This window comes from Achromobacter spanius (assembly GCF_039673305.1).
Taxonomy (GTDB): Bacteria; Pseudomonadota; Gammaproteobacteria; order Burkholderiales; family Burkholderiaceae_B; genus Achromobacter; species Achromobacter spanius_F.
Window position 1 is genome coordinate 1 of sequence record NZ_JBDJLJ010000019.1, and the last position, 56,805, is coordinate 56,805.

Below are 56,805 nucleotides of genomic sequence, written 5' to 3' on the forward strand. Positions count from 1 at the left end.
TGGCCGCAGCAGGCCGCGGCGCCGGGCTGCGCCTCGGGGTGGGGTAGGGCAGGGGCGTGGCTGCAGCAGGCGTCATGGCCATGGTCGTGGCTGTGGCCCGGTTCGTGCCCATGGCCGTGATCTGCTTCGTGGCCATGGTCGTGAGGCGCGCTTCGTTCCCCGGCGTGTTCATGGCCGCAGCAATCGTCGCCGGCTTTGCTCGCGCGAGCCTGCGCCGCCTGATCCTGCGCGCGTTCGCCGCCGCAGCAGGCGCCGCCGTGCCCGGCGGATTCATGTTCACGTTGTTTGATCGGAGGTAAAGACATCGCCTTGGACCTTCAAATAAGCTGGTGACGCAATTGCACACCTTGGAGTTACTATAGGGTCAACCCCTAATCATTCGGATTTGATCCGGGAGGCAGCGATGCGTATCGGCGAATTGGCCACGGCGGCCGGCACCACGGTCGAAACCGTCAGGTATTACGAGAAGGAAGGGCTGCTGCCCGCGCCGGAGCGGGGGCTGAACAATTACCGCAGCTATGGCCAGCCCCACCTGGAGCGGCTGCGCCTGATCCGCAATTGCCGGGCGCTGGACATGACGCAGGACGAAATCCGCGCCATCCTGTCCCTGGCCGACAACCACCGGACCGGGTGCGGCCCCATCAACAAGCTGTTCGACGAGCACATCTCGCACGTTGACGAACGCATCGCGGAATTGATGCAACTGAAGGCCCAGTTGGGCGAATTGCGCCAGCGCTGCCTGTCGGCCCAGCCCGATACGGAAGCCTGCGGCATCCTGCATGGCCTGAGCGAAATGCAGGTGGAAGAGCGGCAGGAACGGCACACGCACCTGGGCTGAAGCCGCCAGCCTGAAATCTTGAATGCAGGGAAATCCCGGATCCGTCGGGCACGGATCCGGGATTGTTTTGGCTCAATCCGGCATGTAAGATGTCCAACATCCAACAAATGATGGAAGGCGCGGTTTCCCTCGCGACCTATCCCGTCAACAAGATGCGAGGCAGACAAACATGGACGCAAAACCCCTGAGCCGCTTCACGGTCCTGGACCTGACCCGCGTGCGCTCCGGTCCGGCGGCGGTGCGGCAGTTCGCCGATTGGGGCGCAACGGTCATCAAGATCGAAGAGCCCGGCGACGAGCAGGACGACAAGCCGGGCGGTTCCGCGCAGTTCGCGGACTACCAGAACACCCACCGCAACAAGCGCAGCGTGACGCTGAACCTGAAGCATCCGCAAGGGCGGGCCCTGTTCCTGGACCTGGTGCGCCAGGCCGACGTGGTGGTTGAAAACTATCGCCCCAACGTCAAGTTCAAGCTGGGCATCGACTACGAGTCGCTGCGCAAGGTCAATCCGCGCATCGTGTACGCCAGCGTCTCGGGCTTCGGCCAGGACGGCCCCTACGCAGCGCGCCCCGGCCTGGACCAGATCGCGCAGGGCATCGGCGGATTGATGTCGGTAACGGGCGAACCCGGGCGCGGCCCGATGCGGGCGGGCATTCCCATCGCCGACCTGACCGCGGGCCTGTTCTGCGCCATCGGCATCTTCATCGCGCTGCTGGAGCGCGAAGTCTCGGGGCAGGGGCAGTGGGTCCAGACGTCGCTGCTGCAGTCGCAGGTCTGGATGATGGATTTCCAGGCGATGCGCTGGCTCATGAACGGCGAAGTGCCCGGCCAGAGCGGCAACGACCATCCCACCAGCAGCCCCACGGGCGTGTTTCCCACCCGGGACGGCTACATGAACATCGCCGCCATGGGCAACGACATCTACGCGCGGCTGTGCCGGGTGCTGGAGATTCCCGCGCTGATCGAGGACGAACGATTCCTGTCGGTGCCGCTGCGCGCGCGCAATCGCGCCGCGCTGAACGCCGCCATCGGCGAACGCACCGCGACGCGCGACACGTCCGACTGGATCGCGCTGATGAACAAAGAGGGCGTGCCCTGCGGTCCGATCCTGGGCATGGACCAGACCTTCGAGGATCCGCAGGTGCGGCACCTGAACCTCAGCCGCCAGATCCAGCATCCCGGGCTGGGGCCGATCTCGGTCGTGGGCCAGCCGATGATCCTGAGCCGCACCGGTCCGGGAGACATGGCGCCCGCGCCGCAGCGGGGCGAGCACAACGGCGACGTCTACGGTGGCATGCTGGGCCTGGCTTCGGCCGACCTGGCGCAGCTGGCCGCGGACGGCGTGATCTGACGCGCAAGGCTAATATCGCCGCCATGGCCGCCGGAAACACCGCGGCCCCGACGGAGACCGCCCCACCATGAACGCCCCATCCACCGCCGCCGACCAGGTTTTTTCCAGCCTTGGACGACCTGACAATCTGCCCGACGAGATCGCCGCGCAGATACGCCAGAAGATCGTCTCGGGCGAATTCGAACCGGGCCAGCGGCTGCCCACGGAATTCGAGCTGGCCCAGATGTTCGCGGTCAGCCGGAATGTCGTGCGCGAAGCGATCGCCCGCCTGAAGCTGTCGGGCTACGTGGATACGCGGCGCGGGGTCGGCACGTTCGTGGCGCTGGACGTGGGCACGCGCAATTTCGAGATCGCGCCCGAAGACCTGCTGCAGCCCGAGCCGCTGGCGCATGTGTTCTGGCTGCGGGTCGAGCTGGAGTCGGGCGCGGCCTCGCAAGCGGCGCTGCATCGCAAGCCCGACCAGATCGAGACGCTGCGCCAGGCCCTGCAGCGGGTCGACGCCGCCGGCAACGACTGGCAGGCGGGCGCGGACCACGCGCTGGACTTCCACATGGCGGTGGGCGAGGCCACCAACAATCCCTATTTCGTCAGGCTGCTGGCCCATCTGCGGCACGTATTCCGCAGCGCGGTGCGCACGCTGCGCTACACCAGCGCGGGCACCGAGCGCGTGGCCGAGATCGAGCGCGAACACCACCGCATCTTCGACGCGATCGTCGCGGGCGACAGCGACGGGGCGCGCCAGGCCATGCGCGACCACCTGACCAACGGCATCCAGAGACACCAGACAGTCATACAAGGAAAGCAACCGTGAACATCCAACGCATCCTGCAGGGCGAGATCACCGATCACATCGTGGCTGAAAAGCGCGGCGCGGCGGGCTGGCTGACGTTCAACGATCCGCAGCGCCACAACGCCGTTTCCTACGCCATGTGGGAAGCCATTCCGGTCGTGCTGCAGGCGTTCGCGGCAGACCCGGACATCCGCGCGGTGGTGCTGCAGGGGGCGGGCGGCAAGGCCTTTGTCAGCGGCGCCAACATTTCGCAGTTCGACACCTTGCGCAGCGGCGAAGAGGCCGTCGAGGCCTACGAGCGCGTGGCCGAAGCGGCGCAACTGGCGCTGTACGACTACGACAAGCCCACGCTGGCGTACATCCAGGGCTACTGCATCGGCGGCGGCCTGAACATCGCCCTGTGCTGCGACATCCGCCTGGCGTCGGAAGGCAGTTCGTTCGCGATTCCCGCGGGCAAGCTGGGACTGGGTTATCGCCTGACCGCGATCCGCAATCTGGTCACGGCGGTCGGCCCCGCCAACGCGCTCGAAATCTTCCTGACGGCCGCGCGCTACACCGCGCAAGAGGCCAGGGAACTGGGCCTGCTCAGCAAGGTCGCTTCCGCCGAGGAACTGCCCGCGGTGCTGGAAAAAATGCTGTCCCAGATCCAGGTCAATGCGCCGCTGACGCTGCGCGCCGGAAAACGGATGATCCGCCAGATGCAGCAGCTCGGCCCCGAGGTCGACGTCGAAGGCATGCGCCGGCTGGTGATGGAGTGCTTCGAAAGCAATGATTACCGCGAAGGCCGCAAGGCATTCGCGGAGAAGAGAGCGCCGGTGTTCACCGGCACCTGATTCCGGCGCCAGGCCGGATTCCCCACGCAGCTTCCAGGGCCGCGCTTTCCCGGCGCGGCCTCGGGGACGGCTGCGTCCTGAATCCGGCCAGACGCCGGTTCCCGGCCTTCGCCCCGATTCCCGGAAGGCGAAGCCACAGATCGCGCAGGAAAGCGCGGCGACGAGGAGACAAAAGTGAAAACGACTACCCTGAAACTGGCGGCCGCAGGCCTTGTCTGGGCCTGCGCGGTTGCGCCGGCCCTGGCCCAGAACAGCTACCCCAGCCAGCCGATCCGCATCGTCGTGGGCTATTCCGCCGGCGGAACGACCGACATCCTGGCGCGGGCGCTGGGCGAGCAGCTCAGCAAGGAACTCAAGCAGCCCGTCATCATCGAGAACAAGGCGGGCGCGGCCGGCAACCGCGCGGCGGCCGCCGTGCCGCCGGCCGCGCCCGACGGCTACACCCTGTTCATGGCCACCGTCTCCAGCCACGGCATCAATCCGGCCGTGTACCGCAAGTCGCTGGGATATGACCCGGTCGGCGGCTTCGTTCCGGTCAGCATGATCGCGTCGATTCCGCTGGTGCTGGTCGCCAACCCCAAGCTCCCAGTCAAGTCCGTGACGGACCTGGTCGAACTGGCGCGCACCAAGCCGGGCGACCTGAACTATTCATCCAGCGGCAACGGGTCGCCGGTGCACGTCGCGGGCGCCATGTTCGCCTCGGAGGCGCACGTGCAGATCCAGCACGTGCCCTACCGCGGCGGCGCGCTGGCCAATTCGTCCGTCATGAGCGGCGAAACGCAGTTCAGCTTTGCGACCCTGCCGGCGGCGCTGCCGCAGGTCAAGGCCGGCAGCCTGCGCGCCCTGGCCGTGACCACGCGGGATCGTTCGACCGAATTGCCGGACGTGCCCACCGTCGCGGAGACGGCCATGTTCAAGGGCTACGAGATCAATACGTGGAATGCGCTGATGGCGCCCAAGGGCACGCCCGCCGCCGTCGTCGACGTATTGAACCAGGCGGTCGCGCGGGCCCTGGCGGTGCCGGCGTTGCAGACGCGGTTCAAGGGCGAGGGCGCGACGCCCGGCGCAAGCAGCCCCGCGGAGCTTGGCCAGTTCGTCAATGCCGAACTGGCGCGCTGGGCGGGGGTCATCAAGGACGTGAACATCCAGATCGAATGACCTCTGGCCCGGCGTGGGGATGGCGGAGGCGGGCGGGCACTTGGCGTACTATGAGAATCTGTTTCTTTCCCATTTGCGCCCGAATACATGACCGTCACCCAGACCGCCACTCCGCTGCACGCCCTGACCACGCGCCGTTCCACCAAGTTCCTGCGCGCGCCCGCTCCCAAGCCCGACGAACTCCAGCAGATCCTGCAGGCCGCCATGTCGGCCCCCGATCACGGCGCGCTGCGCCCGTGGCGTTTCGTCGTGATCCAGGGCGAGGCCATCGGCAAGCTGGCGGACGTGGCGCTTGACGCCGTCAAGCGCAGCGGCGATCCGCGCATGACGCCGGAAAAGGAAAAATCGGTGCGCGCGTGGATGGCCGGCGTGCCCCTGTTCATCGGCGTGGCGCAGAAGATCGCGCACGACAACACCAAGATTCCCGAACAGGAGCAACTGCTGGCCACGGGCTGCTCCGTCATGAACATCCTGAACGCCGTGCACATGCTGGGCTACGGCGCCTTCTGGAGCACCGGCGTGGGCACCTACGTCGAGGACGTCCAGAACGCGCTGGGCCTGGACTCGCTGGATTACCGCTTCCTGGGCTTCCTGGCCGTGGGCACGCCGGCTTGCGCGGTGCCGCCGGCCAACCGTCCGGACTACCGCGATTTCGTCACGGAGTGGACCGGTCCGGTCTGACGGGGCCGGGGCGGGGAAGAGGCCCCGCTTGCGCGCAAGGCAATAAATGACAATAATTCTTATTGTTAATTAGCTTGGCGCCTTGTTATGTCCTCATCCGCGCAGCCCACGGAGCACGCTGCTGCCGAGCTGTATGAAGCCCACCACTCCTGGCTGCAGGAGTGGCTGCGGCGCAGGCTGGGGTGCAGGCACGACGCGGCCGATCTTGCGCACGATACCTTCGTGCGGATCCTGTCGGGCCGCCAGGCTGCGGCGATCCGCGAGCCGCGTGCGTTCCTGACCACCCTGGCGCAGCGAGCGCTCTTCACCTTCTGGCGCCGCCGCGACCTGGAGCGCGCCTATCTCGACAGCCTGCAGGCGCTGCCGCCGGCCAGTGTGCCCAGCGAAGAGAGCCGCGCCCTGGTGGTCGAGGCGCTGATGCAGATCGACCGCGTTCTGCAGCGCCTGCCGCGCAAGGCGCGCCAGGCCTTTCTCTACAGCCAGCTCGACGAACTCGGCTACGCCGAGATCGCCACGCGCATTGGCGTGTCCGTTATTACCGTGCGGCGCTACATGAAGCAGGCCATCACGCTGTGCGTGGCTTCGCGGCTGGCGCCATGACGGCGCCCGCGCTGCCGGCCGAGCTGGAATCGGCCGTGGACTGGATGGTGCTGCTGTCCTCGGGCGCGGTGGCCGCGGCGGACCAGGCACGCTTTGAGCGCTGGCGCCAGGCCGATCCGCGCCACGCCGCGGCGTGGGAGACGGTGAATGCCGCGGTCAAGGGGACGTTTGATGCCCTGGGCCAGGGCGGACAGCGGCGCGCCGTGGGGGCGGTGCTGCAGGCGCCGCCCGCCCGGCGCCGCGCGCTGCGCAACATGCTGGCGCTGGCGCTTGCCGGGGGCGGCCTGGCGGCGCTTGCCGACCGCCAGACGCCATTGCGCACCCTGGCCGCCGATCTGCGCACGGGCACGGCGCAGCGCCGCGCCTACGCCTTGCCGGACGGCAGCGAATTGACCTTGAATGCGCGCTCCGCCGTGGACCTGGATTTCAGCGCCGGGGCGCGCCGCGTCCATTTGCGCGGCGGCGCCGTGTACGTGCGCGTGGCTCCCGACCCCAGCCGGCCCTTCGTGGTCGTGAGCGCCGACGGCGAGGTCCAGGCGCTTGGCACGGTCTTCGGCGTGGCCCGCGAGGGCGACGCCAGCGTGGCCAGCGTCATCGAACACAGCGTCGAGGTGCGGGCAGGCGGGCAGCGCAGGACCCTGCGGGCGGGCGAGGGCGTGCGATTCAGCGCGGGCGGGTTGGGCCAGCCTGACCCGCTGCTGGGCGATGCGGCGGCCTGGCAAAGCGGGATGCTGGTCGTGCACGACGAGCCGCTGGGTGCCGTGGTGGACGCGCTGCGGCCCTATCGGCGCGGCGTGATCAGGATCACCCCCGCAGCCGCACGGCTGCGCGTGCTGGGCGCATTCCCGCTGGACGACACGGACAAGACGCTGGAATCGCTGCGCCAGACGCTGCCCATCGACGTCAGCACGCTGGGCGGCTGGCTGGTCGGCATCGACCTGCGCGCGGACGGCGCCGAAAAAAAATGATCACTTTTGCCGGCCTCGCTGGACATACCTCCTGAAACGCCAAACTGTTTGCAGGAGATCCCATGTTTCATCGTTATCCGGCCGCGCCGCTGGCGGCCGCGCTGATCATCGCCCTGGCCGCGCCGGCGGTCCAGGCCCAGGTCCAGGCCAAGACGCCGGCCCCAGCCACGACGCGCTACGACCTGCCGCCCGCGGCGCTGGGCGACACCCTGACCCGCATCGCCCGCCAGAGCGGACGCGCGGTGTCGGTGGATCCCGCCCTGGTCGCCGGGCGCACGGCCCCGGCCGTGTCGGGCACCTACAGCGCCGAGGAGGCCGTGCGCCAGGCGCTGGTGGGCAGCGGCCTGGAGCTGGCGGTCACGGCCAACGGCACCTTGAGCGCGCGGAGCGCGCCTGCGGGGGCGACGATGCTGGAACCGGTGCGCGTAACCGGGGCGGCCGAATCGCCCACCGGCCATGTCGACGGCTATGTGGCGCAGCGCGCGATGTCGGGCATGAAGACGGATACGCCGCTGATCGAGACGCCGCAGTCGGTGTCGGTCGTCACCAGCGACCAGATCCGGGTGGTGAAGGCGGCATCCCTTGCGGACGCGCTGGGCTATACCCCCGGCGTGTCTTCGCAATCGCCGGCGTTCAGCCGCATGGTCGATGACCTGATGCTGCGCGGCTTCAACGTGGCCGCCGGCAACTCCGGACAGCTGCGCGACGGACTGAAGCTGCAATCCAGCGTCTACGACGGCGGCCAGGAGCCGTACGGCCTGGAACGGGTGGAAGTGCTGCGCGGCGCGTCGTCGGTCCTGTATGGGCAATTGAGCCCCGGCGGCGTGGTGAACACGGTCAGCAAGCGGCCCACCGCCGACACGCTGCGCGAGTTGAACCTGGAAACCGGCAGCTACAACCGCCGGCAGGTGTCGGGCGACTTCGCCGGCGCGCTGACCGATGACGGCGCATGGACCTACCGGCTGACCGGCCTGGCCCGCAACGCCGACAACTGGGTGGACCACGTGCCGGACGACCGGACTTACCTGGCGCCTGCATTGACGTGGCAGCCGTCGGCCGCCACCTCCCTGACCTTGCTCGCGACGTACCAGCGCATCCGCACCCGGTTCGCCGCGCCCATGCCCGCCACCAATACGCTCAATGGCCAGATTCCCCGCGACCTGTTCATCGGCGAACCGGACTTCGACCGCTACGACACGGACACCTACACCGTGGGCTACGCGTTCGAACACGCCTTCAATGACCGCGTGAAGCTGCGCCAGAGCGCGCGCTACTTCACGGCGGACGGCACCTGGGACTACCTGTCGTTCGGCGGGCTGCAGGCCAATGGCCGCACGCTGCGCCGCGGCGTCGTCAGCCGCAGCGAGCATTCCTATGGCGTGGCGACCGACACCTCGCTGGAGTTCAAGCTTGACGGCGGCCCCTTGCAGCACACCGTGCTGGCCGGCCTGGACTACTACCGCAGCGGCTACGATTCGCACCGCCATTCGGGCACGGTGGCCCCGCTGGCCGACATCTACAACCCTGTCTACGGCGCCGTGCCGATGGTAAACACCGCGGCCGACTATGGCATCAACACGCGGGCCAGCGCGCTGGGCCTCTATGTGCAGGACCAGATCAAGATCCAGGACAAGTGGGTGGTGGTGCTGGGCGGTCGCCAGGACTGGGCCGATACCGACCAGAAGAACTACGCCAACGGCGCCACCACCCGGCTGCGCGACACGGCCACGACCGGCCGCGTGGGCCTGCTCTACCTGGCCGACAACGGCCTGGCGCCTTACCTCAGCGCCAGCCAGTCGTTCGCGCCCACCGTCGGCGTGGACCGCGCCGGCAATGCCTTCAAGCCCACCAAGGGCACCCAGTACGAACTGGGCCTGCGCTACGAGCCGCCGGGCGGAAACATGCTCTACAGCGCCGCGGTGTACGACCTGACGCAAACCAATGCGCTGACCAGCGATCCCGCCGACGCGACGTATTCGGTGCAGACGGGCAAGGCGCGCTCGCGCGGCCTGGAACTGGAGGCCAAGGCCCGTCTCGGCGCCCTGAACCTGACCGCCAGCTATGCCTACACCGATGCGCGCACCACGCGCAGCAACACGCCGGCCCTGGTGGACCAGCGCATTGCGCTGGTGCCCCTGCACAGCGCGTCCGTATGGGCCGACTACAACCTGACGGCGGTGGGCGTGAACGGCCTGACCGTGGGCGCGGGCGTGCGCTACGCCAGTTCGACCAACCTGCCGGGCTACCCCGCCAATGTGCCGGGCCAGTTCCTGGTGGACGCCATGGCCGCCTACGACTTCGGCGCGCTGGATCCCTCCATGGCCGGACTGTCGTTGACGGTGAACGCCCGCAACCTGTTCAACCGCGGCTACCTGGCGTGCGCGGGCAGCACGGGCTGCCGCTATGGCGATCCGCGCACCCTGTACGCAACGCTGAGCTACCGCTGGTAGAGCGGACAGCCCGGCCTCGCGCAACGCAGGAAAACCCGTAGTTCAACGGCGGCCCGCCAGGCCGCCGGGCGCTCTCATCCGCCCTGTCCCCTGTGCTACTCTCGTCAACGGCCCGCGCATATGTATCCCCATGCGCGGGCCGACGACGGCAGCGCCCGAGGCCACACGCCTTTGGCAACGCCCTGGTAGGAAGAAAACGCATGACACGATCAAGCGTGGAGACAATACATGAGCCAATATGGGCCGCTGAAGTTGCACGTCCCGGAGCCGACAGGGCGCCCGGGTTGCAAGACCGACTTTTCCTATCTGCATCTATCGCCGCCCGGCGAGGTGCCCAAGCCCCCCATTGATGTTGCCGCCGTCGATACCGGCCCCCTGGCCTACAGCCTGGTCCGGGTGATCGACAACGACGGCCGCGCGGTCGGGCCCTGGGCGCCGCAGATCAGCAACGACATGCTGCGGGCGGGCATGCGGGCAATGCTCAAGACGCGCATCTTCGACGGGCGGATGCTGACCGCGCAGCGCAAGAAGAAGATTTCGTTCTACATGCAGAGCCTGGGCGAAGAGGCCATCGGCACCGCGCATGCCATGGCGCTGGAAAAGGGAGACATGTGTTTCCCCACCTACCGCCAGCAGAGCATCCTGCTGTCGCGCGACGTGTCGCTGGTCACCATGATGTGCCAGCTCATGTCCAACGAGCGCGACCCGCTCAAGGGCCGCCAGCTTCCGGTCATGTATTCCGACCGCGAGAACGGCTTTTTCACCATTTCCGGCAACCTGGCCACGCAGTTCATCCAGGCGGTGGGCTGGGCGATGGCCTCGGCCATCAAGGGCGACACCCGCATTGCCTCGGCCTGGATCGGCGACGGCGCCACCGCCGAAGCAGACTTCCACACCGCGCTGACCTTCGCGCACGTGTACCGCGCGCCCGTCATCCTGAACGTGGTCAACAACCAGTGGGCCATCTCCACCTTCCAGGCGATCGCCGGCGGCGAGGGCGCGACCTTCGCGGGGCGCGGCGTGGGCTGCGGCATCGCGTCGCTGCGGGTGGACGGCAACGATTTCCTGGCGGTGTATTCCGCCTCGTGCTGGGCGGCCGAGCGCGCCCGGCGCAACCTCGGACCCACCCTGATCGAGTGGGTGACGTACCGCGCCGGTCCGCACTCCACCTCCGACGATCCCACGAAGTACCGCCCCGGCGACGACTGGAGCCACTTCCCGCTGGGCGATCCGATAGAACGCTTCAAGAAGCACCTGATCCTGTTGGGCATCTGGTCCGACGCCGAGCATGACGCGGTCCGCGCCGAGCTCGACGCCGAGATCCTCGCCGCCCAGAAGGAAGCGGAAAGCTACGGCACCCTGGTGGACGGCCACGTCCCCAGCGCCGCCAGCATTTTTGAAGACGTCTACAAGGACATGCCGGAGCATCTGCGCCGGCAGCGCCAGCAGCTCGGAGTGTGACCATGGCAATCGACAACAACGCTGGTCCGGCCTCGGCGCCGATGACCATGATCCAGGCTTTGCGCTCGGCCATGGATGTGATGCTGGAGCGCGACAACAATGTGGTGGTGTTCGGGCAGGACGTCGGGTACTTCGGCGGCGTGTTCCGCTGCACCGAAGGCCTGCAGGCCAAATACGGCAGCTCGCGCGTGTTCGACACGCCGATCTCCGAAGGCGGCATCGTCGGCGTGGCGGTGGGCATGGGCGCCTACGGCCTGCGCCCCGTGTGCGAGATCCAGTTCGCCGACTACTTCTATCCGGCTTCGGACCAGATCGTGTCCGAGGCCGCGCGTCTGCGCTACCGCTCGGTGGGCGAATTCATCGCGCCCATGACGATCCGCATGCCCTGCGGCGGCGGCATCTATGGCGGGCAGACGCACAGCCAGAGCCCCGAGGCGATGTTCACGCAGGTCTGCGGGCTGCGCACGGTGATGCCGTCCAACCCCTACGACGCGAAGGGGCTGCTGATCGCGGCCATCGAAAACGACGACCCCGTGATCTTCCTGGAGCCCAAGCGGCTCTACAACGGCCCCTTCGACGGCCACCACGACCGTCCCGTGACGCCCTGGACGGGCAGGCCGGGCAGCGTGGTGCCCACGGGCTATTACACCGTCCCGCTGGAATCCGCCGCCATCGTGCGCCCGGGTTCGGAACTGACGGTGCTGACCTACGGCACCACGGTGCACGTGTCGCTGACCGCGGCCGAAGAGACCGGCATCGACGCCGAGGTCATCGACCTGCGCAGCCTGTGGCCGCTGGACCTGGATGCCATCGTCAATTCCGTGAAGAAGACGGGCCGCTGCGTGGTGGTGCACGAGGCCACGCGCACCTGCGGCTTCGGCGCGGAACTCATTTCCCTGGTGCAGGAACACTGCTTCCATCATCTGGAGGCGCCCGTCGAACGCGTGACCGGCTGGGACACTCCCTATCCGCACGCGCAGGAATGGGCGTACTTCCCCGGCCCGCGCCGGGTCGGCGAAGCGTTCAAACGCGCGATGGAGGCATGACATGGGGATTCACATCATCAAGATGCCCGACATCGGCGAAGGCATTGCCGAGGTCGAACTGGTGGGCTGGCACGTCAAGGTCGGCGACACCGTCGCCGAGGACCAGCCGCTGGCCGACGTGATGACGGACAAGGCCACGGTCGAGATTCCGTCGCCGGTGGTCGGCAAGGTGGTCTCGCTGGGCGGGGACGTCGGCCAGGTGATGGCCGTGGGCGGCGAACTGATCCGCCTGGAAGTCGAAGGCGAGGGCAACGTGAAGGCGGGAGCCGCCGCGCCGGCCCCCGCGCAGAAGGCCGCGGCGCCCGCGCCTGCCGCGCCGGAACAGGCCGCGCCCGCGGTGTCCGCGCCGAAGCCGGTCCCGGCGCCGGCGTCGTCTGCGCCGCCGGCTTCTCGCCAGTCCGGCGCCGCGCCCGCCGCGACGCGCCAGCCCGGCGAGAAGCCGCTGGCGTCGCCGGCCGTGCGCAAGCGCGCCTGGGACCTGGGGATCGAACTGCGCTATGTGCAGGGCAGCGGCCCGGCCGGGCGCATCCTGCACGAGGACCTGGACGCCTATCTGCAGGGGCAGGGCTCGGCCAGCGGCGCGCGCGCCGCGTCGGCCTATGCCGAACGCAATGACGAAGAGGCCGTGCCCGTCATCGGGCTGCGCAGGAAGATCGCGCAGAAGATGGCCGAGTCCAAGCGCCGCATTCCGCACTTCAGCTACGTCGAGGAAATCGACGTGACCGAACTGGAAGACCTGCGCGTCCAGCTCAACGCCAAATGGGGCGAGTCGCGCGGCAAGCTCACGCTGCTGCCCTTGCTGGCCCGCGCCATGGTGGTGGCGCTGCGCGATTTTCCGCAGATCAACGCGCGCTATGACGACGAGGCCGGCGTGGTGACGCGCTACGGCGCCGTGCACATCGGCATCGCCACGCAGAGCGACGGCGGCCTGATGGTGCCGGTGTTGCGCCACGCCGAAGCCCGCGACCTGTGGTCCATGGCGGCCGAGATCGGCCGGCTGGCGCAGGCCGTGCGCAGCGGTTCCGCCGGGCGCGACGAGCTGTCCGGTTCCACCATCACCATCACCAGCCTGGGCCCCTTGGGCGGCATCGTCACCACGCCGGTCATCAACCATCCCGAGGTCGGCATCGTGGGCGTGAACCGCATCGTCGAGCGTCCCGCGATCCGCAACGGCGCCGTGGTGGCGCGCAAGCTGATGAACCTGTCCTCGTCCTTCGACCACCGTGTGGTGGACGGCATGGACGCGGCGCGCTTCATCCAGGCGGTGCGCGCGCTGCTGGAACAACCCGCGCTGCTTTTCGTGGAGTAAGCATGAGCCAGACCACAAAGACAACAACGCTGCTGGTGATCGGCGGCGGTCCTGGCGGCTACGTGGCCGCCATCCGCGCCGGACAGCTCGGCGTGCCGACCGTCCTGGTCGAAGGCGCGCAGCTTGGCGGCACCTGCCTGAACATCGGCTGCATCCCGTCCAAGGCGCTGATCCATGCGGCCGAGGAATTCGACAAGGCGCGCCATTACGCGGGCGAGTCCGCGCTGGGCATCGCCGTCGATGCGCCGCGCATCGATATCGCGAAGACCGTGGCGTGGAAGGACGGCATCGTCGGCAAGCTCACGGGCGGCGTGGGCGCGCTGCTCAAGAAGAACGGCGTGGAAGTGGTGCGCGGCTGGGCCACGCTGCTGGACGGCAAGACCGTCGAGGTGGACACGCCCGACGCGGGCCGTGTCCGCATCCAGTGCGAGCACCTGCTGCTGGCGGCCGGCTCCGAACCCACGCCGCTGCCATCCATGCCGTTCGGCGGGATGGTGGTGTCGTCCACCGAGGCGCTGTCGCCCGCCAGCGTCCCCAGGCAGCTCGTGGTGGTGGGCGGTGGCTACATCGGCCTGGAACTGGGCTCCGTGTACCGCAAGCTCGGCGCCGAAGTGGCCGTGGTCGAGACGCAGGACCGCATCCTGCCGACCTACGACGCGGAACTCACCAAGCCGGTGGCGACGGCGCTGGCCAAAATGGGCGTGGCGCTGCACCTGGGACGCAAGGTGATGGGGTTGAACGGCGCGGGCAACGCGGTCCGCGTGCAGGACGCCAGCGGCGCCGAAACCCTGCTGCCCGCCGACCGCGTGCTGATCTCGGTGGGCCGCCGTCCGCGCACGCAGGGCTGGGGCCTGGAAAACCTGCAGCTCGACCGCAAGGGCAACGCGCTGCGCATCGACGACCAGTGCCGCACGTCCATGCGCGACGTCTGGGCCATCGGCGACATCGCCGGCGAGCCCATGCTGGCGCACCGCGCGATGGCGCAGGGCGAGATGGTGGCCGAGCTGGTGGCCGGCAAGCGCCGCCACTTCCAGCCCGCGGCGATTCCCGCCGTGTGCTTCACCGATCCGGAAGTGGTCGTGGCGGGACTGTCTCCGCTGGAGGCCGAAGGCGCCGGGCTGGACTGCCTGACGGCCTCGTTCCCCTTCGCCGCCAACGGCCGCGCCATGACGCTGGAATCCACCGACGGCTTTGTCCGCGTGGTGGCCCGGCGCGACAACCACCTGATCGTGGGTTGGCAGGCGGTGGGGCGCGGGGTGTCCGAACTGTCGACCGCCTTCGGCCAGTCGCTCGAGATGGGCGCCACGCTGGAAGACGTGGCGGGCACCATCCACGCGCATCCCACGCTGGGCGAGGCCGTGCAGGAAGCGGCGCTCAAGGCGCTGGGGCACGCGCTGCATATCTGAGGCAGCAGGCGCGGGCCGCAATGGCCCGCGCCTTTCATCGCGGTTCGCAGGCCATTCTCCGGCCGCTTCCCGGCTTTTTCCAGCCGATACGCCCGCGCTTTACCGGCTGCCGTCGATATAGGGCCGCGCCTGCAGGATCAGGACCTGGTCCCCCTGCACGGCCCATTCGATGTCCTGGTCCACATTTCCCAGCCGCTTCTTGACCAGCCGCCCCACGGCGGCCAGGCGTGCGACCAGGGCGTCGTCCAGCACCTGGCGGGCGCCGTCGATCGGCACTTCGCGCACGCCGCCGCCGGACGCAGCCACCAGCTGCGTGTCTTCGGCCGAGCGGCTGAGCACCTGCACGGCCTTGGACCAGCTCGAATACATCACCTGTTCCGCCTGGCGTTTGCCTTCCACCACCTTGATGCCCAGCCCGCGCTTGGCCGACAGGTAGGTCACGTGGCGGCGCGAGGCGTCGAATGGGTCGCGCGTGATCATGACGCCGGAGCTGTCCGAGGCCGCCGCCTGCTGCACCAGCACCGCCATCACCACGCCGGCCGCGCCGATGCCGGCCGCGCGGCGCGCCTCGTAGGCCTCGAAGTTGTAGACCGAGGCCCAGACCGTCTGCACCGCCCGCGCCAGCGCGTCGGCCTGCGTGACGTTCGGCACGGTGGTGTACAGCCCCGCGCCGCTGAACCCGGGCAGGTCTTCGGAATTGGACGAGCTGCGCACGAAGACGCCGCGGCCCTGCAGCTGCGTCTGCCAGCGGTCGCGCCACGCGGCGGCCTGCGCCGGGTCGGGCTGCGCGTCGATGATCTGCTGGCGCAAGGCGGCCAGTTCCGCGCGGCGCACGTTGGCGTCGCTGGCGAAATCGGGGCGTCGTTCCAGCGCCGCCATGCGCGCGGGCACGTCCAACTTGTCCATGAACGCCGCGTACTGGGCGAACGGAATGCAGAAACCGTCGGGCACGCTGGCCGCCGGTGGCAGGACGGCCTTCAGCGCGCCGAGGTTGGCCGCCTTCACGCCGCAATGGCGGCTGTCGCGCGTTGTCATGCCGGTCAGCGGCTTGATGGCGCGCACCGACAGGTCGGGCTTGGGCAGCGGCGCGCCGGCCGCCTTGGGCGCGGTCGCCGCGGGCTGGGCGATGCGCTGCACCTGGTAGCCGTTGCTGGAGACAGTCAGCTCGACCCACTGCCCGTCATGCTCGCGCAGGGCCGCCACCGCGTCGCGCACGTAGGCATTGGGAATGCGCCAGCCCTTGGCCAGCAGATTCACGTGCGACAGCAGGGTGGACGGCCGCTGCGTGATCAGGCCCGCGACGGGCGTCAGCGCCACGGGCACTTCGTCCAGCACCACGATGTCGGTGGGCGACAGGTCCGGCGTGTCGTCCACGGACTTCACGATGCGCAGCCGGCCCTGCGCGCGTCCGGTGTTCAGCGGCAGGAAGGTCTGCTCGCGCAGCAGCGCTTCCTGGGTGACGAAGTCGATGCCCGCGCCGCGCGCCGTCTGCTCCTGCAGCGTGGAATTGCTTTTGAAGCGCAGCGGTTCGTAGAAAGTGGCGGCCAGTCTGTCGCGGGTCAGCGCCAGCAGTTCGGGCGTCAGCAGGTCGCCTTCCCAGAATTCATAGGTATAGCCCGGCAGTCCGTTCTGCCAGCTCAGCGTGCCGAACAGCAGGCGCCTGTCCGGGGCCTTGTACTGGGCGATCAGCGCGGCCTTGTCGCCAGACAGCAGGCGCCGCTCGCGCGCGAAGGTCTCGTGCAGTGCGTAGCGCGGCGTGTGGATGTAATAGATGCGGTTGGCGCGCTGGCGGTCGATCACGAACAGCACGTGCGGGATCTCCAGCGGGGTGCGGGCGTTGTAGACGCGGGCCAGTTGCTGGAATTCGGCCTGGGTGCGGATCTGGTCCAGGAAGCGGGGGCCGCCCCAGCGCGCGTCCTCGGCCTTGCGCGCTTCGACCTCGTCAGGGCGCAGCGGGCGCCCGTTCTCGTAGGGCGAAGGCTTGCGTGCGGTCTGCGCCTGGGCCGCCGGCAGGATCGCGCCAGTCAAAAGGCAAGACGTGATCAGGGCGGCAAGAGACATGCATAGCGGTGCAAGGGGCTTGAGCGGCGCGCGCACGAGGGGCATGGTTTTGGGGACAGGGCCGTAAAGGCGCCATGATATCGGACCTTGCCTCTTGCCCGGCGGGTGTTATCCGCCCAGGACGGCGCTGGCAAACGCCTCGGGCGAGGGGCTTTCGGGCCAGCTGGGCACATCAGGCGGCACTTGCAGCCAGGCGTGCTTGCGGCGGGTCCAGATGTGCGCCACGGGCGCCAGCGCGGCCGCCTCGTCCAGCGTGCCCGCGCGCAGCACGCGCATGCCGGGCGCGGCGTCCGTCGTGTTGAAGATGCGGGTATGGCACTGCGCGCAGAGGTACTGGCGCGATTGCAGGCCGGCGTGTTCATGGCGGTACTCGGCTAGCGTACCGGTTATGCTCATCGCCGTTTCCGGCAGCAGCATGTGCAGCCCGAAGGCGCTGCCGCTCCAGCGCTGGCAGTTCAGGCAGTGGCAGGCGTAGACGAGCGGCTTGCCGCCAGGGGCGACGGTATAGCGCAGGGCGGCGCAGCGGCATTGGCCGGTCAGGGTCATGGATGGGTTCCTTCAAGGGGGCGCCACAGGATGCCCTGGATGCCGGCCGCCGGGAACCGCCAGAATGAACCATCCGTTAGCAGGTTTTGTATGAGCATCGATTCTCTTGAATGGGAAAGTCAGCGCGTTTTTCTTGCCGTCCTGCGCAGCGGCAGCCTGTCCGGGGCGGCGCGGCTGCTGAACATCGCCCAGGCCACGGCGCGCCGGCGCATCGAAAAGCTGGAGGCCAGTGTAGGCGTGAGCCTGTTCCTGCGCACGCCCGCCGGCCTGCAGCCCACGGACGCGGCCCGCGAACTGAGCGACCACGTCGAAGCCATGGACGTGGCGGCCCGCGCCTTCAGCCGGCGGGCGGGGGCTGGCGCGGACGCGGCCGAAGGGGTGGTGCGCGTCACCAGCAGCGAACTGCTGGGCGTCGAGGTGCTGCCGGCGATGCTCCTGGGGGTCCGCCAGGCCATGCCCGGGGTGCGGCTGGAACTGAGCGTGCAGGACCGGCTGGAGGCCTTGCCCCGGCAGGAGGCCGACATCGCGGTCAGGCTGCAGCGCCCCAGCGAAGCGAATGTGGTCGCGCGGCGCACCGGCGCCTTGCGGGTGGGGCTGTACGCCGCGCCCGGCTGCATCCGGGCCCATGGGCTGCCGCAAACGCGCGCGCAGCTTCGCGGGCTGCCGATGATCGGACCGGATCGTCGCCTGGCTGACCGCCGCACGCTGGCCGAGCACGGCGTCATCGATCCCGACCAGGCCTTTGCCGTGGCCTGCGACCATCACGTGGCGCAGTTCGCCGCCCTGAAGGCGGGGCTGGGCTTCGGCGTCTGTCCCGGCCAGCTTGCGCGGCCGCTGGGGCTGGTGCCCGTCCTGGAGCAGGAAATCGGCTTTGACGTCGACGTGTGGATCGCCATGCACGGCGACCTGCGGCGGGTGAAGCGGGTGGCGGGCGTGTTCGATGCGCTGGCCCGGGAGCTGGACGCCTATTTGGCGGGCTAGAAACGACAAGGCCCCCGGAAAGGGGGCCTTGCAGAAACGGCGCGAGCCGGGACGGAATCAGCCTTCAGCCGTTTCCGCCAGGACGCGGCGGGCCTCTTCGGCCACGCGTTCGGGGGCGGTGCCGCCCACGTGCTTGCGCGCGGCGACGGAGCCTTCCAGGGTCAGCACCTGATGGACGTCTTCGGTGATGCTGGCGTGGTAGGCGGTCAGTTCGGCGGTGGACAGGTCGGCCAGGTCGCAGCCGCGCTGTTCGCAGTCGCGCACGGCGTGGGCCACGACTTCATGGGCGTCGCGGAAGGGCACGCCGCGCTTGACCAGGTAGTCGGCCAGGTCGGTGGCGGTGGCGAAGCCCTGCAGGGCGGCGGCGCGCATGTTGTCGGCCTTGACCTTGATGCCGCCGGCCATGTCCGCAAAGATCGTGAGCGTGTCGCGCAGCGTGTCCGCCGTGTCGAACAGGCCTTCCTTGTCTTCCTGGTTGTCCTTGTTGTAGGCCAGGGGCTGGCCCTTCATCAGGGTCAGCAGGGCGACCAGGTTGCCGTTGACGCGGCCGGTCTTGCCGCGGGCCAGTTCGGGCACGTCGGGGTTTTTCTTTTGCGGCATGATCGAGCTGCCGGTGCAGAAGCGGTCGGCCAGGTCGATGAAGCCCACGCGCGGGCTCATCCAGAGCACCAGCTCTTCGGACAGGCGCGAGACGTGCGTCATGATCAGCGCGCCGGCGGCGCAGAATTCGATGGCGAAGTCGCGGTCGGAGACGGCGTCCAGCGAATTGCGGCACACGCCTTCGAAGCCCAGCGTCTTGGCGACGCGTTCGCGGTCGATCGGGAACGACGTGCCGGCCAGGGCGGCGGCGCCCAGAGGCAGGCGGTTCACGCGGCGGCGGCAATCGGCCAGGCGCTCGGCGTCGCGGCCGAACATTTCGGCGTAGGCCAGCAGGTGATGGCCGAACGTGACGGGCTGGGCGACCTGCAGGTGCGTGAAGCCCGGCATGATGGTGCCGGCGTTTTCCAGCGCGACCGTGGCCAGCGCGTGGCGCAGCTGGCGCAGCAGGTTTTGCAGGTTGTCGATTTCGTCGCGCAGCCACAGGCGGATGTCGGTGGCGACCTGGTCATTGCGCGAACGGCCGGTATGCAGGCGCTTGCCCGCGTCGCCCACCAGTTCCACCAGGCGCTTTTCGATGTTCAGGTGGACGTCTTCCAGGTCCAGCAGCCATTGGAAGCTGCCGGCGTCGATTTCGGACAGGATCTGCGTCATGCCGCGCTGGATGTCGGCCAGGTCCTGGGCGCCGATGATGCCCTGGGCGGCCAGCATGTCCGCGTGCGCCAGCGAACCCTGGATGTCGTGGCGCGCCAGGCGCTTGTCGAAATCCACGGACGCCGTGTAGCGTTTGACGAGTTCGGAAACCGGCTCGGAGAACCGGGCGGACCAGGCCTGCGCCTTGTTGGCGAACTGGTTTTGATCGGGGGAGGGAGTCTTTGCCATGATGGGCGGAATTATAGGGCCTCGCGCCGCGCCGGGCGAAGGCGGCCCCGGTTATGCGGGGCCGGAACCTCGCGCGGGCGCGACTTGTCGGATAATCCACGCTTGGATTTCAAGACCTTAGAGCGAGCACGGACCCTATGCCCCTGGAATGGGAAGAGCTAGTCACCCAACTTGACACCCACCTGCCGCGCGAGGCCTGGGCCCAGACGCTGATCGGGATCGGCGTGCTGATCCTGACCGCGCTGTTCGTGCAATGGGTCGTCGCGCGGGTCGTCCTGCTGCTGGCGCACCGGCTGCTGGTCGTCAGCGGCCACGGCGACTGGGACAAGGCGCTGCAGCGCCGCCGCGCGTACCAGAACCTCTGGTACGCGGTGCCGTTCGCGGTGGTGTCGATCGGCATCGACCTGGTGCCGCATTCGGAACGGGCGGTCGCGGTCGTCGGCCGGCTGGCGCACGCCGGCGCGTGGATCTGCGTGTTCGTGGCGTTTTCCGGGGTGCTGAGCGCCTGGCAGGACACCTATTCGGCCACCACGCGGGCGCAGACCCGCTCCATCAAGGGCTACATCCAGATCGGCAAGCTGATCCTGATGGCGGTGTGCACCGTCCTGGTGCTTTCCATCCTGATCGACCGCTCCCCCCTGTGGATGATCTCGGGCCTGGGCGCGCTGTCGGCGGTGCTACTGCTGGTGTTCAAAGACACGCTGCTGTCGCTGGTGGCCAGCACGCAGCTCACCAGCAACGACATGCTGCGCATCGGCGACTGGATCGAAATGCCGCAGTGCAACGCCGACGGCTTCGTCAAGGATATCGCGCTGCATACCGTGAAGGTGCAGAACTGGGACAACACGGTCACCACCGTGCCGACCTACAAGCTGTTCTCGGAAAGCTACCGCAACTACCGGCACATGTTCGAATCGGGCGGGCGGCGCATCAAGCGCACGGTCCGCATCGACGCGGCCAGCGTGCGCTTCCTGACCGACGAGGAAGCGCAGCGCCTGATGCGGTTCCGCCTGCTGCACGATTACCTCCAGACCAAGACCCAGGACATCGCGCAGGCCAACCAGACCATGGGCGAACTGGCCAGCGTGCCGGCCAACCGGCGGCGCCTCACGAACATCGGCACCCTGCGCGCCTACGCGCTGGCCTTCCTGAAGCAGAATCCGGAAATCCGCCAGGACATGGCGATGATGGTGCGCATGATGGAGCCCACCTCCGAGGGCATCCCGATCGAGGTCTACTGCTTTACCGCCGTGACCGCCTGGGTGGAATACGAGCGCATCCAGGGCGACGTCTTCGACCATCTGCTGGCGATCCTGCCGGAACTGGGCCTGCGGCTGTACCAGCAGCCGTCCGGGGCGGACATCGGCGCCATGGGCAGCTACCTGCGCGACGGCGCCGTCCAGGCCGCCCTGGCCGCCGAGCGCGACCGGCAGGGGCCGGCCCTGGACGGAACGCCGGCCGTGCCGTTCGAACGCGGCCTGACCGACGGCAAGATGCCGCGCTAGGCAGGCGGAGCGCCGCCGGCGCCAGGCACGGCCCCGGGGCGCCGCGGGCCGGGCGCCGTGAGATAATCGCCCGGTTGATTCCTAGGCGATAGACCCGATGTCGAACCCGTTTTTCAACCTGTATTCCCACGGCTTCGCCCGGGTCGCGGTTGGCGTGCCCGAGTGCCGCGTGGCCGATCCCGCCTACAACGCCGCGCAGACCATCGCGCTGGCGCAGCAGGCGGCCCAGGGCGGGGCGGTGCTGGCGGCGTTTCCGGAACTGGGCCTGTCGGCCTACACCTGCGACGACCTCTTTCACCAGAAGGCCCTGCTTGACGCCTGCGAGGCCGCGCTGGCCCAGGTGGTCGAGGCCACGGCCGAACTCGATATCGCCCTCATCGTGGGCGCGCCGCTGCGCGTGGACCACCAGCTCTTCAATTGCGCCGTGGTGGCGGCGGGCGGGCGCGTGCTGGGGGTGGTGCCCAAGAGCTTCCTGCCCAATTACGGCGAATTCTACGAAGCGCGCCAGTTCAGCGCCGCCGATTGCGCCACCGCGTCGGAAATCAGCCTGTTCGGCCAGACCGTGCCTTTCGGCGCCGAACTGCTGTTCCAGATGGAACAGCTGCCGCTGTTCCAGTTCCACGTCGAAATCTGTGAAGACGTCTGGGTGCCCATCCCCCCGTCGTCCTTCGCCGCGCTGGCCGGCGCCACGGTGCTGGTCAACCTGTCCGCCTCGAACATCGTCGTCGGCAAGGCCGAATACCGCCACCAGCTGGTTTCGCAGCAGTCGGCGCGCTGCCTGTCGGCCTACATGTACACGTCGGCCGGGCGGGGCGAGTCCTCGACGGACCTGGCCTGGGACGGCCAGGCGCTGATCTACGAAAACGGCGAGCTGCTGGCCGAATCCGAACGCTTCCTGAGCCATTCGCACCTGCTGTTCTCGGACGTGGACCTGGAACGCCTGTCGCGCGAGCGCATGCGCCAGAGCACCTTCGGCCAGTCCGTGCGCCGCCACCAGGACGAAGTCCGCAAGTTCCGCCGCGTGGCCGTATCCGTCAATCCGCCGCTGGAAGACGCCGAACTGGCGCTCGAGCGGCGCGTGGCGCGCTTTCCCTATGTGCCGGCCGATCCGCAGCGCCGCGACGCACGCTGCAAAGAGGTCTACAGCATCCAGGTGCAGGCCCTGGCGCAGCGCCTGTCGGCCAGCGGCATGAAAAAGGTCGTCATCGGCATCTCGGGCGGCCTGGATTCCACGCACGCGCTGCTGGTATGCGCCAAGGCCATGGATTCCCTGGACCTGCCGCGCTCCAATATCCTGGCCGTCACGATGCCGGGCTTTGCCACCAGCACCCGCACGCTGCAGCAGGCGCGCCGGCTGATGGCGGTGGTGGGCTGCACGGCCTCTGAAATCGACATCCGCCCCAGCTGCCTGCAGATGCTCAAGGACCTGGGGCATCCCTACGCGGACGGCCAGCCGGTCTACGACATCACCTTCGAGAACGTGCAGGCCGGGGAACGCACCAACCACCTGTTCCGCCTTGCCAATTTCAGCAATGCCATCGTGATCGGCACGGGCGACCTCAGCGAACTTGCACTGGGATGGTGCACGTACGGCGTGGGCGACCACATGTCGCACTACAGCGTCAACGCCAGCGTGCCCAAGACGCTCATCACGCACCTGGTGCGCTGGGTGGCCGAGTCCGGCCGCCTGGGCGACGAGGGGGCCGAAGTGCTGCTGGACGTGCTGGGAACGGACGTCAGCCCCGAGCTGGTGCCCGGCGGCGCGGACGACAAGCCGGTCCAGAAGAGCGAAGAGTCCATCGGGCCCTACGAGCTGCAGGATTTCAACCTGTTCTACACCCTGCGCTACGGGTTTGCACCCACCAAGGTCGCCTTCCTGGCCTGGACGGCCTGGCGCGACCGCGAGGCCGGCGCCTGGCCCGAGGCCGGGCACGTCGTGCGCAACCAGTACGACCTGGCGGCCATCAAGCGCAACCTGAAGCTGTTCCTGGACCGGTTCTTCCGCCTGAGCCAGTTCAAGCGCACCTGCGTCCCGAACGCGCCGAAGGTCGGGTCCGGCGGTTCGCTGTCGCCGCGCGGCGACTGGCGCGCGCCCAGCGATTCCCAATCGGTGGTGTGGCTGCGGGAAGCCGACCGCATTCCGGACGAGGCGCCGGGGAACTGACGGGACGGGCCTGCCCCAAGATGGGGCGGCCTTCCGGAAAGCGCTCCCGCCGCGCGAGGCGCGGCGCGTTTTTCCCGGGGCCGGGGGGCGTACCCCGGCCTTGCCGGTGGTATTCTCTTATTCATTGCGCCCGGCCGGGCCAGGGCGCCGCAACAGATCAAAAAACCAGGACGACCAACGTGAAACAAGTCACCGCCATCATCAAACCCTTCAAGCTCGACGAAGTCCGCGAGGCGCTGGCGGAAGTCGGCGTCAGCGGCCTGACGGTCACCGAAGTCAAGGGTTTCGGCCGCCAGAAGGGCCACACCGAACTCTATCGCGGCGCCGAGTACGTGGTGGACTTCCTGCCCAAGATCCGCGTTGAAGTCGTGCTGCCCGACGACCAGGTCGAAGCCGCCATCGAAGCCGTGGTCAAGGCCGCCCGCACCGGCAAGATCGGCGATGGCAAGATCTTCGTGACGCCGGTTGAACAAGCCATCCGCATCCGCACCGGCGAGAGCGACGAAGAGGCGCTCTGATCCCTCCCTGGCGGGCCGCCTTTCGGCGCGGCCCGCGGTCCTACCTGATCAACTGGTTCATCTCCAGGATCGGCATCATCACCGCCAGCACGATCAGCAGGACGAATCCCCCCATCAGCAGTATCAGCGCAGGCTCCAGCAGGGCCGTCATCGCCATCGCGCGCCGTTCCAGGTCGCGCGACAGGTTCTGCGCGCCCCGGTCCAGCAGCTCGGGCAGGCGGCCCGTTTTCTCGCCGCTGGCGATCAGGTGCACCAGCAGCGACGGAAACACTTTCTGCGCGCCCAGCGACGCCGATAGCGCGGCGCCTTCGCGCACGCGCGCCGACGCCTCGTCCACCGCCAGCCGCAGGACGTCATTGCCCAGCGTGCGGCGCGCTGCCTCCAGTGCGGTCAGCAGAGCCACGCCGCTGCCACAAAGAATGGCCAGCGTGGACGCGAAGCGCGCGGCGTTCACGCCCAGCACGAAGCGCCCGGCCAGGGGCAGGCGCAGGACGCGCGCGTGCCATGCACGCCGCGCCGCGGGCGCGCGCAGCGTGTAGCGCCACAGCGCAATGGCGGCCACCACCGCGATGCCGGTCACCGCGCCCCATTCGCGCACGTAGTCCGACAGGGCCAGCATCGCGCGCGTCAGCATCGGCAGTTCCTGCTTGGCCTGGCTGAAGGCCGACACCACCTGCGGCACCACATAGCCCAGCAGGAACACCACGATGATCACCGACACGCTGGCCACCACCGCCGGATAGATGAACGCCGTCATGACCTTGCTGCGCAGGGTGTTGCGTTCCTCGATGTAGTCCGCCAGTTTTTCCATCACCTGCGCCAGGTCGCCGGATTCCTCGCCCGCGCCGATCAGGGCGCGATAGATCTCGGGGAAATCGCGCGGCCGCGAGGCCAGCGCCGCCGACAGGCGATGGCCCGCGCGCACGTCATCGCGCACGCCGCCCAGGGTGGCGGCGATGTGCTTTTTTTCGGCCTGTTCCAGCGTGGCGCTGAGCGCCGCATCCAGCGGCAGGCGCGCGGCCAGCAGGCTTGCAAGCTGGCGCGTCAGCCATGCCAGGTCGGCGTCCGACAGGCGGGTGCGCAGGGCCGCGCCCATGCCTTCGGCGCGCGCCGCCAGCGCCGTAGACAGCGGCAGCAGGCCGCGTCCGCGCAGCTGGTTGCGGGCGCCGCGCTCGGAGTCGGCGTCGATCGTGCCGCGCACGATCTTGCCGAGCGCGTCGGTGGCTTCATAACGGAAGGAAGGCATGGCTGTAATAAAGCGAAGGCACCCGGCGAAATCGCCAAGAGCCCCGAATTTAAAGGGTTTCCAGCCCGCTACCTTGCCTTCGGATTATGACCGGGATGTTGCAGTCACACCCCGTATACTCCGACGCGCTTTCACGTTTTTTCACTCGACTTCACGTCTCGGGCCCCTATCTCGTCATGCGTCACATCGCGCAATTCAGCCTTGCCTTCCTGCTTGCCGCAAGCCAACTCGGACCGGTCGCCAGCACGGCCCACGCACAACAGGCCGACAATCGCGTCAGCCTGAATTTCGTCGACACCGACATCCCCGCCGTGCTGCGCGCGCTGTCCCTCTTCACGCAGCGCAACTTCCTGGTGGATCCCCGCGTCAAGGGCAAGCTCACGCTGGTGTCCGACCGCCCCGTGGATAGCGGGCAGGCGCTGGCGATGCTGACCGGCGCGTTGCGCCTGCAGGGCTTTGCCATCGTCGACGTGGACGGCGTGACGCGCGTGGTGCCCGAAGCCGACGCCAAGCTGCAGGGCAGCGCGGTGGTGGGCGGCGGCAAGCCCGCGTCCGGCGCGCCCGTGGCCGCGGGCAGGGCGCCCGTTCCCGTGTCGGCGTTTGCCAAGAGCGGCGGCGGCAACAGCGGCGAAATGCTGACGCGCGTGTTCCCCCTGAAGTACGAGAACGCCGCCAACCTGGTGCCGGTGCTGCGCCCCATGGTGCCGCCGAACAACCCGATCAACGCGTATCCCGGCAACAACACGCTGGTGGTGACCGACTACGCCGACAACCTTGAGCGCATCGCGGCCGTCATCGCGCGCATCGACGTGCCCAGCTCGATCGACACGGACGTGGTGCAGGTGCAGTCGGGCATCGCGACCGACATCGCCATCCTTGCCTCGCAGCTGCTGGATACGCAAAGCAGCGATCCCACGCAGCGCATCGCCGTGGTGGCGGACCCGCGCAGCAACAGCGTGCTGGTGCGTTCGGGCAGCCCCGCGCGCACACGCCTGGCCCGCGACCTGATCCTGAAGCTGGACGCGCAGCAGAACCGCGCCGGCAACCTGCACGTGGTCTACATGCGCAACGCGCAGGCCACGCGCATCGCGGAGGTCCTGGGCGGGCTGCTGACCGGCCAGGCCAATTCCGCGCCTGGCGCGGCGCCCGGCGCAAGCAGCAGCAGCGGCGGCGCGCAGGGCGGCGCGCGGGCGCAGAACACGTCGGCCAGCACGTCCAGCCAGGCGGGGCAGGGCATGTCCAGCCTGTCGGGCTCGTCCAAGAGCGGGTTGTCCGGCGAGCAGGAACGCATCTCGCGCGAAGACAATTCATCGCAGGCGGTGTCGTATTCCGCGGGCGGCGCCACGATCCAGGCGGACCCGGCGACCAACTCGCTGATCATCTCGGCGCCCGAGCCGCTGTACCGCAGCCTGCGCGAAGTGATCGACCAGCTGGACCAGCGCCGCGCGCAGGTGCTGGTGGAAAGCCTGATCGTGGAAGTCAGCGAAGAGAAGGCCGCGGAATTCGGCATCCAGTGGATGACCGGCGCGGGCAACATCAACGGCAACGGCACCAGCTTCATCGGCGGCACGAACCTGGGCGGCAGCGGCATCACCGGCAACGGCCCGACCTCGATCGACGCGCTGGGCGGCGGCTTGAGCCTGGGCGTGGTCAAGGGCACGGTAGACGTGCTGGGCAACGAGGTCATCAACCTGGGCGTGCTGGCGCGCGCCATGCAGAACACGGGTGAAGCCAACATCCTGTCCACGCCCAACCTGCTGACCCTGGACAACCAGTCGGCCAGCATCCTGGTGGGCAAGACGGTGCCGTTCGTGACGGGGCAGTACGTGACCTCGGGCAGCAACGGCAGTTCCAATCCGTTCCAGACCATCGAACGCGAGGACGTGGGCCTGAAGCTGAACATCCGCCCGCAGATCTCCGAAGGCGGCGCGGTCAAGCTGGACATCTACCAGGAAGTCAGCAGCATCGACGAGAGCCGCTCCAACTCCACCACCGGCATCGTGACCAACAAGCGCGCCATCGACACCAGCGTGCTGATCGACGACGGCCAGATCATCGTGCTGGGCGGGCTGCTGGAGGACAACGTGACGCTCACCTCCAACAGCGTGCCGGGACTGGGCTCGCTGCCGGTGATCGGGTCGCTGTTCCGCTACGACACGCGCAAGCGCACCAAGACCAACCTGATGGTGTTCCTGCGTCCCTACGTGGTGCGCGACGCGAATCGCAGCGCCAGCGTCACGATGGACCGCTACGACTACATGCGCCGCGCGCAGGGCGCCGTGCAGCCGCGCGAACACTGGGCGCTGCCCGACATGCAGGCGCCGATGCTGCCGCTGCCGGGGTCGGCGCCGTCGGTGTCGAACAACGCGTACGACCTGCGGCCCGAGCAGCAGGCGCAGACCCTGCGCCGCCCGCCGCCCGCGACGGTCGAGACCTTCGCCGTGCGCCAGTATCCCGGCACGCCGCCGGCCCCCGCCCAGCAGCCCATCCGCGCGCCCCGGCCGGTCATGATGACGGTGGCCGTGGACCCCGAGACGCTGCTGTGAGCACGCATCCCTTGCCCTATGCCTGGGCCCGCGCGCAGCGCGCGGTGCTGTCGCTGCGCGGGGGGCAGGCGCAGTTGACCGTCAGCCCGCGCACGCCCGACTGGGCGGTGCGCGAGATCCGGCGCTGCCATGGCGACATCGCGCTGGCGCAGGTCGACGATGAGGCGCTGGAAACGCTGCTGACCGCGGCCTACAGCCATTCGGAGGACGCGGCCTCGGTCATGGGCGTGGCCGAGAACGAAATCGACCTGGACCGGCTGCTGCAGGACATGCCCGAAGTGGCGGACCTGCTGGAAGCGCAGGACGACGCGCCGGTGATCCGCATGATCAACGCGCTGTTCGCGCAGGCCGCGCGCGACGGCGCCAGCGACATCCACATCGAGCCCTTCGAAACGCATTCCGTGGTGCGCTACCGGGTGGACGGCACGCTGCGCGACGTGGTGTCGCCGCGCAAGGCGCTGCACGCGGCGCTGATCTCGCGCATCAAGATCATGGCGCACCTGGACATCGCCGAAAAACGCCTGCCGCAGGACGGCCGCATCGCGTTGCGCGTGGGCGGACGGCCCATCGACGTGCGCGTGTCCACCTTGCCGACCGGCCATGGCGAACGCGCGGTGCTGCGCCTGCTGGACAAGGAAGCCGGCCGCCTGCGGCTGGAGAAACTGGGCATGAGCGCCGGCGTGCTGGAACGGCTGGACCGGCTGATCCGCCAGCCGCACGGCATCGTGCTGGTCACCGGCCCGACCGGCAGCGGCAAGACCACGACGCTCTACGCGGCGCTGAGCCGGCTGGATGCGTCCACCAGCAACATCCTGACGGTGGAGGATCCCATCGAATACGACCTGCCCGGCATCAGCCAGACGCAGGTCAACGCCAAGATCGACATGAGCTTCGCGCTGGCGCTGCGCGCGATCCTGCGCCAGGACCCGGATGTGATCATGATCGGCGAAATCCGCGACCTGGAAACCGCGCAGATCGCGGTGCAGGCCTCGCTGACCGGCCACCTGGTGCTGGCCACGCTGCACACCAATGACGCGGTGTCCGCGGTGACGCGCCTGACGGACATGGGCGTGGAGCCATTCCTGCTGGCCTCGTCACTGCTGGGCGTGCTGGCGCAGCGCCTGGTGCGCAAGCTGTGCCCGGCGTGCAAGGCGCCGTCGATGCTGGACGGCGTGCAGGTGTTCCACCCTGTGGGCTGCGAGGCCTGCAACCACACCGGCTATAGCGGGCGGTCGGGCATCCACGAGCTGTTCACGGTGGATGACGAGGCGCGCAGGCTGATTCATGAAGGCCGCGACGAGCGGGAATTGCGCCGCGCCGCGGCCGCGTCCGGCATGCGCAGCATGCGCGAGGACGGGCAGCGCTGGGTGGATGGAGGGCAGACGTCGCCGGAGGAAATCCTGCGGGTGACGCGGGACGCATAGCGTTCGGGGGACTGCTCACCACAACGCGTTATCCGAGTGACTGAACTCGGCCGCTGCTCAAACGCCGCCACTACGCGCTGGCACTCGTTTCGGCCATCGCTCAGCGTATCGGGAAGAACGTGCCGGCCAAGGTTCCGTTGGTGCCGCAGTAGGGCGGACCGGATGAAACTGCGCCGGGCGGCTGTTCCTCGACGACCAGCCCATCACTCTGGCGTTGCAGGTTCAGTACCCAGCCTTTGGTGTCGACGCTCTTGACCTGCAGGCGCTCGCCCTTGGCCTTGCCGGCGGCCTCCACGTTGCACGACCAGCGCCCGTCGTGCGGCTGTGCGGCCGAACCTTCATACAGGATGTCGCCGTCGGGCTTCTTCCAGAGCGTGATCTCGCCGGAGAGGTTGCGCCATCTGCCGGTAAAGCCCTTGCGTTCGGCCAAGTCCAGCGAGGCGAGAAACGCGTCCCGGTATTTCAGGCGGCTCACGAGTTCCTCGATCGGTTTGTCCTTGTCGAACGGCTTCTCGAAGGCGTCGTCGCGCACCTTGATGAAATAGCGCTGGTCGCGCGACAACGCTTCGGCCGTGATGGAGTCCAGGGATTTGCGCGCTTCGCTGTAGCGCTTGGCGATGCTTGAATCGAGCGCTGCGAGTTGCGGGTTCGCGCAGATGGCTTTTTCTGCTCCCGTGCGCGCCTTGGCGCAGTCGAACGAAGGCAAGGCCTCCGGCGCCGCCGTGGCGGTCATGGAAAGCGCGCACAGCACCGCGGCGCAGGCGGCAGGGAGTGTATTTTTAGTCAGCATGGTGTCGCGGATGATAGCGAGAATTCGCGCAATGCAGGGGGAAAAAACAGCTTGAGAAATACAAGTGTCAGACTGCAATTCTGCCGGCCACAGGCAGGGGAATTGCAGTCTGACAACATTATTACGCAAGGCGCCGTCCATGCTGGACGGCGTGCAGGTATTCCACCCGGTGGGCTGCGAGGCCTGCAACCACACCGGCTACAGCGGGCGGTCGGGCATCCACGAACTGTTCACGGTGGACGACGAGGCGCGCAGGCTGATCCATGAAGGCAGCGACGAGCGGGAATTGAGCCGCGCTGCGGCCGCGTCCGGCATGCGCAGCATGCGGGAGGACGGGCAGCGCTGGGTGGATGGGGCAGACGTCGACGGAGGAAATCCTGCGGGTGACGCGGGACGCATGAGGGACTGCTCCCGGCAAGGAATGGACGTCGCACCTGCTTTGGTGCCCTCGCTCCTAGCTACCGTCGACTCTCTCGACGTCTTCACCAATTGGCCGAATGACTCGTGCGGGATTGCCGCCTACAAACGTGTTTGCCGGGACATCCCGGGTTACGACTGAGCCTGCTGCGACAACCGAATTTTCACCCACTCTTACACCGCCGATGATTGTTACGCCGGCGGCGATCCACACATTTCGCTCTATTGTGATGGGCTTAGCGATCACGCAAGCACGACGCTGTGTTGGATCTAGAGGATGGCCCGAGGTGATGAGGCTTACGTTAGGCCCGATCATCACGTCATCCGCAATGTCAATGCCGCCAAGATCGTACATTGTGCAATTCTGGTTGATGAAAACATTGCGTCCGAGGCGAATGTTCTCTCCCCCGGTCGTATAAAACGGCGGGATGAGCGAAAAGCCGTCATCCACCACGGTGCCAATAAGCTCGCTGAAGACAGCGCGAATTTCTTCTGCATCGGCGTACGTCAACCGATTGAGCACTGGAGTTATGGACATGGCACGCTTAACGCTCGCCACCATTGCCGCCGATTCTGGCGTTCTCCGCGAAACTATTTTGGTCAGGCTTTCAGGTTTCGAATTGGGCATGGTTTCAAACAGATTCTTGTCGGTCTGGTTCTTCGGAAGTTTCGCTCAAATTCGACTCGTTCCGCTATCCCCGCATCGTCTCTGCCAATCCAGTTCAAACCATGCCGCTGCGCCATTGCGACGCAGGCATCTGCAATGTGCATCCGGGTGCCAGCCCTGCGCCGAAAAGAAGCGCAGAACGCCGTCGCAATCAAGAAAGACCCCGCATGCGCAAGAGGTCGCGGGGTCGATCACCCGGCGATCGGAGCGGAAACCGATCGCCGCCGGCGAGGACGTTCAGGCGGTCAGGAAGCGCGTGACTTCGGCCCAATCGTTGGTCGACAGGGCGACGTCCTCGTAGTCGCCGGCTTCCTCGTCGTAGCGCGAAACACAGAAGCGCTGGCTCCTGCCGGATTCGCGGTCGGCATAGTTGGCGTAGTCGACATACACTTTCAAGCCGCGCTCCGCGTTCTCGAATGAAGGCGCTGCATCGAAGTAGCTCGACGTGTCGAAATACCCGTCGGGCAGGGGCGGCAGGGTGGTGATGTCGAAGTTGGGAAATTCGCTACGCAGTAGGTCAAGGTTCATAAAGAAAGCATGTGAAGGCTGGAAGGCCGACATTTTACGTTGCTCCGTGTCAGCCGCCTCGATGCGTCCCCGACGGCGCGGCGAACTCGGGCGTGTCAAACCCCTGATCGGCTGCCCCGCCTATCGCTGGGACGCACCCGTCCCGAATGTCACCGTGTCCCCCGACCGCCTGCCGAGCGTCGACATCAAACCGTCCAAGGCGGCACGGTCCGCTTCGCTGGCGGTACGGGAAAAGGTCGCTTCGCCCTGAAAGCTCAGGCCGCGTCCGCTGGCGCTGCCCTGGCCCTTGACGTCGAGCAGCCCGCTCTCGGTGCTCAGGGCGAGCGTCGCGCCGGATTTGCCGCCGCCTTGCACCCGCAGCAGATAGGTGCCCACCGGCGTGATGGGCGTGAGCGCCGTGCCGGCATTGCGCCAGCGCAGGTCCACGGCCGGTCCCGGCGGCAGCGGGGCGCCCAGGCGCAGCGGCTGCCAGTTGATTTCCAGCATGCCTTGCGGGGCGAGCGTGTTCCAGGGCGCGCCCAGCGCGGGCAGGACCGACGCGGGTACGCGCAGGGACTGGGCCGGCACGGCCAGCCCGTTCCATCCGGGCCGCGCGCGCAGCGTGCCCTGCAGCCAGGGGTGCGAGATGTCGAGGGCCATCGCGTCCCAGCGCCATTGCCATTGCACGGCCTGCGGCAGCACGCGCCGCGCGCCCGGGGCGCCGAGCGCGATCAGAGCGCTGCCGCGCCACAGCGTGCCGCTGGCATCGGCCAGCGTGACGGGCGCATCGTCGGGCAGCGCGGCCAGCAGCCAGCGCGCGGGCAGGACGGCCGCGCCCGCCGCGACGGCGCAAAGGGCGCCGGCCATCCATAGTCCGGCGCGGCGCGGAAAGGGAAGACGCAAGGGCATCAACGGCTCCCGGCAGCGGGCGGCGGCGTCAGGACAACCTTGCCGTTGACCAGTCCCGGCAGCGGCCGCCCGTTCGCGTTGGCGGCCCGCGTCAGGTCCACCTGCGATATCGCCAGGCCCCAGTCGCGGCCCGCGCCGTCCAGCCAACGCATGAGGGCCGACGAGGGCGCCTGGTCCAGCGACAGCGCCACGCCGCCTGCCTCAGCATCCTCCAGCGTCCATTGCCCGGCAGGCAGGCCGGCGCGCTCCAGGCTGGCGGCCAGCTCGGCCTTGGCGGGCAGGGCGGCGGCGGGCGCGGCGGCGCGCTGGCGCAGGGCCCTGGCCTGCGCTGTCAGGTCGGCCACGGCGGCGGCCTGGGTGCGCAGCCCGGGCAGTTCGGCCTGCAGCTTGCGCACCGTGTTCAGGGCGGGTTCGATCAGGCCGACGAAGACGATCGCCGCGCCCAGCAGCAGGGCGGCGCCGCTCACCAGGCGGCGTTCGCGCGGGGCGAGCGCTTGGTAACGCTGGCGGGCGCGCGCGAGCGCGGGGTCCAGGGGCTTGCGGGCCGAAAGCCACGCGGCTTGCAGTCGGTGGAGCGTTTTCATGGTTGGCTGCGCACGATGCGCCAGGTGTTGTCGGATTCGCCGCGCTCGAGCTTCAGTCCCAGGGCGGCGGCCTGCTGGACCAGCGCGGGCGTTTCGGCGACGCGTTGCGATTGCGGGCCGGCGTCGGCCAGTTGCAGCGTGAGCGCCTGGTCGGCATAGGTCAGGCGCGCCACCTTGTCGGCGGCGAAGGGCAGGGCCTGGGCGGCGGCGCGCGCCAGCGGCAGGAAGGCGCCGGCGCTGGCCGCGCCGCGATTGGCCTGCAGCGCGTCCAGCCCCTGCTGCGCCTGGCGCGCCGGGTCCAGCACGACGGGCAGGTCGGGAAAGGCGGCCAGCACCTGTTCGCGCATGCCGTTGCGCAGGGCGTCGGCCTCGCCGCGCAGCTGGGACGCGTACAGGTTCAGGCCGGCGATCCACACGACGGCGGCCAGCGCGGTCCAGCGCCAGGCCGGGCGCCAGCGGGATGCGCGCGCCGGCGCGAGCTGCGGCATGGCCAGGGACCAGGGCGGCGAGGGCGCCAGCCAGCGCGGGTCGGCCGGGTCGCGCACGGGGGCGTCCGATGCCGGCGCCAGGGTTTGCGGCGCGATCAGCGCGCGGACCCGCAGGCCCTGTTCGCTCAGCAGGCCCCAGGCGCGCCGCACCGGTTCCTTCGGCGACCAGGCCAGCGCGACGGCGCCGTCCGCGGCGCGCGGGCCGTGGCCCACCGCCAGCGCGTCCAGGTCGCTCAGCACCAGGGGTTCCAGCGCGCCGCGCACGGCGGCGCCGAAGTGGGCGCGCGCGACGGCCGGGATCTGCACCGTGGCGGCGATGACGTCGGCCGGATGCAGCACGGCTTCGCAGGCGGCCTGGGGCCAGGCGTGGCCCATGGCGCGCAGCGCCAGTTCGCCCTGGCGCGTGCAGCGTCCGCGGCGGTCGAACCACGCATAGGCCAGGGGCGAATCGGCGCCGAATTCTTCCAGCGGGGGCAGCGCGATGCGCAGGGTGTTCTTCAAGGAATCTCTCTCGTCCAGATCGTGTCGGGCGCGGCCGGCGGGGCGCTGCGCACCAGCGCCTGCATGGAGACGCGAGCCCGTTCGTAGACCACGGTGCCGCTGGCCAGGAACCAGCCGCTGTTGGTGGCAACGGACGGCGCGGGCGTCTTGACGCCCGTGCCCGCCAGCCGGTTGGCGAAATCGCCGGTGTTGTTGAACCAGTTGCCGCGGTCGCGTTCACCCGCCATGGCGCGCGCCTGGCTGAGCGACAGCCCGGGCACCAGCGCGGCGATGACTTCGGCGGGCGCCGTGTTGACGTTGACGCTGGAGGCCGCGGGCAGCAGCGTCATCGTGCGCCGCAGCGCGTTGCGCATGGGCGGCTCCAGGCCCAGCAGCGCCGCGACCTCGTCCACGCCGCGAGGCAGCGGCGCGCGGGCCTGGGGCGTGTTGGCTGGCGTGGTCGGGGCGTCGGCGGCCTGCACGGGGGGCTGCGCGGACGCCACGATGTCGATGATGCGCGCGGCCAGGGTGTCGGGCAGCTGCAGCGTGTTCAGCAGGCGGCGCAGCACCTCTTCCTGTTCGGGCTGGGGCACGCCGTTGCGCGCCAGGTTGTAGAGGTTGTACTTGCCTTGCTCGTCCTCCACGCCGCCCGAGAACACCGCGACGCGGTCGTCCCCCGGACGCTCGATGCGCGTGTCCAGCACCGGGGTGGCCCAGATCTGGTCGCCGCGCGTGGTGGGTTCGCGCCGGCCATGGTCGCGCACGACCAGCCGGGCCCAGTCGATGCCGCCCGCCAGCATGGCGCGCGCCTGCACGCGCGCGAGTTCGTTTTCCACGCGCCGCGTGCTGGCGGTCTGGCGCTGGACCAGGCTGGTGGTCAGCGCCGCGACGATGGCCACGATGATGAGGGCGCTGACGACCGCCGCGCCGCGTTCGCGGCGGCCTCGCGCGCAAGCGGGCGTCATGGCAGCTCCAGGATGCGCGTGTAGCGCCGCAGGTCGCCGGGCGAACCCCGTTCGAACGTGATCTCCAGTCCGGTCGGGGCCGCCGCGAAGGACGCGTTGGCGTCCACCCAGCCGGCGCCCGGCACCCACGCGCGCACGGCCAGCGTGCGCACGCCGGGCAGCAGCAGCGCGCCGTCCGTGGCCGCGGGCAGGGGACTGCGCGGCGCGGAAGGGCCGCTGGCGCGCCACAGGCCGTCGGTCCGGACCTGCCACTGCACGCGCTGCCACAAGCCGTTGCCGTCGGGATCCGGGCGCAGGATTTCCAGGGTCTGGCCGCCCGTCGCGCGCGTCAGCAGGCGCAGTCCGCTGGTGAAGGCCACGGCGTCCAGGCCCGGAGAGTCGAAGGCCGGACCGGTGTATGAAAGCTCGATATCTCGGGCCATCTGGCCCAGCGTGCGGACGATGGCGTCGGTGTCCTCGGCCTGCGCGGCGATCAGGTCGCGCGCGCCGGACACGCTGGCCAGGCCGCGCCAGGCCATCAGGCTGACGAGCGCCATCAGCGCCAGCGCCACCAGCACTTCGATCAGCGTGAAGCCGGCCTGGGATTTCGGGGAACGGCGCATCGTCATCGCAGGCTGGACAGCAGTCCGTCCAGTTGCAGCAGCACGGCGCCTTCGCGCGGGGACGCGGCGTCGTGAACCTTGACCGAGACCTGGCGGAAGCTGCGGTTCATGGAATTCGTGAAAACCAGTTCGCACTGCAGCGCCAGGCCGCCCTGCGGACAGGGCACGGTCTGGGAGCCGGCGCGCGGCAGGGCCTGGTCCAGGCGCAACTGCGTCAACGCGTTCTGCGCCGCCAGCAATGCCAGCGCCTTGTCCTGCAGGGCGCGATTGTTCGACGCCATGACGCCGGTGGCGCGCAGGGCCGCGCCCATCGCCACGGCGATGATGGCCAGCGCCACCAGCACTTCGATCAGCGTGAAGCCGCGCTCGCGACGGGGCGGACGCGGCAAGCCAGCCCCTGCCTCTGGCGCGCGCGGGCGTCGGGCGGAGCGTTCAGCGGATGTCATAGCGTCCCGCGGCGTCGCGCTGCAGCGTGACGCGCACGTCGCCCGCGCTCAGCGTCAGCGTCATGGGCGCGGCGACCCATTCGGTGTTGAAGACCAGTGGGCGGTCCGGGTCCAGGCGCAACTGGACCGGGCTCGCCGACCAGGCCTGCGGCCGCAGCACCTCGTCGCGCTCCAGCCGGTCGGCGGGCACGGGGATGTCTTCCTGCGCGGTGGGGCCGGGCGCGCGGCCCTGGCGCTCGAAGGACCAGCCCTGGCCGTTGGCGAGCCAGCGGATGGGACGGCCGTCGCTGCGGGCTTCGCTCTGCGCCACCGTGAACGCGTCGGCCAGCCGTTCGGCGTCGCCGCGCAGGCGGTTGTCGCCGCGGCCGATGGACAGGCTCACCATGCTGGCGGCAATGGCCACGATCACCAGCACCACCAGCACTTCGACCAGCGTGAAGCCGCGCTCAGAGTTCCCAGGAGCCGATGTCGGCATCGCCGCTCTCTCCGCCGGGCTTGTTGTCGGCGCCGAACGAGAAGACGTCGACGTCGCCTTTGACGCCGGGGCTCAGGTATTGGTAGGGATGGCCCCAGGGGTCGTTGGGCAGCTTGTCCAGGTAACCGCGCCAGTTGGCCACGCCGTCGGGCTTTTGCGCCAGGGCGCGCAGGCCCTGGGCCGTCGTGGGGTAGCGGCCGTTGTCCAGGCGGTAGAGCTTGAGGGCCTGCATGATGCCGCCGATGTCCTGGCGCGCGGCGGCCTGGCGGGCCTGGTCGGGGCGGTCCAGCACGCGCGGCACCACCAGCGCCGCCAGGATCCCCATGATCACAATCACCACCATGATCTCGATGAGGGTGAAGCCCTGCTGGCGGGCAAGCCCACGCGGTAACTGACGCACTTTGCAACTCCGGTCTATCTGTTGAAGCCCGGGATTGTGGACATGAAATATGACAGTAATGCGCGCGCCGGCGCGCCTCACTTTTCGCGGCTGATGCCGCCCGGCGCGTCCTGCGCCGCCAGCGCGGCCAGGCGGCTGGGGCGGCCCGACTGCTCGACGGTGACAGCGTCCGCGGCGATATCGCGCAGCACGATGCCCGGCGCCACTTCCGCGCCGGCGCGCCAGGCCAGGGGCGGCCCGCCGTCCACGCTCAGCACCGCGGCGCCGTCGGGCCCGGCCGCGATCACGCCCAGCACGCTGATCTGCGTGCGCATGGCTTCGTCCTTGCCGAACCACAGCGCCACCGGCGTGTTGCCCGCCGCGCGCGGGGCGGCGGCCGCGACGGCGGGGGGCAGGGGCCGGGGGCGGGCCGCAAGCTGGAGGGAGGCCCACACGCCCACGCCCGCGGCAAACGCCAGCACGGCAAGAACACGCAGCGCGGCGGGCGCGGAGGGCAGGGGCAGGCGCAAAGATAAAGGCATGGGATTGAACGGCAGACGACACGACTGGCCCGACTGTAGCGGCCTTTCATGACAGCAATGCAATAGCGGCAATACGGAGGTGTCCGACACCCTTGGAAGACGATCGTCGGCTTGCCGCAATGTCTCAGCGGGTGTCTGGCGCCGGGCCGCCGGAAAACCGGCCGCTGCCTTGCGTTGCACGCAATCGAATCGCCCGCGCGGGGGCCGCGCCTTGCGTCTTGCGCAAAAGAATCCTGATCCAACGATCAGGGTTTCTCTTCTTTGCTTCACGGGTCTTTCACCTTCGGCCGCCACCATGTCGGCCAGCGTAAGAACCCGTTCATGACAAGAGAAGAGAAGCGATGCAACTATCGAATTGGAGAAGATGGTGCGCCATGCTGCTGGCAACCAGCGCATTGGCCGGCTGTGGAGGCAGCGATGACGACGGCGACGACGCCGTCGTCCCGCCCACCCAGCCGCCCGTCACGGAGCCCGGCCAGGCCAGCGCCGACAAGGTGCTGTTCATCGGCGTCGACGGCCTGACCTACGACGCGCTGCGCCGCGGCCTGGCCGACAGGTCGCTGGCCAATATCGGCCAGCTGACCGCGACCCGCGCCTGGACGGGCGGCGTCACCGGCACGGCCACGCAGCAGCCGACGCTGCTCGTGCCGGGCTGGGCCACCTTGCTGACCGGGCAATGGGCCGACGCGCATGGCGTGCGTTCCAACGCGCAGGACCAGGCCCTGAAGGCGCCCAGCCTGTTCCAGCGCATCAAAACCGCGCAACCGCAGGCGCGGACCGCGGGCGCCTTCAACTCGCCGCTGCTCGCCGGCCTGGTGGGCACCGATCGCGATGCGGGCTATCTGCAATCGCTGACCGACTGCGCAGGCGAGGACAATTGCGTCGCCTCGCAGGCGCGCGACCGCATCGCCGAAGGCTATGACGTCGTGGTGGCGCAGTTCGGCGCGCCCGAACGCGCCGCGAACGAAGGCGGCTTCGGCACGACCTACGAGGCCGTCATCCGCCAGACCGACGCCGCCATCGGCGTGCTCGCCAAGCAGCTGGCGGACCGCCGCGCGGAACATCCCGAAGAGAACTGGCTGATGGTGGTGGCGTCCAGCCACGGCCTGGACAAGACCGGCGGCAGCGACGGCCTGCCGTTCTCGTCCAACAAGACCATCCTCCTGGCGGCCAACCAGCCGGCCCTGCTGGGCGGCAGCGCCGACGACGCCGCGTTCGACGGCCTGTGGGACACCAACTGGTACGCGCTGCCCAGCGCCGCGGACGTCTCGCCCACGCTGCTGGCGCACCTGGGCGCGCTGCCCGCGGCCAGCGCCTACGACATGGCCGGCACGTCGCTCAGCGAACCGCTGGCCCTGCGCCGTGTCGCCACGCGCACGTCCATGGACAACAAGAGCGTCACGGTGACCTGGGTGCGCGTGGGCGAGCCCGACGGCGACATCGTGGTCAGCCGAGACGGTGCTGAAGTCGCACGCCTGCCGGGCACCGCCACGGAGTACGTGGACACGGGCTTCACCTTCGATGCCGAAGGCCTGCACGAGCTGGCCTATAGCGTGTCCGCGGGCCATGCGGTCAGCGCCGCGCGCGCCACGGTGGTCTATGCCAAGCCCGTGCCCCTGCTGGCGTCGCTGCGCACCGGCCTGACGATGTTCTTCCCGTTCGAAGGCGACGTGGCCGACGTGGCCGCGGGCGGCGGCGCGATCACGCCGTACGACGGCGCGCAGGCGCCGGCCTATGCCGACCCGGGCGTCTATGGCAAGAGCTTCCGGAACGAGCGCGGCACGGCCGCCCTGGGTGCGTTCAAGCTGGATTACCCGGCCGGTCTGCTGGACAGCGTGCAGGCGTTCACCATCGGCTTCTGGTTCCAGTCCGACGGCACCGCCAACGACCGCTCGATCGTGGGCAACAAGGACTACAACTCGGGCGCCAACCCCGGCATCACCATCGCCCAATGGGCCGGCCCGGAGCTGCGCTTCAACATCGCGGGCGGCAGCAAGCGGGCGGACATCAACGGCGTGAAGTTCACGGCCAACAAGCCCGTCTACATCGCCATGACCATCGACAAGACGGCCAAGACGATGACGGCCTACCGCTACGACAGCGAGCTCGGCTTCCTGCGCAGCGTCACGTCCACCGCCACGCCGGGCGTCGACCTTACCGCGGTGGCCGGCGTCTTCGGCCCGCACATCGGCCTGAACGAAGACGGCAAGGGCACCTACGGCATCTGCTGCGCCGGCACCAAGGGCCCGTACACCATGATTTTCGACGACCTGGCCTTCTGGTCCCGGGCCCTGACCGAAGCCGAGGTGAAGTCCCTGGCCCTGTCCGGCAAGTCCGTTTCCGAATTGTTTCCCTGATGTCCCAAGGATAGAAAAACCATGAGTAAGTCCATGATCTTGCGCGGTTTCCTGCGCGCCGGCGCGGTGCTGATGCTGACCTCCACCCTGGCTGCCTGCGGCGGCGATGACGGCGGCGACGACGACGCCGGCACGCCGGGCAACCCCACCCAGCCCGAAACGCCCACGACGCCGCCCACGCCGGCCAAGCCCGAACTGCGTTGCGCGCCCTGAGCCGCGCCCTCTGTAGACCCATAGGAAAACAATCCGTGAAGTCCGATAAAGACACGATCCACGCCGGCAAGCGCCGCTTCCTGCGCAACGCCGCCGCCTCCACCGCGGGGCTGACCGCGCTGTCGATGTTCCCCCCGGCCATCCGCCGCGCGCTGGCCATTCCGGCCAACAACCGCACCGGCACCATCAACGACGTCGAGCACGTGGTCATCCTGATGCAGGAGAACCGCTCGTTCGACATGTACTTCGGCACGTTCAAGGGCGTGCGCGGCTTCGGCGACCGCATCACCATCCCGCTGCCGCAGAACCGCTCGGTCTGGGAACAGACCAACGGCACGCGCGTCGTGCTGCCCTACCACCTGGACAGCACCCAGGGGAACGCGCAGCGCGTGGCGGGCACGCCGCACGACTACGTGGACGCGCAGATGGCCTGGGACGGCGGCCGCATGTACCAATGGCCGCGCTACAAGCAGAACCAGTCCATGGGCTACTACCGCCAGAAGGAAGTGGAGTTCCAGTTCCTGCTCGCCGACGCCTTCACGCTGTGCGACGCCTATCACTGTTCCACCCACGGCGGCACCAACACCAACCGCCTGTTCCACTGGACCGGCACCAACGATCCGCTGGCGCAGGGCAACGGCCCGTCCACCCGCAACCAGTGGGACAGCCTGGGCGCGTCGTCCACCGGCTGGACCTGGAAGACGTATCCCGAACGCCTGCAGGAAAACGGCGTCACCTGGAAGGTCTACCAGAACCTGCCGGAGAACTTCGGCGACAACCCGCTGGCCGGCTTCCAGCAGTACCGCCGCGCCAACGAACTGGCGGGCAACGGCAGCAACGGATCGCCGTACCCGGCCTGGACGCCCAGCATGGACGCCGCCAACCCGCTGTACAAGGGCACGGCCAACACCATGCCGGACGGCGGCTTCCTGCAGGCCCTGCGCGACGACGCGATGAACGGCACGCTGCCGCAGGTGTCCTGGATCGTGGCGCCCGCCACGTACTCCGAGCACCCCGGGCCGTCCAGCCCCATCCAGGGCGCCTGGTACATCCAGGAGACGCTGGATGCGCTGACCGCCAATCCGGACGTCTGGAGCAAGACCGTCCTGCTCATCAACTTCGACGAAAACGACGGCTATTTCGACCACGTGCCGCCGCCCGCCGCGCCCTCGCTGAACACGGACGGCTCGATGGCCGGCGCTTCCACGGTCAACACCGACCTGGAACGCCACACGCACGCGTCGGCCCAGGACGTCGCCGACAACCGCGTGTACGGTCCGGGTCCGCGCGTGCCGATGTACGTGGTGTCGCCCTGGAGCCGCGGCGGCTGGGTCAATTCCCAGGCGTTCGACCACACCTCGGTGCTGCGTTTCCTGGAAGCCCGCTTCGGCGTCAAGGAAGAGAACATCAGCCCGTGGCGCCGCGCGGTGCTGGGCGACCTGACCTCGGCCTTCAACTTCGCCACGCCGAACGAAGAAAAGCTGCCGGACCTGAACATCCTGACCCGTACGGGTTCGGACCAGGAGCGCGCCGCCCAGGAAGCGCTGACCGCCGTGCCGCTGCCGGATCCGTCCACGCAGGCCAAGGGCGTGCAGGAAAAGGGCGTGCGCTATTCACGCGCCTTGCCCTACGAGCTGCACGCCAGCGGTCGCAGTCAGCCGGGCACCGGCAACATGTGGCTGGTGTTTTCGAACACGGGCAAGCAGGCCGCGGTGTTCCACGTGTACGACCGCCTGCACCTGGACCGCCTGCCGCGCCGCTACACCGTGGAAGCGGGCAAGCAGCTCGAAGGCAGCTGGGACACGGCGGCCGACGGCGGCAAGTACGACCTGTGGGTGCTGGGCCCCAACGGCTGGCACCGCCATCTCGCCGGCGACCTGGCGCAGGACCGCACGGCGCAGCAGGATGCCGAGATCCGCGTCTGCTACGACATCGCCAACGGCGACGTCTACGTCAGCTTCATCAATGCCGGCAAGGCGGCGTGCACCTTCGAGGTCACGCCCAACGCCTATTACGCCAACCATGAGCGCTGGTCGTTCACGGTGCCCGCGGGCGGGCAGGTCGAGCAGCATTGGGCGCTGGCCGGCAGCCATGCCTGGTATGACTTCACGGTGCGCCTGGCCGAGGATCCGTCGTGGCTGCGCCGCTTCGCCGGCCGCGTGGAAACCGGCAAGGCGTCGGTGACAGACCCGGCAATGGCCGAGTAAGGCTCAGGCGGCGGTCTGCGGCTCGCGGGCGCGAAAGGCCTGCGCGCACGCCTCGCAGATCGCCGCCGTGATGCCCTGGCGGGCATGCTCGCGGCGTTCGAGCATGCCGATGGCGCGCGACAGCGGGCCCAGGTCGCCGGGCAGGTGCAGGATCCGCAGTTCCGGGCTGTGCTGCCAGTTCGAGCCGTTGATGAGCGGCAGCAGCGTCACGCCGACCTCCTGGCGCACCAGTTCCACCAGCGTCTCGATGGCGTTGAGTTCCAGGAATTCATTCAGCGGCACCGCCATCCGCCGCAGCAGCCGGTCGATCTGCAGCCCGGTGCGCTGGGTGCGGTCAAACCGCAGGAAGGGGTTGGCCGCCAGCACCTGGCGGGCGGTGTCGCCGGCCGCCGACCGCGGCGCGATCACCACCAGCTGTTCTTCATACAGCGGCGTCCAGCGCGTGCTCGCCATCTTGCGGCCGGCCTCCACCAGAAAGGCCGCGTCCAGCTCCCCGTCTTCCACCTTGCCCGCCAGTTCGCTGGCCTTGCCCGAGAGGATGCGCACGTCCAGCTTGGGATGGGCCTTCTTCAGGCCCGAGATCACCTTGGACAGCGTGCCCATGCAGGACACGATGCTGCCCACCGAGACGGATCCGGCCAGTTCGCCAGGGGCCGTGCTCGGACGCCTGAGTCTGTCGTATAAATCCAGCAAGTGCTTGATTTCGGGAAGCAATTCCCGGCCTGCCGCGTTCAGGATGGCAAGCCGGCCGCTGCGGTCGAACAGTTCGCGCCCCAGCTCGGCTTCCAGGGTCCGCATCTGGAAGCTCACGGCGGCCTGGGTGAGGGCCACCTGCTCGGCGGCTTCCGAGAAGGAACCGTGGTGGGCGACCGCCAGAAACGTGCGCAGAAAACGGATCGTACTCATAAAATTTTCTTTTATGACGGAACAAAAAATCAAATTGATTTAATTAGACCACGGGAGTAACTTCGCCCGCTTAACCTTATGAGACCCGCCACATGAAATCCTTCGACTGGGGCAACCCGTATCCTTCCGTCCGCATTCCGCTGTTCGCCCGCAACGTGGTCTCCACGTCGCACCCCCTGGCGGCTCAGGCGGGGCTGCGCATGCTGCTCAAGGGCGGCAACGCCGTGGACGCCGCCATCGCGGCCGCGGCCACGATCGTCCTGGTCGAACCCGTTTCGTGCGGCCTGGGCGGCGACTGCTTCGCCATCGTCTGGGACGGCAAGGAACTGCACGGCCTGAATTCGTCGGGCGTCGCGCCCGCCGCCTGGAACACCGAATACTTCAAGCGCAAGTACGGCACGGGCCCCGACGGCCTGGCCATCCAGCCCAAGCGCGGCTGGGACGCGGTGACCGTCCCCGGCGTGGTGGCCGGCTGGGCCGCGCTGCATGAAAAGCTGGGCAAGCTGCCGTTCGAACAGCTGTTCGAACCCGCCATCGAGATCGCCGAGCGCGGCTACGCCGTGCCGCCGGTGGTGGCGCACAAGTGGGCCGCTGCCGCCGAAGAACTGAAGTCGCAGCCGGGCTATGCACAGGCCTTCCTGCCCGAGGGCCGCGCGCCCAAGGTTGGCGAACACTTCCGCTTCCCCGATGCCGCCAATACGCTGCGCCGCATCGCCGAATCCAAGGGCCGCGACTTCTACGAAGGCGAACTGGCCGAACGCATCGCCGCCTTCAGCAAGGAATGCGGCGGCGCGATGACGCTGGAAGACCTGCGCGGCTACCGCCCGGAATGGGTCAAGCCGATTTCCAAGTCCTACCGCGGCTACGAGCTGCACGAGATCCCGCCGAACGGGCAGGGCATCGCCGCGCTGATCGCGCTGGGCATCGTCGAACGCTTCGACATGGCCGATATCCCGGTGGATTCGGTGCAGTCGCAGCACATTCAGATCGAAGCCATGAAGCTGGCCTTCGCCGACCTGTACAAGTACGTGGCCGATCCGCGCGCCATGCAGGTCACGCCGGAACAGATGCTGTCGGACGCCTACCTGGACAGCCGCGCCAAGCTGATCCGCCTGGACCAGGCCACCCACTTCGAAGCCGGCCGTCCCCACGCCGGCGGCACCATCTACCTGACCGCCGCCGACGAAAACGGCATGATGATCTCGTTCATCCAATCCAATTACATGGGCTTCGGATCGGGCGTGGTCGTGCCGGGCACCGGCATCAGCATGCAGAACCGCGGCGTGGGCTTCTCGATGGATCCCAAGTCCGCCAACGTGGTCGAAGGCGGCAAGCGTCCGTTCCACACCATCATCCCGGGCTTCCTGACCCGCGGCGGCAAGCCGGTCATGAGCTTCGGCGTGATGGGCGGCGACATGCAGCCGCAGGGCCACATGCAGACCGTGGTCCGCATGATCGACTACCACCAGAACCCGCAGGCCGCGTGCTGCGCGCCGCGCTGGAAGGTCAACCGCGACTTCACGCTCGATATCGAGACCAATATGAAGGCTTCCACCATTGCGGGCCTGAAAGACCTCGGGCATGCTTTGAAGTCCGTTGACGATCCGTACATGGACTTCGGCGCCGGCCAGTTCATCTGGCGCATGTCCGAGAACGACAACGAACTGGGCTATGTCGCCGCCAGCGACAGCCGTCGCGACGGCCAGGCGGTGGGCTTCTAACTATCCGGCCACGCAGTCACAAGGGGAATAAACACAAATGAAACGCTTTGCCTTGACCTTCGGCGCCAGCCTGCTGGCGCTGGCCGCCGGCGCCGCCAGCGCCCAGAACATCCGGATCGGCCTGCAGGAAGATCCGGATGTTCTGGATCCGCACCGCGCCCGCACCTACGTCGGCCGCATCGTGTTCACGTCGCTGTGCGACAAGCTGGTGGACATCGATCCCAAGCTGCACTTCGTGCCGCAATTGGCCACCTCGTGGTCGTTCAGCGACGACAACAAGGTGCTCACCTTCAAACTGCGCGAAGACGCGCTGTTCCACGACGGCAGCAAGTTCGATGCCGCGGCCGCCAAGGCCAACCTGGAACGCGCCATGAGCCTGCCCGACAGCCTGCGCAAGGGTGAACTGCGCTCGGTGGCCAAGGTCGATGCGCCCGACGCCAGCACGCTGGTGCTGACGCTGAAGGAACCGGACGCCACGCTGCTGGCGCAGCTGTCCGACCGCGCCGGCATGATGCTGTCGCCCAAGACCTTCTCGGACGACGTCGCCGCCGTGGGCCGCAAGCCCGTCTGCTCCGGCCCGTACAAGTTCGTCGAACGCATCCAGAACGACCGCATCGTCCTGGAAAAATTCGACCAGTACTACGGCGCCAAGGACTACGCCTTCAAGCGCCTGACGTTCCTGCCCATCCCGGACACCACCGTGCGCCTGTCCAACCTGCGCGCCGGCGACCTGGACATGCTGGAACGCCTGAATCCCTCGGACGCGCCGCAGGTCAAGAACGACGCCAGCCTGACGTTCGCGCCGGTCGCGGGCCTGGGCTTCCAGCAGTTCATGTTCAACGTCGACAACGGCAAGCGCGCCGCCGACAACCCGTTCAAGAACAAGCTGGTGCGCCAGGCGTTCCAGTACGCGATCGACCGCAACGCCATCAACGACGTGGCCGGCGGCGGCATTTTCGAGCCCGCGCAGCAGCCGTTCCCGCCCGCAAGCCCCTACCACAGCGACAAGTTCCCCGTGACCAAGCGCGACGTGGCCAAGGCCAAGAGCCTGCTCAAGCAGGCGGGCTTTGACCGCGTGAAGGCGGAACTGGTGTTCGGCAACAACACCACCACGTCGTCCATCGCGGAAATCGTCCAGGCCATGGCGACCGAGGCGGGCTTCGACCTGTCCCTGCGCCCCACGGAATACGCCGCCCTGCAGAAGGAAGCGTCGGGCGGCAACTTCCAGATCGTGATGCTGGGCTGGTCCGGCCGGGTCGATCCCGACGGCAACATTCATGCCTTCGTGACCTGCAAGGGCGCGCTGAACGACGGCCACTACTGCAATCCGGAAGTCGACAAGCTGCTGAACCAGGCCCGCACGGTGCCCGACGAAGCCAAGCGCAAGGCGATCTATGACCAGGCGCAGACCATCATCCAGGACGAATTGCCCGGCGTGTACAACTACTACCAGCCGTGGCCCTTCGTGATGGCCAAGAAGGTCAAGGGCTTCACGCCCTATCCGGACGGTATGATCCGCCTGAAGGGCGTGACGTTCGCGCAGAAGTAATGAAGGCGCGGCGATTGCCCGCCGCGCCAGCCGGACGCGCCCTGCGCGTCCGGTTGTTGTTTGCGGCGGACGCGCGTTGCGCCCGATCCGGCCGGCGTCGTCCGTCGTTCCTGTCTTACGGTTTCCCACATGCTTAAACTCATCTTGCGCCGCGTGATCGTCGCGATACCGACACTGATACTGGTGTCGATGATCGTCTTCATGCTGCAGAAAATCCTGCCCGGCGATCCGGTGCTGACCCTGGCCGGCGAAGAGCGCGACCCGGCCGTGCTGGACTACCTGCGCGACAAATACCGCCTGAACGACCCGCTGCCCATGCAGTACGCGGCCTGGGCCGGGCAGGTCCTGCAAGGCGACCTGGGCAAGTCCCTGCGCACCGACGTCCCCGTCACGACGCTGATCGCGCAGAAGCTGCCCGTGACCCTGCAACTGGCCGCCATGGCCATGTTCTTCGCGCTGCTGGTGGGCATCCCCATGGGCATCGTCGCCGCCGTGCGCAAGGGCAAGCCCGTCGAAATGGGGGCCAACATCGCCGCGCTGTCGGGCATGTCCATCCCCAACTTCTGGCTGGGCATCATCCTCATCATGGTGGTGTCGGTGCAGTGGAAGCTGCTGCCGGCCTCGGGCTACGTGTCGCCGTCCGAAGACTTCTGGCTGTCGATCAAGACCATGCTGATGCCGTCGCTGGTGCTGTCCACCGCGATCGCGGCCTACCTGATGCGGCACACGCGGTCGTCCATGCTGGAGGCGCTGTCCGCCGATTACGTGCGCACCGCCCGCGCCAAGGGCGTGTCGCCGCGCAGCGTGGTGCTGCGCCACGCGCTGCGCAATGCGCTGATGCCCATCGTCACGCTGGTGACCCTGCTGTTCGGTGAGTTGCTGGCGGGCGCGGTGCTGACGGAACAGGTCTTCACCATTCCGGGCTTCGGCAAGCTGGTGGTCGACGCGGTCTTCACGCGCGACTACGCGGTGGTGCAGGGCGTGGTGCTCTGCGTGGCGGTGGGCTTCATCCTGATGAACCTGCTGGCCGACATCCTGTACATCCTGGTCAATCCCCGCCTGAGGCACTCATGAGCGCAATTCCTGCAACGGCCGCAGCCGTCACGCCGCCCCGCAGCCGCAATCGCGCCTGGGGCAAATTCAAGCGCAACCACATCGCGATGCTCGGCCTGACCATCGTGCTGTTCTTCGTGGCGGTGGCCATCCTGGCGCCGCTGATCGCCAACCACGATCCCCTGCAGACCAGCTTCACCAGCATCCGCAAGGCGCCGTCGGCCAGCTTCTGGCTGGGCACGGACGAACTGGGGCGCGACATCTACAGCCGCATGATCTACGGCGCGCGCGCCTCGCTGATGGCCGGCCTGGTGTCGGTGCTGATCGCGCTGGTCGTGGGCGTGCCGTTCGGCCTGGCCGCCGGCTACTTCGGCGGCTGGACGGACAGCATCATCTCGCGCGCCACCGAGGCGCTGCTGGCCATTCCGTTCCTGATCCTGGCCATCGCGCTGGCCGCCTTCCTGGGGCCCAGCCTGACCAACGCGATGATCGCCATCGGCGTGTCCGCCGCGCCCAAGTTCATCCGGCTGACGCGCGGACAGGTGCTGGCGGTCAAGAATGAAGACTACGTCCAGAGCGCCCGCGCGCTGGGTGCGTCCGACCTGCGCATCATCGGCCGGCACGTGTTTCCCAACGTGATGCCGCCGCTGATCGTGCAGGCCACCATCACGATCGCGACCGCCATCATCGCCGAGGCTAGCCTGTCCTTCCTGGGCCTGGGCCTGCAGCCGCCCACGCCGTCGTGGGGCTCCATGCTGAACACGGCCAAGAACTTCATGACCCAGGCGCCCTGGATGTCGATCTTCCCCGGATCGGCCATTTTCCTGGTGGTGCTGGGCTTCAATCTGCTGGGCGACGGGCTGCGCGACGCGCTCGATCCGCGTCAGGAAAAGTAATCACTATGGCAACCATGGATTCCAAGCGCGTCGTGCAGGTCAATGACCTGACGGTGCAATTCAAAACGCCCGAACGCACCGTGGAAGCGGTGCGCAATGTGTCCTTCCACGTCGACCGCGGCGAAACGCTGGCCATCGTGGGCGAGTCGGGTTCGGGCAAGTCCGTGACTTCGCTGGCGCTGATGCGCCTGGTGGAATACGGCGGCGGCAGGATCGTCAATGGCGGCATGCTGCTGCGCCGGCGCAGCGGTGACGTCCTGGACCTGGGCAATGCGTCGGATTCGACGCTGCAGCGGGTGCGCGGCGCCGACGTGGCCATGATCTTCCAGGAGCCGATGACGTCGCTGAACCCCAGCTTCACGGCCGGCAACCAGATCGCCGAGGCCCTGCAGCTGCACCAGGGGCTGGACGCGGCGGCGGCGCGGGCGGAAACGCTGCGCATGCTGGAACGCGTGCGCATCCCCGAGGCGCGCGCCATCCTGGACCGCTATCCGCACCAGCTGTCGGGCGGCATGCGCCAGCGCGTGATGATCGCGATGGCGCTGTCGTGCAAGCCGCAGCTGCTGATCGCCGACGAGCCCACGACCGCGCTGGACGTGACCATCCAGGCGCAGATCCTGCAGCTGATCCGCCAGCTCCAGGAAGAAATGGATATGGGCGTGATCTTCATCACGCACGACATGGGCGTGGTGGCGGAAGTCGCCGACCGCGTGCTGGTCATGTACCGCGGCGACAAGGTGGAAGAGGGCGGTTCGGACGAGATCTTCGCGCGTCCGCAGCACCCCTACACCCGTGCGCTGCTGTCGGCCGTGCCGCGCCTGGGGGCGATGCACGGCACGGACGAGCCGGCGCCGTTTCCGCTGCTGAAGGTGGACGAGGCCGTCCGCGTGCCCAATCCTGGCAAGCTGGTGGATACGCCCGTGGCGGCGCCGTCCACGGTGCGCCGTGAGAAGGGTCCGGTGCTGAAGGTGCGCGACCTGACCACCAGTTTCGACATCACGGGCGGCATCCTGGGACGGGTGCAGAAGCGCGTGCATGCGGTTGAGAAGGTCAGCTTCGACCTGTATCCCGGCGAGACGCTGTCGCTGGTGGGCGAGTCGGGCTGCGGCAAGACGACGACGGGCCGGTCGCTGCTGCAGCTGGTCAAGAGCAAGGGCGGCTCGATCGAGTTCGACGGCAAGAACATCGGCGCGCTGCGCGGCAGCGCCATGCAGACGCTGCGCCAGCACATCCAGTTCATTTTCCAGGATCCGTTCGCGTCGCTGGATCCGCGGATGACGGTGGGCTATTCCATCATGGAGCCGCTGCTGATCCACAAGGTGGCGCGCGGCAAGGAAGCGCAGGACCGCGTGCGCTGGCTGATGGACAAGTGCGGGCTGCTGCCTGAAATGATCGACCGCTATCCGCACGAGTTCTCGGGCGGACAGCGCCAGCGCATCTGCATCGCGCGTGCGCTGGCCCTGAATCCCAAGGTGGTGATCGCGGACGAATCGGTGTCGGCGCTGGACGTGTCGATCCAGGCGCAGATCGTGAACCTGCTGCTGGACCTGCAGCGCGAGCTGGGCGTGTCGTTCCTGTTCATTTCGCACGACATGGCGGTGGTGGAGCGGGTGAGCCACCGGGTGGCGGTGATGTACCTGGGGCAGATCGTCGAGATCGGGCCGCGCCGCGCGATTTTCGAGAATCCGCAGCATCCCTATACGAAGAAGCTGATGGCGGCAGTGCCGATCGCGGATCCGCAGCGGCGGCATCGGGAGCGGTCGCTGCTGGTGGACGAAATTCCCAGCCCCATGCGCAAGGTGGGGGACGAGCCGCTGGTGGAGCCGTTGGTGGCCGTGGGGGATGGGCATTTTGTGGCCCGGCACGCGGTTGGCGTTTATTGAGGCGGCTGCTGCTTCTGTCTTGCTGGTGGCGGTTCATGTTCTTGGGCCGCAGCCGGCGCCGGGGCGGGCGCGAGCGAGGGGCAACGATCGCGGTCCGGAGCCTTCGCTCCGGACTGCCCCTGCGTCATCCTCGTCCGCCTTCGGCTCCCTACGGATTCCCTTGGGCGCATCGACGCCCCTCGCTCGCGCCCGCCCCGGCGCCGGCCGCTACAGGACTTGCTGGCTGAGGCTGGCGGGGCGAACAGCGTGCTTGGCGTTCTTGTCGCGCTCGGGGTGGGGAGGAGGGTCTTGCGGGGTCGCCAAAGCCGGCCGCGCGGGCGGCCTTTTTTGGCTTCGGGGTGTCTTGCGTTGTGGCGGTGACGCTGCGCGCTTTTTTTTCGCCTAGCGCTTTTCCAGCGCCAGCCTCAACCCGAAAGCAATGAACACCGCGCCGGTCATGCGGTCCAGGCCGCGGGTGACTGCGGGGCGGGAGAGCCAGCGGGCCAGGGGGCGGGTGGCGGCGACCAGCAGGGCGAACCAGAGGACGCCCAGGGCGGCGTGGATCGTGGCCAGCAGCAGGCTGAAGCGCAACACGTCGGCGCCGGCGGGGATGAACTGCGGAAGAAAGGTGATGTAGAAGATGCCGACCTTCGGGTTCAGGGCGTTGGTCAGGCAGCCGCGCAGAAACCAGCCAGTGGCGCTGGCGCTTGCCGGGGCGGGGGCGGACTGGGGTCGGGACTGGGGCGTGCCGGCGGCCGGTTTGCGGCCGGGCAGGGTGCGCCACAGCATCCTGGCGCCCAGGTAGAACAGGTAGGCCGCGGCGCAGATGCGCAGCGTGTCGTAGGCCAGGGTGGAGACGGCCAGGAGCGATCCGAGGCCCAGCGCGGCCAGCGCGCCCCAGACCAGGCAGCCGGCGCAGATGCCCAGGCCGGCCATGAGGGCGCGGCGTCCGCCTTCGACGGCGGCGGTGCGCAGCACCAGGGCGGTGTCCAGGCCGGGGGTGACGGTCAGGATGGCGGCGGCCAGGGTGAAGGCGAGCAGGGCTGCGGTGGTGGTCATGACGGGGCGGGCGATGAGGTTGGCGGGGCGGCGTCAGGGAGTGTAGCGCCGCGTCGGGCGGTTATCATGGCGGCCTTCACGCAATTCGCATTTTCTACGGATCTTCGCCATGGCCCTGCGCGCCACTATCTACAAGGCCGAACTCAACGTCGCCGATACCGACCGCCACTATTACGGCAGCCATGGGCTGACGGTGGCCCGCCATCCCTCGGAAACGGATGAACGGATGATGGTCCGCCTGCTCGCCTTCGCCCTGCACGCGCAGGAGGAACTGTCGTTCACCAAGGGCCTGAGCGATACGGACGAGCCGGACCTGTGGGTCAAGGACCTGACCGGCGCGGTCAAGCTGTGGATCGAGGTGGGCCAGCCCGAAGAACGCCGCATCCTGCGCGCCTGCGGCCGCGCCGAGGAGGTCATTGTCTATTGCTACGGCGGCTCCGCCAGCAAGATCTGGTGGGACGGCGTGCGCAACAAGCTGGAGCGCACGCGCAATCTGAAGGTGATCAACCTGCCGTCGGAGCAGGCGCGGGCGCTGGGCAACCTGGCCGAGCGGACGATGCAGCTGAACGCCAATATCTCGGACGGCATCGTGTATTTCTCGGCGGAAAAGGGCGAAGTCAGCGTCGAGCCGGAAGCCTGGCGCTGAATTAGGGGACGGGACTTGCTTTTGGCATAATCGCGGGCTTAATATGATGATCATCATATTTCAGGTGCCGCAATCATGGCTGCCTCCCGCCGCAAGGAACTGTCTCACGAACGCATCGTCGATGCCGCTTCGCGCGCCATCCGTCGCGTCGGCGTGGCGGGCGTCGGCGTAGCGGACGTCATGAAGGAAGCCGGCCTGACGCACGGCGGCTTCTATGCCCATTTCCCGTCGCGCGACGCGCTGCTGGCGGCCGCGATGGACCGCGCCGGCCAGGACGGCGCTGCCCGCCTGTCCGAGGGCATGGCGCGGCGCCGCGCCGAAGGCGCCAGCCCGCTGCGCGCCTGGGTGGATACCTATCTGAGCCCGGCGCATCTGGTCGGCTGCGAGGGCGGCTGTCCGGTGTCCGCGGTGGCGTCCGAGATTCCCCGCCAGTCGGGGCCGGTGCGCGAAGCCGCCGCCAGCCGGGTGCAGCGCCTGATGGAAGGCGTCCAGCGCGTGTTGCCCGCCGGCGCCGGCGACCACGCCGCGGCGGCGGTGACCAGCACGCTGGTCGGCGCCTTGCAGTTGGCGCGGGCGCTGGGCGACAACGACCAGGGGCGCGCCGTGCTGGCTTCCGCCCGCCAGGCCATCCTTGACCAGTACGACCGCGAGGGCGGCAGCGCTACCCACTGATTTCATTCCCAGGGCCGCCTTGCGCGGCCTTTTTGCCGCACAAAAATATGATGATCATCATATTTTGATGCACCCAGACCCAGGCTCATCCGCCGACCAACCATTACGACAAGGAACACCCATCATGGAACTCAAGAATGCCGTCGTCCTCATCACCGGCGCCAACCGCGGCCTGGGCCTGGCGTTTGCCCGCGAGGCCCTGGCCCGTGGCGCCCGCAAGGTCTACGCCGCCGCGCGCGACCCGTCCGGCATCACGCTGGAAGGCGTCGTGCCGCTCAAGCTGGACGTGACCCGCGCGGACGATGTGGCCGCCGCGGCCGCGCTGGCCCAGGACGTGACGCTGGTCATCAACAACGCTGGCATCGCCGATACGGGCGGGTTCCTGGCACCGGAGAGCATTGAATCGGCCCGCCGCCATCTGGAGGTCAACCTGTTCGGCACCTTGCGGGTGGCGCAGGCGTTCGCGCCGGTGCTGGCCGCCAACGGCGGCGGGGCGGTGCTGAATGTGCTGTCGATCGCCAGCTGGATCAACGGCCCGCTGCTGGGCGTGTATGCGATGAGCAAATCGGCGGCCTGGGCGTTGACGAACGGGCTGCGCCAGGAACTGCGCGCCCAGAAGACCCAGGTGCTGGGCCTGCACATGGGCTTCGTGGACACGGACCTGACGCGCGGTATCGACGCGCCCAAGTCCACGCCGCAGGCCATCGTGACGCAGGCGCTGGACGCGCTGGAAGCCGGAGAGCAGGAAGTGCTGGCGGACGAGCAGACGCGCCAGGTCAAGCAGGGCCTGTCCGCCAGCCCCGCGGTTTATCTCTAAGACGGAAGGAGCGCGCCGCCATGCACGCCACCACGACCTCCCACGCCGCATCCGGCGACACGGCTTGCGCCGATGCGGGCGCCGCGCAGGGCGCAGATGCCGCAGTCGCGTCCCGTCCCGGCTCCGATGCCCACGCAGCCTCGTCGCCCTGGCCGGTATTCTGGGTCGCCAGCATCGCCGTCTTCCTGGTGTCGCTGGACAGCACCATGCTTTACGCGGCGTTCGGCGCGCTGCGGGAAGGGTTTCCCGAGGCGTCCGCAGCGGACATGTCCTGGGTGCTCAATGCGTACACCGTCGTTTTTGCCGCGATGCTGATCCCCTCAGGCGGCCTGGCCGACACGCACGGCCGCAAGCGCATGTTCATGGGCGGCGTGCTGCTGTTCCTGGCGGCGTCCGCCGCCTGCGGGCCGGCTGCCAGCGAAGGATGGCTCATCGCCGCCCGCGTGGCGCAGGCGGTTGGCGCGGCCCTGCTGACGCCGGCTTCCCTGTCGATCGTGCTGGCGGCGTTTCCCGCAACGCAGCGGGCGGTGGCGGTCAGCCTGTGGGGCGCGGTGGGCGGACTGGCGGCGGCCGTCGGGCCCAGTCTCGGGGCATTCGTGGTGGACGTCGCGGGCTGGCCGTGGGCGTTCTACATCAATCTGCCGCTGGGCGCGGTGTCCCTGTGGTTCGGAGCGGGGCTGCTCAAGGAGTCGGTGAAGCCGGACGCGCGCCGCCGCGTGGACGGCGTGGGCATGGCGCTGCTGATGGTGGGCGTGGGCGCCGTGGCCCTGGCCATCGTGCAGTCGGAATCGCCGACGTGGCAGCGCGGCGAACTGGCGGTTGCGGCCGCGGTGGGTGTGATCGCCCTGATCGCCTTCGTGGCGTGGGCCCGCGCGACGCCGCATCCGCTGGTCGATCTGGCGCTGTTCCGGCACCGGACCTACCGCTACGTGAACCTGGCCACCCTCAGCTTCGGCATTGCGTTCGCGATGATGTTCTTCGCGTTCTTTTTCTACATGACGGGGGTGTGGCATTACAGCCTGCCGCAAGCGGGGCTGGCGGTCACGCCGGGCCCGCTGCTGGTGATGCCGACGGCGATCATCACCGGCCGGCTGGCGGCGCGGATGGGCCATCGGCCTTTCCTGGTGGGCGGGGCGCTGGTCTACGCGGCCAGCGGGCTATGGTTCCTGCTGGTGCCGGGCGCCGAACCCGCCTATCTGCGCGAGTGGCTGCCCGGACTGCTGCTCAGCGGGATCGGCGTGGGGATGGTGCTGCCATCGCTGTCGGGCGCCGCGGTGAACCGGCTGCCCGCCCAGCATTATGCGGTGGGCAGCGCGGTCAACCAGGCCACGCGCCAGATCGGCGGGGTGCTGGGCGTGGCGATCACCGTGCTGCTGCTGGGGCATGGCGTGGCCAGCCATGCGGATTTCTCGCCGATCTACATGGGGCATGTGGGCCTGGCCCTGCTGACGGCGCTGCTGTGCCTGCCGGTGGACACGCGGCCGAAGGCGGGATGAGGTGCGGCGTGTCGCGGCCAGGCGACCTGGCGGATGCGGAAAATCTGCCCGTCATGGGCATGCATCCGGCGCCAGATTTTCCGGATTCGTGCAGGCCTGCCACGCGGCCTGCGCCATGGCTGGCACCAGCAGCACCCGGCTCATCGGGTCGAGATACCAGAAGATCCGGCCAGGCTGGTCCCGCATGGCCTGCCAGACGCGGGCCTGCTCCTCGGGTTCGAGAGGCGATCGGCCCCCGGGGCCGGTCACGCCCTCGGCCAGCACGGTCTGGGTGTTCGGATCCCACGATTGCATGTCCGTATCGTCGAGCGGCACGCTGTCGTCGATGCGCACGATGCGCCATTCGTTGCCCGGCACCTCGGTCGCCAGCCGGGACAGTGCGTCGCGCTCGAGCACGTACAGGCGGTCCTGGGTGGATGGGGGTTGCGCATAGGCGTACGGGCCGTTGCCCGCGCCCGGCGGCGCGAACCGGGCGTACTGGCGCACGTAACGCGGTCCGGGCCGGCCCTGTCCGTCGAAGGTCTGCACCGCGGATGGGGTGGCGGCGGCGGGAGCGTCCTGGGCTGCCGTGTCGATGACGCGCAGCAGCGCGCCCGCCGCATTGCGCACATAGCGCCGGCCCGCAGCCGTGGCGGCATCGTCGCAGCGGCCGGCGATGAACGCCACCGGCGCGCCCCGCGCATCGCGTTTCAGGCAGATCTGGCCGGCGACCGTGAATGCGGCGCCGCGGGCGGATTCGTACTCCGCGACGCGGAGCAGGTTGCCGGCGGCGTCATACTCGAATGCATAGCCGCCGGAGACGGCGGGCGCACCGCGCCTGCGCGGGTCATGGCGTTCCACGCGGCAGAGCCGGCCGTCCGCATCGAAAAGCAGCCGCGTCGGAAGGACGGCGTCGCGGGCGTCGACGCGATAGGCCGACCAGTCCACCTTGTCCATCCAGGTGCGCGGCAGCGGGTCGCCGGCGTCGGACAGCCAGACGGGCTGGGGATGCGTGGCGACGCGTTCGCCATTGCGGCCCAGCAGGACGCGCTCATGCGCCAGATCCACCGAGACATCCACGGCCGTGAGCGTGCCGGATGCGGCGAAACCCGCGTCGGCCGGGCCGCAGGCGGCAAGGGCGGGGGCTGTATGTAGGGCCGCCGCCAGCGCCGCGGCGCCAGGGATTGCCGCCCAACGCCGGAGATTACGCATGCTGCAGCGCGTCCATGAACTTCACCAGATTCCAGAACTCTTTGGAAACGCCGCCCAGGCGCAGTTTGCCGTCGCGCAGCTCGAACAGCAGGAAGGGATACGCGTCGCGCGCGTAGACGCCGGGGGCAGGCAGCCGGTAGGGCTTGAAGACGTCCGGATCGCTGAAATAGCGCTCCAGCCGGCCGCCGCCGTCCACGTGCATGTAGCGCACGTGCAAGACATCCTTCTGGGCGGGCGCCTGCGTGTCCGGATAGACGCCGCCGTCCCCGGCGACGACCGCGTCGGACAAGGCCATCAGGAAGACGCGCTGGAGGCCGGCGACGGCAATGCCGCCGCCGGCGCTGTCCGGGCTGGCGGCGGCAAGCTGTTGCATAAGCGCCGCGGCGCGCGACCCTGGCACCACGGTGTCGGCAAATAGCGTGTCGAGGTCGGCCTGCCCGGGATCCGGCGTATCGCGCAGGCGCAGCATGTCCTGCCGGAACTCGCGCAGCCATTGCCGGTAGCGCTGGTTTTCCGCGCCGCGGTCGAAATCCTGGGCGCCCGCCGGG

Annotated in this window: 52 protein-coding genes and 1 pseudogene (1 of these 53 only partly in view); 33 read left to right on the forward strand and 20 right to left on the reverse strand. The window is 68.7% G+C overall.

Annotation, left to right across the window (positions count from 1 at the left end):
• Positions 1–74: 74 nt before the first annotated feature.
• From ABE485_RS16660 to lpdA, 14 genes are all read left to right on the forward strand, one after another.
• Positions 75–299, forward strand: coding sequence for a hypothetical protein (locus tag ABE485_RS16660; protein WP_346516375.1), 225 nt, complete (start codon positions 75–77; stop codon positions 297–299).
• Between the two features lie 104 nt (positions 300–403).
• Entirely contained in the window at positions 404–838 is a 435-nt protein-coding gene (gene cadR / locus ABE485_RS16665; RefSeq protein WP_346516376.1) for a Cd(II)/Pb(II)-responsive transcriptional regulator, read from the forward strand.
• Positions 839–1,007: 169 nt separating this feature from the next.
• Positions 1,008–2,189, forward strand: a complete 1,182-nt coding sequence (locus tag ABE485_RS16670) for a CaiB/BaiF CoA transferase family protein (protein ID WP_346516377.1) — start codon at positions 1,008–1,010, stop codon at positions 2,187–2,189.
• A gap of 67 nt (positions 2,190–2,256) precedes the next feature.
• Entirely contained in the window at positions 2,257–3,000 is a 744-nt protein-coding gene (locus tag ABE485_RS16675) for a FadR/GntR family transcriptional regulator (protein ID WP_346516378.1), read from the forward strand.
• Positions 2,997–3,812: an enoyl-CoA hydratase gene (locus ABE485_RS16680; protein ID WP_346516379.1), complete on the forward strand. Its 816-nt coding sequence runs from the start codon at positions 2,997–2,999 to the stop codon at positions 3,810–3,812. Before ABE485_RS16675 ends, ABE485_RS16680 begins: the two co-directional genes overlap by 4 nt.
• A 174-nt stretch (positions 3,813–3,986) precedes the next feature.
• Complete coding sequence (locus tag ABE485_RS16685; RefSeq protein WP_346516380.1) at positions 3,987–4,970, forward strand: Bug family tripartite tricarboxylate transporter substrate binding protein; 984 nt, start codon at positions 3,987–3,989, stop codon at positions 4,968–4,970.
• Positions 4,971–5,057: 87 nt separating this feature from the next.
• Positions 5,058–5,651, forward strand: coding sequence for a nitroreductase family protein (locus tag ABE485_RS16690; protein WP_346516381.1), 594 nt, complete (start codon positions 5,058–5,060; stop codon positions 5,649–5,651).
• A gap of 87 nt (positions 5,652–5,738) precedes the next feature.
• On the forward strand, positions 5,739–6,251 hold the full coding sequence (locus ABE485_RS16695; RefSeq protein ID WP_346516382.1) for a sigma-70 family RNA polymerase sigma factor: 513 nt from the start codon (positions 5,739–5,741) through the stop codon (positions 6,249–6,251).
• Entirely contained in the window at positions 6,248–7,219 is a 972-nt protein-coding gene (locus ABE485_RS16700; RefSeq protein WP_346516384.1) for a FecR family protein, read from the forward strand. Before ABE485_RS16695 ends, ABE485_RS16700 begins: the two co-directional genes overlap by 4 nt.
• 62 nt (positions 7,220–7,281) lie before the next feature.
• The gene (locus tag ABE485_RS16705) at positions 7,282–9,669 is read left to right on the forward strand and encodes a TonB-dependent siderophore receptor (RefSeq protein ID WP_346516385.1); all 2,388 of its coding nucleotides are present in this window, start codon (positions 7,282–7,284) and stop codon (positions 9,667–9,669) included.
• Between the two features lie 228 nt (positions 9,670–9,897).
• The gene (locus ABE485_RS16710; RefSeq protein ID WP_346516386.1) at positions 9,898–11,130 is read left to right on the forward strand and encodes a 3-methyl-2-oxobutanoate dehydrogenase (2-methylpropanoyl-transferring) subunit alpha; all 1,233 of its coding nucleotides are present in this window, start codon (positions 9,898–9,900) and stop codon (positions 11,128–11,130) included.
• Between the two features lie 2 nt (positions 11,131–11,132).
• Positions 11,133–12,176: an alpha-ketoacid dehydrogenase subunit beta gene (locus ABE485_RS16715; RefSeq protein ID WP_175126103.1), complete on the forward strand. Its 1,044-nt coding sequence runs from the start codon at positions 11,133–11,135 to the stop codon at positions 12,174–12,176.
• A 1-nt stretch (position 12,177) separates the two neighbouring features.
• Positions 12,178–13,485, forward strand: coding sequence for a dihydrolipoamide acetyltransferase family protein (locus tag ABE485_RS16720; RefSeq protein WP_346516387.1), 1,308 nt, complete (start codon positions 12,178–12,180; stop codon positions 13,483–13,485).
• 2 nt (positions 13,486–13,487) lie between these two features.
• On the forward strand, positions 13,488–14,891 hold the full coding sequence (gene lpdA, locus ABE485_RS16725) for a dihydrolipoyl dehydrogenase (protein ID WP_346516388.1): 1,404 nt from the start codon (positions 13,488–13,490) through the stop codon (positions 14,889–14,891).
• A gap of 99 nt (positions 14,892–14,990) precedes the next feature.
• On the opposite strand, the gene ABE485_RS16730 is transcribed toward lpdA, so the two are convergent.
• Both ABE485_RS16730 and ABE485_RS16735 read right to left on the reverse strand, forming a co-directional pair.
• Complete coding sequence (locus tag ABE485_RS16730; RefSeq protein WP_346516389.1) at positions 14,991–16,997, reverse strand: PEP/pyruvate-binding domain-containing protein; 2,007 nt, start codon at positions 16,995–16,997, stop codon at positions 14,991–14,993.
• A 63-nt stretch (positions 16,998–17,060) separates the two neighbouring features.
• Entirely contained in the window at positions 17,061–17,498 is a 438-nt protein-coding gene (locus ABE485_RS16735) for a GFA family protein (RefSeq protein WP_346516390.1), read from the reverse strand.
• Between the two features lie 90 nt (positions 17,499–17,588).
• On the opposite strand from ABE485_RS16735, the gene ABE485_RS16740 reads away from it, so the two are divergent.
• Entirely contained in the window at positions 17,589–18,479 is an 891-nt protein-coding gene (locus tag ABE485_RS16740) for a LysR family transcriptional regulator (protein WP_346516391.1), read from the forward strand.
• A 57-nt stretch (positions 18,480–18,536) separates the two neighbouring features.
• On the opposite strand, the gene argH is transcribed toward ABE485_RS16740, so the two are convergent.
• Complete coding sequence (gene argH, locus ABE485_RS16745; RefSeq protein WP_346516392.1) at positions 18,537–19,958, reverse strand: argininosuccinate lyase; 1,422 nt, start codon at positions 19,956–19,958, stop codon at positions 18,537–18,539.
• A gap of 137 nt (positions 19,959–20,095) precedes the next feature.
• Here argH and ABE485_RS16750 point away from each other — a divergent pair, with 137 nt between their 5' ends.
• The 3 genes from ABE485_RS16750 to ABE485_RS16760 all read left to right on the forward strand — a co-directional run bounded on the left by ABE485_RS16750 (position 20,096) and on the right by ABE485_RS16760 (position 24,145).
• Positions 20,096–21,463 (forward strand): mechanosensitive ion channel family protein, encoded by a 1,368-nt coding sequence (locus ABE485_RS16750; protein WP_346516393.1) that lies wholly within the window; start codon positions 20,096–20,098, stop codon positions 21,461–21,463.
• Positions 21,464–21,560: 97 nt separating this feature from the next.
• Complete coding sequence (locus ABE485_RS16755; RefSeq protein WP_346516394.1) at positions 21,561–23,627, forward strand: NAD(+) synthase; 2,067 nt, start codon at positions 21,561–21,563, stop codon at positions 23,625–23,627.
• A 179-nt stretch (positions 23,628–23,806) separates the two neighbouring features.
• Positions 23,807–24,145, forward strand: a complete 339-nt coding sequence (locus ABE485_RS16760; protein WP_006386376.1) for a P-II family nitrogen regulator — start codon at positions 23,807–23,809, stop codon at positions 24,143–24,145.
• A 40-nt stretch (positions 24,146–24,185) separates the two neighbouring features.
• On the opposite strand, the gene gspF is transcribed toward ABE485_RS16760, so the two are convergent.
• The gene (gene gspF / locus ABE485_RS16765) at positions 24,186–25,391 is read right to left on the reverse strand and encodes a type II secretion system inner membrane protein GspF (protein WP_346516395.1); all 1,206 of its coding nucleotides are present in this window, start codon (positions 25,389–25,391) and stop codon (positions 24,186–24,188) included.
• A 176-nt stretch (positions 25,392–25,567) separates the two neighbouring features.
• On the opposite strand from gspF, the gene gspD reads away from it, so the two are divergent.
• Both gspD and gspE read left to right on the forward strand, forming a co-directional pair.
• Entirely contained in the window at positions 25,568–27,937 is a 2,370-nt protein-coding gene (gene gspD, locus ABE485_RS16770) for a type II secretion system secretin GspD (protein ID WP_346516396.1), read from the forward strand.
• Positions 27,934–29,361, forward strand: coding sequence for a type II secretion system ATPase GspE (gene gspE, locus ABE485_RS16775; RefSeq protein ID WP_346516397.1), 1,428 nt, complete (start codon positions 27,934–27,936; stop codon positions 29,359–29,361). The genes gspD and gspE overlap by 4 nt, the downstream gene beginning before the upstream one ends.
• Before the next feature lie 100 nt (positions 29,362–29,461).
• Here gspE and ABE485_RS16780 read toward each other — a convergent pair whose 3' ends face one another.
• On the reverse strand, positions 29,462–30,292 hold the full coding sequence (locus ABE485_RS16780) for a lysozyme inhibitor LprI family protein (protein ID WP_346516398.1): 831 nt from the start codon (positions 30,290–30,292) through the stop codon (positions 29,462–29,464).
• Between ABE485_RS16780 and ABE485_RS16785 the strand changes: the two are divergent.
• Positions 30,279–30,552: pseudogene (locus tag ABE485_RS16785) on the forward strand (type II secretion system protein GspE); the annotation flags it as partial. The gene ABE485_RS16780 and the pseudogene ABE485_RS16785 overlap by 14 nt on opposite strands.
• Before the next feature lie 53 nt (positions 30,553–30,605).
• Here the strand turns inward: ABE485_RS16785 and ABE485_RS16790 are convergent.
• From ABE485_RS16790 to ABE485_RS16840, 11 genes are all read right to left on the reverse strand, one after another.
• The gene (locus ABE485_RS16790) at positions 30,606–31,196 is read right to left on the reverse strand and encodes a sugar O-acetyltransferase (protein ID WP_346516399.1); all 591 of its coding nucleotides are present in this window, start codon (positions 31,194–31,196) and stop codon (positions 30,606–30,608) included.
• Between the two features lie 276 nt (positions 31,197–31,472).
• Positions 31,473–31,763, reverse strand: a complete 291-nt coding sequence (locus ABE485_RS16795; RefSeq protein ID WP_346516400.1) for a hypothetical protein — start codon at positions 31,761–31,763, stop codon at positions 31,473–31,475.
• A 120-nt stretch (positions 31,764–31,883) separates the two neighbouring features.
• The gene (gene gspN, locus ABE485_RS16800) at positions 31,884–32,651 is read right to left on the reverse strand and encodes a type II secretion system protein N (protein ID WP_346516401.1); all 768 of its coding nucleotides are present in this window, start codon (positions 32,649–32,651) and stop codon (positions 31,884–31,886) included.
• The gene (gene gspM, locus ABE485_RS16805; RefSeq protein WP_346516402.1) at positions 32,651–33,235 is read right to left on the reverse strand and encodes a type II secretion system protein GspM; all 585 of its coding nucleotides are present in this window, start codon (positions 33,233–33,235) and stop codon (positions 32,651–32,653) included. Before gspM ends, gspN begins: the two co-directional genes overlap by 1 nt.
• A complete protein-coding gene (gspL, locus tag ABE485_RS16810) occupies positions 33,232–34,224 on the reverse strand; it encodes a type II secretion system protein GspL (protein WP_346516403.1) in 993 nt (330 codons plus the stop codon). Before gspL ends, gspM begins: the two co-directional genes overlap by 4 nt.
• Complete coding sequence (gspK, locus tag ABE485_RS16815) at positions 34,221–35,168, reverse strand: type II secretion system minor pseudopilin GspK (protein ID WP_346516405.1); 948 nt, start codon at positions 35,166–35,168, stop codon at positions 34,221–34,223. The genes gspL and gspK overlap by 4 nt, the downstream gene beginning before the upstream one ends.
• On the reverse strand, positions 35,165–35,770 hold the full coding sequence (locus ABE485_RS16820) for a prepilin-type N-terminal cleavage/methylation domain-containing protein (protein WP_346516406.1): 606 nt from the start codon (positions 35,768–35,770) through the stop codon (positions 35,165–35,167). Before ABE485_RS16820 ends, gspK begins: the two co-directional genes overlap by 4 nt.
• A 2-nt stretch (positions 35,771–35,772) precedes the next feature.
• A complete protein-coding gene (gspI, locus tag ABE485_RS16825; RefSeq protein ID WP_346516407.1) occupies positions 35,773–36,216 on the reverse strand; it encodes a type II secretion system minor pseudopilin GspI in 444 nt (147 codons plus the stop codon).
• Complete coding sequence (gspH, locus tag ABE485_RS16830; RefSeq protein ID WP_346516408.1) at positions 36,203–36,691, reverse strand: type II secretion system minor pseudopilin GspH; 489 nt, start codon at positions 36,689–36,691, stop codon at positions 36,203–36,205. Before gspH ends, gspI begins: the two co-directional genes overlap by 14 nt.
• The gene (gene gspG / locus ABE485_RS16835; RefSeq protein ID WP_056570063.1) at positions 36,663–37,091 is read right to left on the reverse strand and encodes a type II secretion system major pseudopilin GspG; all 429 of its coding nucleotides are present in this window, start codon (positions 37,089–37,091) and stop codon (positions 36,663–36,665) included. Before gspG ends, gspH begins: the two co-directional genes overlap by 29 nt.
• Before the next feature lie 77 nt (positions 37,092–37,168).
• Entirely contained in the window at positions 37,169–37,612 is a 444-nt protein-coding gene (locus ABE485_RS16840; RefSeq protein ID WP_346516409.1) for a hypothetical protein, read from the reverse strand.
• A 341-nt stretch (positions 37,613–37,953) separates the two neighbouring features.
• Here ABE485_RS16840 and ABE485_RS16845 point away from each other — a divergent pair, with 341 nt between their 5' ends.
• Genes ABE485_RS16845 through ABE485_RS16855 form a run of 3 tightly spaced genes read left to right on the forward strand, consistent with a single transcriptional unit; the run spans position 37,954 to position 42,389 of the window.
• The gene (locus tag ABE485_RS16845) at positions 37,954–39,969 is read left to right on the forward strand and encodes an alkaline phosphatase family protein (RefSeq protein WP_346516410.1); all 2,016 of its coding nucleotides are present in this window, start codon (positions 37,954–37,956) and stop codon (positions 39,967–39,969) included.
• Between the two features lie 21 nt (positions 39,970–39,990).
• Positions 39,991–40,182 carry a hypothetical protein gene (locus tag ABE485_RS16850; protein ID WP_346516411.1) on the forward strand — a complete coding sequence of 64 codons (192 nt, stop codon included), beginning with the start codon at positions 39,991–39,993 and terminating at the stop codon, positions 40,180–40,182.
• A gap of 35 nt (positions 40,183–40,217) precedes the next feature.
• The gene (locus ABE485_RS16855) at positions 40,218–42,389 is read left to right on the forward strand and encodes a phosphocholine-specific phospholipase C (RefSeq protein WP_346516412.1); all 2,172 of its coding nucleotides are present in this window, start codon (positions 40,218–40,220) and stop codon (positions 42,387–42,389) included.
• A 3-nt stretch (positions 42,390–42,392) separates the two neighbouring features.
• Here ABE485_RS16855 and ABE485_RS16860 read toward each other — a convergent pair whose 3' ends face one another.
• Positions 42,393–43,295 (reverse strand): LysR substrate-binding domain-containing protein, encoded by a 903-nt coding sequence (locus ABE485_RS16860; RefSeq protein WP_346516413.1) that lies wholly within the window; start codon positions 43,293–43,295, stop codon positions 42,393–42,395.
• Between the two features lie 92 nt (positions 43,296–43,387).
• On the opposite strand from ABE485_RS16860, the gene ggt reads away from it, so the two are divergent.
• From ggt to ABE485_RS16885, 5 genes are all read left to right on the forward strand, one after another.
• Complete coding sequence (ggt, locus tag ABE485_RS16865) at positions 43,388–45,016, forward strand: gamma-glutamyltransferase (RefSeq protein WP_346516414.1); 1,629 nt, start codon at positions 43,388–43,390, stop codon at positions 45,014–45,016.
• A gap of 37 nt (positions 45,017–45,053) precedes the next feature.
• Complete coding sequence (locus ABE485_RS16870) at positions 45,054–46,565, forward strand: ABC transporter substrate-binding protein (protein ID WP_346516415.1); 1,512 nt, start codon at positions 45,054–45,056, stop codon at positions 46,563–46,565.
• Between the two features lie 129 nt (positions 46,566–46,694).
• On the forward strand, positions 46,695–47,639 hold the full coding sequence (locus tag ABE485_RS16875; RefSeq protein ID WP_008158978.1) for an ABC transporter permease: 945 nt from the start codon (positions 46,695–46,697) through the stop codon (positions 47,637–47,639).
• Positions 47,636–48,514: an ABC transporter permease gene (locus ABE485_RS16880; protein WP_346516416.1), complete on the forward strand. Its 879-nt coding sequence runs from the start codon at positions 47,636–47,638 to the stop codon at positions 48,512–48,514. The genes ABE485_RS16875 and ABE485_RS16880 overlap by 4 nt, the downstream gene beginning before the upstream one ends.
• 14 nt (positions 48,515–48,528) lie before the next feature.
• Positions 48,529–50,397: a dipeptide ABC transporter ATP-binding protein gene (locus ABE485_RS16885; protein WP_346516448.1), complete on the forward strand. Its 1,869-nt coding sequence runs from the start codon at positions 48,529–48,531 to the stop codon at positions 50,395–50,397.
• Positions 50,398–50,778: 381 nt separating this feature from the next.
• Here the strand turns inward: ABE485_RS16885 and ABE485_RS16890 are convergent, their stop codons facing one another.
• Positions 50,779–51,435: a LysE family translocator gene (locus ABE485_RS16890; RefSeq protein ID WP_346516417.1), complete on the reverse strand. Its 657-nt coding sequence runs from the start codon at positions 51,433–51,435 to the stop codon at positions 50,779–50,781.
• A 109-nt stretch (positions 51,436–51,544) separates the two neighbouring features.
• Here ABE485_RS16890 and ABE485_RS16895 point away from each other — a divergent pair, with 109 nt between their 5' ends.
• The 4 genes from ABE485_RS16895 (at position 51,545) to ABE485_RS16910 (ending at position 55,066) form a co-directional block, all read left to right on the forward strand.
• Positions 51,545–52,081, forward strand: a complete 537-nt coding sequence (locus ABE485_RS16895) for a YaeQ family protein (protein ID WP_346516418.1) — start codon at positions 51,545–51,547, stop codon at positions 52,079–52,081.
• A 75-nt stretch (positions 52,082–52,156) separates the two neighbouring features.
• Positions 52,157–52,753 (forward strand): TetR/AcrR family transcriptional regulator, encoded by a 597-nt coding sequence (locus ABE485_RS16900; protein WP_346516419.1) that lies wholly within the window; start codon positions 52,157–52,159, stop codon positions 52,751–52,753.
• A gap of 124 nt (positions 52,754–52,877) precedes the next feature.
• Positions 52,878–53,570 (forward strand): SDR family oxidoreductase, encoded by a 693-nt coding sequence (locus ABE485_RS16905; RefSeq protein ID WP_346516420.1) that lies wholly within the window; start codon positions 52,878–52,880, stop codon positions 53,568–53,570.
• A gap of 20 nt (positions 53,571–53,590) precedes the next feature.
• A complete protein-coding gene (locus ABE485_RS16910; RefSeq protein WP_346516421.1) occupies positions 53,591–55,066 on the forward strand; it encodes an MFS transporter in 1,476 nt (491 codons plus the stop codon).
• Between the two features lie 51 nt (positions 55,067–55,117).
• Here ABE485_RS16910 and ABE485_RS16915 read toward each other — a convergent pair whose 3' ends face one another.
• Both ABE485_RS16915 and ABE485_RS16920 read right to left on the reverse strand, forming a co-directional pair.
• Positions 55,118–56,257: a hypothetical protein gene (locus ABE485_RS16915; protein ID WP_346516422.1), complete on the reverse strand. Its 1,140-nt coding sequence runs from the start codon at positions 56,255–56,257 to the stop codon at positions 55,118–55,120.
• Positions 56,250–56,805, reverse strand: partial view of a hypothetical protein gene (locus tag ABE485_RS16920; RefSeq protein WP_346516423.1) — the 3' portion only. 86 nt of this gene lie beyond the right edge of the window; the window shows 556 of its 642 coding nt (coding positions 87–642); its start codon lies off the right edge, out of view; its stop codon occupies positions 56,250–56,252. Before ABE485_RS16920 ends, ABE485_RS16915 begins: the two co-directional genes overlap by 8 nt.

Bases quoted from the DNA above. Each gene is read 5' to 3' on its own strand.
- ABE485_RS16660 (WP_346516375.1), top strand. From the start codon at position 75: ATGGCCATGGTCGTGGCTGTGGCCCGGTTCGTGCCCATGGCCGTGATC.
- cadR (WP_346516376.1), top strand. From the start codon at position 404: ATGCGTATCGGCGAATTGGCCACGGCGGCCGGCACCACGGTCGAAACC.
- ABE485_RS16670 (WP_346516377.1), top strand. From the start codon at position 1,008: ATGGACGCAAAACCCCTGAGCCGCTTCACGGTCCTGGACCTGACCCGC.
- ABE485_RS16675 (WP_346516378.1), top strand. From the start codon at position 2,257: ATGAACGCCCCATCCACCGCCGCCGACCAGGTTTTTTCCAGCCTTGGA.
- ABE485_RS16690 (WP_346516381.1), top strand. From the start codon at position 5,058: ATGACCGTCACCCAGACCGCCACTCCGCTGCACGCCCTGACCACGCGC.
- ABE485_RS16695 (WP_346516382.1), top strand. From the start codon at position 5,739: ATGTCCTCATCCGCGCAGCCCACGGAGCACGCTGCTGCCGAGCTGTAT.
- ABE485_RS16700 (WP_346516384.1), top strand. From the start codon at position 6,248: ATGACGGCGCCCGCGCTGCCGGCCGAGCTGGAATCGGCCGTGGACTGG.
- ABE485_RS16705 (WP_346516385.1), top strand. From the start codon at position 7,282: ATGTTTCATCGTTATCCGGCCGCGCCGCTGGCGGCCGCGCTGATCATC.
- ABE485_RS16710 (WP_346516386.1), top strand. From the start codon at position 9,898: ATGAGCCAATATGGGCCGCTGAAGTTGCACGTCCCGGAGCCGACAGGG.
- ABE485_RS16715 (WP_175126103.1), top strand. From the start codon at position 11,133: ATGGCAATCGACAACAACGCTGGTCCGGCCTCGGCGCCGATGACCATG.
- ABE485_RS16720 (WP_346516387.1), top strand. From the start codon at position 12,178: ATGGGGATTCACATCATCAAGATGCCCGACATCGGCGAAGGCATTGCC.
- lpdA (WP_346516388.1), top strand. From the start codon at position 13,488: ATGAGCCAGACCACAAAGACAACAACGCTGCTGGTGATCGGCGGCGGT.
- ABE485_RS16730 (WP_346516389.1), bottom strand. From the start codon at position 16,997: ATGCCCCTCGTGCGCGCGCCGCTCAAGCCCCTTGCACCGCTATGCATG.
- ABE485_RS16735 (WP_346516390.1), bottom strand. From the start codon at position 17,498: ATGACCCTGACCGGCCAATGCCGCTGCGCCGCCCTGCGCTATACCGTC.
- ABE485_RS16740 (WP_346516391.1), top strand. From the start codon at position 17,589: ATGAGCATCGATTCTCTTGAATGGGAAAGTCAGCGCGTTTTTCTTGCC.
- argH (WP_346516392.1), bottom strand. From the start codon at position 19,958: ATGGCAAAGACTCCCTCCCCCGATCAAAACCAGTTCGCCAACAAGGCG.
- ABE485_RS16750 (WP_346516393.1), top strand. From the start codon at position 20,096: ATGCCCCTGGAATGGGAAGAGCTAGTCACCCAACTTGACACCCACCTG.
- ABE485_RS16755 (WP_346516394.1), top strand. From the start codon at position 21,561: ATGTCGAACCCGTTTTTCAACCTGTATTCCCACGGCTTCGCCCGGGTC.
- gspF (WP_346516395.1), bottom strand. From the start codon at position 25,391: ATGCCTTCCTTCCGTTATGAAGCCACCGACGCGCTCGGCAAGATCGTG.
- gspD (WP_346516396.1), top strand. From the start codon at position 25,568: ATGCGTCACATCGCGCAATTCAGCCTTGCCTTCCTGCTTGCCGCAAGC.
- ABE485_RS16780 (WP_346516398.1), bottom strand. From the start codon at position 30,292: ATGGACGGCGCCTTGCGTAATAATGTTGTCAGACTGCAATTCCCCTGC.
- ABE485_RS16790 (WP_346516399.1), bottom strand. From the start codon at position 31,196: ATGCCCAATTCGAAACCTGAAAGCCTGACCAAAATAGTTTCGCGGAGA.
- ABE485_RS16795 (WP_346516400.1), bottom strand. From the start codon at position 31,763: ATGAACCTTGACCTACTGCGTAGCGAATTTCCCAACTTCGACATCACC.
- gspN (WP_346516401.1), bottom strand. From the start codon at position 32,651: ATGCCCTTGCGTCTTCCCTTTCCGCGCCGCGCCGGACTATGGATGGCC.
- gspM (WP_346516402.1), bottom strand. From the start codon at position 33,235: ATGAAAACGCTCCACCGACTGCAAGCCGCGTGGCTTTCGGCCCGCAAG.
- gspK (WP_346516405.1), bottom strand. From the start codon at position 35,168: ATGACGCCCGCTTGCGCGCGAGGCCGCCGCGAACGCGGCGCGGCGGTC.
- ABE485_RS16820 (WP_346516406.1), bottom strand. From the start codon at position 35,770: ATGCGCCGTTCCCCGAAATCCCAGGCCGGCTTCACGCTGATCGAAGTG.
- gspI (WP_346516407.1), bottom strand. From the start codon at position 36,216: ATGACATCCGCTGAACGCTCCGCCCGACGCCCGCGCGCGCCAGAGGCA.
- gspH (WP_346516408.1), bottom strand. From the start codon at position 36,691: ATGCCGACATCGGCTCCTGGGAACTCTGAGCGCGGCTTCACGCTGGTC.
- ABE485_RS16840 (WP_346516409.1), bottom strand. From the start codon at position 37,612: ATGCCTTTATCTTTGCGCCTGCCCCTGCCCTCCGCGCCCGCCGCGCTG.
- ABE485_RS16845 (WP_346516410.1), top strand. From the start codon at position 37,954: ATGCAACTATCGAATTGGAGAAGATGGTGCGCCATGCTGCTGGCAACC.
- ABE485_RS16850 (WP_346516411.1), top strand. From the start codon at position 39,991: ATGAGTAAGTCCATGATCTTGCGCGGTTTCCTGCGCGCCGGCGCGGTG.
- ABE485_RS16860 (WP_346516413.1), bottom strand. From the start codon at position 43,295: ATGAGTACGATCCGTTTTCTGCGCACGTTTCTGGCGGTCGCCCACCAC.
- ggt (WP_346516414.1), top strand. From the start codon at position 43,388: ATGAAATCCTTCGACTGGGGCAACCCGTATCCTTCCGTCCGCATTCCG.
- ABE485_RS16870 (WP_346516415.1), top strand. From the start codon at position 45,054: ATGAAACGCTTTGCCTTGACCTTCGGCGCCAGCCTGCTGGCGCTGGCC.
- ABE485_RS16875 (WP_008158978.1), top strand. From the start codon at position 46,695: ATGCTTAAACTCATCTTGCGCCGCGTGATCGTCGCGATACCGACACTG.
- ABE485_RS16880 (WP_346516416.1), top strand. From the start codon at position 47,636: ATGAGCGCAATTCCTGCAACGGCCGCAGCCGTCACGCCGCCCCGCAGC.
- ABE485_RS16885 (WP_346516448.1), top strand. From the start codon at position 48,529: ATGGATTCCAAGCGCGTCGTGCAGGTCAATGACCTGACGGTGCAATTC.
- ABE485_RS16890 (WP_346516417.1), bottom strand. From the start codon at position 51,435: ATGACCACCACCGCAGCCCTGCTCGCCTTCACCCTGGCCGCCGCCATC.
- ABE485_RS16895 (WP_346516418.1), top strand. From the start codon at position 51,545: ATGGCCCTGCGCGCCACTATCTACAAGGCCGAACTCAACGTCGCCGAT.
- ABE485_RS16900 (WP_346516419.1), top strand. From the start codon at position 52,157: ATGGCTGCCTCCCGCCGCAAGGAACTGTCTCACGAACGCATCGTCGAT.
- ABE485_RS16905 (WP_346516420.1), top strand. From the start codon at position 52,878: ATGGAACTCAAGAATGCCGTCGTCCTCATCACCGGCGCCAACCGCGGC.
- ABE485_RS16910 (WP_346516421.1), top strand. From the start codon at position 53,591: ATGCACGCCACCACGACCTCCCACGCCGCATCCGGCGACACGGCTTGC.
- ABE485_RS16915 (WP_346516422.1), bottom strand. From the start codon at position 56,257: ATGCGTAATCTCCGGCGTTGGGCGGCAATCCCTGGCGCCGCGGCGCTG.